The organism is Paraburkholderia solisilvae, assembly GCF_902859875.1.
GTDB lineage: Bacteria > Pseudomonadota > Gammaproteobacteria > Burkholderiales > Burkholderiaceae > Paraburkholderia > Paraburkholderia solisilvae.
Genome location: NZ_CADIKF010000024.1, coordinates 1 through 57,671, shown reverse-complemented (window position 1 = coordinate 57,671; position 57,671 = coordinate 1). Strand labels below are relative to the sequence as shown.

The window sequence follows — 57,671 nt, the reverse complement described above, 5'->3', positions numbered from 1 at the left end:
CCGCAGCGTTACGGTGTGGTCGAATTCGACGAACAGATGCGCGCGGTGTCGATCGAGGAGAAACCGTCCGAACCGCATTCGCAGTATGCGGTGACGGGCCTGTATTTCTACGATGCAGACGTGTGCGATATCGCCGCCGATATCAAGCCGTCGGCGCGCGGCGAGTATGAGATCACCGACGTCAATTCGCGCTATCTGCAGGCGGGCAAGCTGAACGTGGAGATTATGGGGCGCGGATACGCATGGCTCGATACCGGCACGCACGATTCACTGATCGATGCGGCGACGTTCATTGCAACGTTACAAAAACGTCAGGGACTCGTGGTAGCGTGCCCGGAAGAGATTGCATACCGGAATGGCTGGATCGACGCCGAACAGGTGCTAAGGCTCGCCGAGCCGCTCGCGAAGAATGAATACGGGCGGTATCTGAAGAACATTTTGACGGACAGGGTCGTATGGCAATCACGGTAACGGCGATGGCGCTGCCCGAAGTCAAGCTGATCGAGCCCAAGGTATTCGGCGATGCACGCGGTTTTTTCGTCGAAACCTTTAACGCGCGCGATTTCGCGGAACACGTTCAGGTGGGCGTGGAGTTCGTTCAGGACAACCATTCACGCTCGGTGCGGCACGTGCTGCGTGGCCTGCACTATCAGATTCAGCATCCGCAAGGCAAGCTGGTGCGCGTCGTGGCCGGCGAGGTATTCGATGTCGCCGTCGATATTCGCAAGAGCTCGCCGAACTTCGGCAAATGGGTGGGCATGCATCTGAGCGCCGCGAATCACCGGCAGGTCTGGATTCCACCGGGCTTCGCGCATGGCTTCGTCGTGCTGTCGGAGACCGCCGACTTCCTGTACAAGACCACCGACTACTGGTACCCCGACCACGAGCGGTGCCTGCGCTGGAACGATCCGCAGGTCGGCATCGAATGGCCGATCGACGTCGAACCGACAATGGCGGCCAAAGATGCGCAGGCGCGCTCGCTCGCCGATGCCGAGGTGTTCGCTTGAAGATCATGGTGACAGGCCGGCATGGCCAGGTCGGCTGGGAGCTGCTGCGCAGTCTTGCACCGCTTGGTCAGGTGATCGCCTGCGACCGGCGCGATTTGGATCTGTCGCGGCCGGAGTCGTTGCGCGCGGTAGTTGAACGGTTGCAGCCGGATGTGGTGGTCAACGCGGCCGCCTACACGATGGTCGACAAGGCCGAGCAAGAAGAGGAACTGGCCACTACGGTGAATGGCGCGGCGGCCGGCGCGCTTGCCGAAGCGGCGCGCGACGCGGGCGCGCTCTTTGTCCACTATTCGACTGATTATGTTTTCGACGGATCGAAAGAAGGCGCTTATTTGGAAAGCGACGCGACGAATCCGCTGAACGCGTACGGTCGCAGCAAGCTGGCCGGCGAACAGGCAGTGCGCGCGGCCGGAGGCGACTGGCTCGTGTTGCGTACGTCGTGGGTTTACGGCGCGCGTGGCAAGAACTTCCTGCGCACGATGCTGCGGCTCGCGGCCGAGCGCGACGCGCTGAACGTGGTGGCGGATCAGTTCGGCGCGCCCACGTCCGCGCGGACGATCGCTGACGTCACCGCGCACGTCATATCGCGCGCGCTGGCCGAACGGCGCACGGGCGCGTTCGAGAGCGGTATCTTCCATCTGACGGCCAGCGGCGTGACGAGCTGGCACGGCTTCGCATCACACATCATCGATGCGGCCCGCACGGCGTTGCCTGTGGGCGCGATCGCCGTGCAGAGCGTGAAGCCGATACCGGCTGCCGACTATCCGACGCCCGCGCGGCGTCCGGTCAATTCCGCACTCGACAATACCCGGCTCGAACAGCGCTTCGGCGTTTGCCGGCCGTCGTGGCAGGACGCCGCGCGATGCGTGCTGGACGAGGCGCTCGAACAGATGGGTGCGCAGCAGCTTTCGCGCTGAACCCGCGTCTGCGGGCGTCACGCGAATGTCATTTATTCCTGGGCGGCCGCAATCCAGCCCCGTTAAAGTCCAAAACCCCAAAACACGCATGTTAGAATTGGCGCCTTCGTATGCAGCAGACCAATTGTTAAAGGCAGCCGCCATTTGCAACGAGCTGCCGGTTGGGCCGGGGCGCCGCTAAAGTCATGCAGCGCCCATTCTTTCGTCTATTCAATTGACGCCAACGGCCACATTGTGATCCGGAGACACGCGCACGGGAACTGAGAGAAGTCCGTGCAGCGTTCGTGAATGAAGACGTAGGGACAGACGTCTCAATTGCTGCAACATCTGAGCTTGGATGAATACATGCACGATAGAAAAATTTCAGTCGTCGGACTGGGTTATGTGGGCCTGCCAGTTGCGATTGCGTTTGGCAAAAAGGCGCGCACCGTCGGTTTCGATATCAACACCGCGCGAATCGCCGAACTGCGCAATGGTTTCGATCGCACGAACGAGGTCGCATCCGCCGATCTGGCCGCGGCCGACATCGATCTGACCGCAGACCTCTCCACCCTCAAGCAGGCAGATTTCCATATCGTCGCGGTGCCGACGCCGGTCGACGATGCGCATCAACCCGATCTGACGCCGGTCGTGAAGGCGTCGGAAACCGTGGGCAAGGCGCTGAAGAAAGGCGATATCGTCGTCTACGAATCCACCGTTTATCCGGGTGTGACCGAAGACATCTGCGTGCCGATTCTCGAGCGCCTGTCCGGCCTCACGTTCGGTGTGGATTTCACGGTCGGCTATAGCCCCGAGCGGATCAATCCGGGTGACAAGGAACACACGTTCACGAAGATCCTGAAGGTCGTGTCCGGCTCCGATGCGCGCACGCTCGACATCGTCGCCGAGGTGTATGCGTCGGTCGTTACCGCAGGTGTGCACAAGGCGTCGTCGATCAAGGTCGCGGAGGCTGCGAAGGTCATCGAGAACACGCAGCGCGACCTGAACATCTCGCTGATGAACGAACTCGCGATCATCTTCGATCTGATGAAGATCGATACACTGGAAGTGCTCGAAGCAGCAGGCACCAAGTGGAACTTCCTGAAGTTCAAACCGGGTCTCGTCGGCGGGCATTGCATCGGCGTCGACCCGTACTATCTGACGCATAAGGCCGAAAAGCTCGGCTATATTCCGCAGGTCATTCTGTCGGGCCGCCGCATCAACGACGGCATGGGCGGTTACATTGGCCAGAAAACGATCAAGGAACTGATCCACGCTGGCCACCACGTCGCGAAGGCGAAGGTGACGGTGCTGGGGCTCACGTTCAAGGAAGACTGCCCGGATCTGCGCAACTCGCGCGTGATCGACGTGATCCATGAACTGCAGTCGTTCGGCGTCGAAGTCCAGGTGACCGACCCGGAAGCGGATGCGGAAGAAGCGAAACACGAATACGGCATCGACCTCGTGCCGTTCGACCGGCTCGAGCCGGCGGCGGCGGTGGTCGTCGCGGTTGCGCACAAGGCGTTCCGCGAACTGACCGTCGCGCAGTATCTGACGATGCTGCAGCACGACCCGGTCGTGATCGACGTGAAGGGCGTGTGCGATCGCGACGCGCTGACCGGCGCCGGCGCGCGCGTGTGGCGCCTGTAAGGGGGAACGCGATGACGAACTCCTACGCATCCGTCCAGGAAACCCTGCGCAAGACGCCGCGGCGCTGGCTCATCACCGGGGTCGCGGGCTTTATCGGCTCGAACCTGCTCGAAACGCTGTTGAAGCTCGACCAGCAAGTGGTCGGGCTCGACAACTTCGCGACTGGCCATCAGAAGAACCTCGATGTCGTAAAGTCGCTCGTCTCCGCCGAGCAATGGGCGCGCTTCGCGTTTATCGAAGGCGACATCACGCATCTGGACACCTGCCAGAAAGCGGCGAGCGGCGTCGACTACGTGCTGCACCAGGCGGCGCTCGGCAGCGTGCCGCGCTCGCTGGAAAATCCGCTTCGCACGAACGAGACCAACGTCACCGGCTTTTTGAACATGCTGGTCGCAAGCCGTGATGCGAAGGTGCGCAAGTTCGTGTACGCGGCGTCCAGCTCGACGTATGGCGACCATCCTGGCCTGCCGAAGGTCGAGGATCGCATCGGCAAGCCGCTGTCGCCGTATGCGGTAACGAAGTATGTGAACGAGCTGTACGCGGACGTGTTCGCGCGCAGCTACGGCATGGCGTCGATCGGGCTGCGCTATTTCAATGTGTTCGGGCCGCGCCAGGATCCGAACGGCGCCTATGCCGCGGTGATTCCGAAATGGTTCTACTCGCTGCTGAACGGCGAGACGGTATTCATCAATGGCGACGGCAGCACGAGCCGTGATTTCTGCTACGTCGCGAACACGGTGCAGGCCAACATTCTCGCCGCGGTGGCGGAAGATCCGGCCGCGATCAACCAGGTCTACAACGTCGCGCTCGGCGACCGCACGACGCTCAACGAACTGTTCGAGCATATCCGCGCGATGGTCGCACAGCGGCGCGCGAACATGGACGACGTCAAGCCGACGTACCGCGATTTCCGCGCGGGCGACGTCCAGCATTCGCAGGCCGACATCGCGAAGGCGCGCACGCTGCTCGGTTACGAGCCGACGCACCGCGTGGTCGAAGGCTTGCGTCTCGCGAGCGACTGGTACGCCGGGCTCAGCCGGTAACGCCGGTTTGTCTCGCCTGGCGGCGCGCACGTTTCGTTCGAGTATCCGGGCTGTGGCGCCGCTGCAGCCCGGTGGTACGACCTGAGGCCGTAACAGTTGATCCAGAACGCACGAATCGTTTCAGTTTTTACATTGCTGTCGCAAATCGTCGCATTTGCGCGTACGGCTATTATCGCGTCGGTATTTGGTGTATCGACGTTGATCGATGCGTATAACCTGTCGCTGGTCGTGCCGACGCTGCTTGCCGGCGTGATCAGCGGCTGGATGCAGGTCGGCTTCGTCGGGCGCTATATGGAATGCCGGCGCGATACGAATGAAGTCGCCGCGGTTGCGTTTCGTACCGCGATGGGCGGCGTGCTGGTCGCGATTGCGGTCGCGTCGTCGCTCATCATGCTGATCGGCAATGAGCCGATCACCGCGATGCTGGTGCCGGCCACGTCAGCGTCGACGCGCGTGCAGGCGGACGCGGCGCTGCAGATCATCGCGTGGTCGCTGGTGCTGATCACGTTTTCCGATTACCTCGGGCTGATCCTCAATTGCCACGGGCGCTTCGTTGCGGCCGCCGCGGCGCCGATCGTCAATGCGCTCGTTTCCGCCGGGCTGCTGTTCGTCTGGCGTCAGAAGACGCTCGACACGCTCGTGTGGACGCTGATGCTCGGCTGGATTGCGCAGCTCGTCGTCGTCGCACTGGCCTGCGCGCGCGCGGGCTTGTGGGAGTTTGCCTGGCGGCGCACGGCCGGCGACGACGTGAAGTCGACATTGCAGCTTGCGCTGCCGATATTGCCTGCCGTCGCGTTTTCGAACGGCACGCTGGTGGTGATCAATGTGTTCTGCTCGCATCTGGGCGAAGGCGCGGTCGCGATTTATGGCTACGCGTCGAAGCTGCATGGTGCGCTTACGCAGGTGTTGATTGTCGGTATCGGTACGGTGCTGCTGCCGCATCTCGCGAGCCTGCTCGCGGATGGTCAGCGCGAACAGATCGAACAGCTGTTCCGCCGCATCGGCCGCGCGACGATGCTGATTGCGGTGCTGGCGGTCGCGGGCGTGATCATGCTCGGCCAGCCGGTCATCATGGTGCTGCTCGGGCGCGGACGTTTCGATGCGGCGACGGCCGCAAGCGTCAATAGCGCGTGGACTATTCTGAGCCTGTCGCTGTTTCCGTTTGCGCTTGCCACGTTTTTCGCGAAGCTGTTTCAGGCGATGCGGCAGCCGGTGTTGTTATCGATTTCCGCGCTGGTGTCGCTGGTGGCGACGACGGTGGCCTGTTACTTCGGGCAATCGTTTCTTGGACTTCGCGGTGTGATGCTCGCGCCGTTTGTCGCGCAGGTTGCGGTGTTGGTGTACTTCCTCGCGATGTACAAGAAGAAATTCGGCGATGCGGGCTTTTTGCCCGAATGGGCGCGGGCGGCTGCCTTGTGTGTGGCGATGGTCGTGCCGTCGTGCGTGATCGACTGGCTGGTGCGGGGGTATTTCGATCCGCTCGGGCGGGAAGTGGCGTTCGGGCTGCGCGCGGTGCTGTTTGTCGGTGTGTTTGCCGTGGTGGTGAAGCTGTCGGGTGCGTTTGACTGGATCGCGCGGGTGAATGCGTCATGACGTTCAGCGAACGGCCTCATGTGATGCTGGTTATTTCGAGCCTTGGCGCGGGGGGCGCGGAGCGGGTGATCACGGAACTGGCGGCGTTCCTCGCGGTGAAAGGTTATCCCGTCACGCTCGTTACGCTCGAAGGCGACCGTGCGGATCATTACAGCTTGTCGCCCGATGTGCGGCGCGTACGCATGGACATCATGTGGGAGTCGAGCGGTTTCTTCGCTTCGATCGCCGGCATGCTGCGCCGCTTGCGGATGATCCGGCGCATGGTGCGCGCTGCCGGTGCCGACGTCGTTATCAGCTTCGTTGATATGACGAATATCCGCGTGTTGCTTGCGCTCGCCGGCACACGCATTCCGGTGATCGTCTCCGAACGGACCGACCCGCGCCGCCATTCGATCGGCAGCGTGTGGACCCGACTACGCCGCTATTGCTATCCGCTTGCGGCACGCGTGGTCGTACAGACTGAGGGTGTCGCAGCGTGGGCGCGGACGTGGCTGCCGGCACGCAAAGTGGCGATCGTGCCGAATGCGGTGCGCCGGCCGAGTGATGTGGCAGATAACCGGCCTGCTGGCCTGCCCCATGGAAACATTCTGATGGGCATGGGGCGATTGAGTGTCGAGAAAGGGTTCGACCGCCTGTTGCAGGCATATCACGATTCGGGCTTGCATGAAAAGGGCTGGTTTCTCGTGATTCTCGGTGAGGGCCCCGAGCGCTACAATCTCTCGGGTCTTGCGGAGCGTCTCGGCATCGTCGATCGGTTCTTGCTGCCGGGCTTGCAGGTCAACCCTGATGCCTGGCTCAAGCATGCGGATATCTTCGCGTTGAGCTCGCGGTACGAGGGGTTTCCAAATGTGCTGATCGAGGCCATGCAATGTGCACGTGCGTGCGTTGCGTTCGCTTGCGATAGCGGCCCGGCGGACCTGGTTCGCCATGGACATGACGGTTGGCTGGTGCCGGCGGACGATACCGCTGCATTCGCTGACGCGCTGCGCGTATTGACTGACAACCCGGCTCTCCGCATTGCCTTGGGTGAGGCTGCGACTGACATATCCAATCGACTGACCGGCGACACTGTGTATGGCCAATGGCAGTCGATCTGCGACCAGGTCGCGGCGCAGGACGGTAAAGAGCATGTGCGCTTTAAGCGTGCGGGCGCCGGCGAATGAGTAGAACTGGCGCATAACAGCAACTTCTATGAGCGTAAAAGTTACCAAAGTTTTATTTGTCATTGGCTCGCTTCATCTGGGAGGTGCCGAGCGTCAGATGGCATTGCTCGCGGTTGAGCTGGTGAAGCGCGGCAAAAGCGTGCAGCTCTTTAGCCTCGAAAAGGCCGGCCCGCTGTGCGAGATGCTCGAATCGTCGGGTGTGCGCGTCGTTGACGGTGGCTATCGTTCGACTGCGCCACCGTGGATGAAAGTGCTGATGCTGGTGCGTGCACAGTTCCGTCTGTGCGTTCTTGCATTGACGTGGAAGCCACAGGTAATACATGGTTTCCTGCCGCTGACGAATTTGATGGCAGCACTGGCTGGTCGTTTCGCGCGCGTGCGACGGGTGATCACGTCGCGCCGCGCGCTGGGCCTGCATCAGGAGAGGCGGCCCGGGTGGGCGCGCTTCGATCGGCTCGCGAACCGGCTGTCGACGGTCATCACGGCAAACTCGCAGGCCGTCGCGGCGGATGTCGTTAAACGGGATCAGGTCGATCCCGCCAAAATTGAATGCATCTACAACGGTATTGAGTTTCTGCGCGATGAGAGGGCGGATACCGACCGCGCGGCCTTGCGCAAGAGCATCGGATTGTCCGACACGGATATCGCAATCGTGTCGGTCGCGAATCTGATTCCATACAAAGGGCATAAGGAGCTGATCGAGGCCGTCGCACGACTGAGTCCTGACTGGCCGCATATCAAGCTCGTGCTGATCGGCGAAGATCGCGGCATTGGGGCCGAACTCGATGCGCTGTCGAAGCGCCTCGGGATCGACGAACAAATCGTGCGGCTCGGCAGACGCGAAGACGTCGCGTCATTGCTTGGCGCAATGGACATCGGCGTGATGGCGTCGCACGAGGAAGGCTTTTCAAACGCATTGCTCGAGAAACTCGCGGCGGGGCTGCCAGTGGTCGCTACGTCGGTTGGTGGCAATCCCGAGGCGCTCGAAGGGATGCCGGGCTGCATGCTGGTGTCGCCGCGCAATGCCAATGATCTGATGCGCGGCCTTCAGCATGTTCTTCAACAACAACCTGACCACCAGGGGACGAACGACTCTCAGTACCGGCGCAAGCGGGTGCTGGAACGTTTTTCGGTGGAAAGCATGGTTGCGTCCTACGAAAGGATTTATGGCTAACTGCGAGCGCAACCCGCGGAGGTGAACGATTGAAAGCAAGTCTTAAAGATGTCGATACCCACTTTGCGTTCGGCGAAAACTGGGCGGAATATGCCAATTCAATTACCGATCATCACCTGGAGCAGGCAAGCGCCGGCTTGGAGCGCTTGCTAGGCGGCCAGCTTGAAGGCAAGCGCTTTCTCGATATTGGTTGCGGTTCTGGTGTGCATAGTCTCGCTGCCTTGAAGGCCGGTGTACGCGAAATATTGTCGGTCGACATCGATCCGAATTCCGTCGCGACGACGCAGAAGACGCTGTCGACATTTGCGCCGGGCGGGCCGTTTCAGACGCGGCTCGTCAGCGTATTCGAAATCGACACCACGCTGGCTGGTGAACGTTTCGACCTTGTTTACTCGTGGGGTGTGCTGCATCACACGGGTGACATGAAACTTGCACTTTCCAAAGCGGCTGGTATGGTTGCGCCCGGCGGGCTATTTGCGTTTGCGCTGTACCGGAAGACATGGTGCTGCCCCTTCTGGAAGGTCGAGAAGCGCTGGTATTCGCGTACGAGCAAGGCGCGCCAACACATGGCTCGCAGGCTGTATGAACGTTGGTTCCGCTTTATCGGGCGCCGCTATTACGACGTCGATGAATACATCAGTAACTATTCTGCGATGCGCGGGATGGATTTTCAGATAGATATACACGACTGGCTCGGCGGTTATCCGTATGAGTCGGCATTGCCGGCCGAGGTCGACGCTTTATTGACCCCGCTTGGCTTCAGGTTGGAGAGGAAATTGCTGTGTCATTCATCGGAGACGAGGGTTCATGGACTGCTAGGTTCTGGATGCGACGAGTATGTCTATCGTCGTATTGAAGAGCATTCTTGACTCGACTTTTCCGAGTGCGGAAGGGGTCGCATTTGCAGCATTTTGAGCTCGATATTCGAACCAAAAATTCTACGAATCGATATCGCATTCCCACCGTTGAAGCAAAGTCTGGAAGTGAAACATGTTGAACAGAATGGATCTGCCAACCCGGTCTTATTCTCTCTCGCAGGATCATCTGATCGTTTCGGCTACGCACCTTGTGCTGGCCGTCTATTTCGTGCTGTTTCAGTCCGGCGTGATGAGCTACGTCGGCATGTATTTGCCGACCATCGCGCGGGTGCTCTCGCCGTTGTTTTATCTGTTGTACGCCGCAGCCGCCGTGCTGCTGGCTCGTTTGACGTTGACGCGCTACTGGATGAAGGAGAGGTCCGCGTTTGTGTGGCTGTTCTTCCTGCTTGCGATAGCGCCGCTGCTGTTTGTGCGCGCCCATCCAGGCGACGTCACAAAGAACTACGTCGTCGGTCTTGGCTCGCTCGCGATGTTCACGACAATCGGCTTGTTTGCGGACCCGCGCCGCATCTGCCGGTTCGCCGCGTCGGTGACCGCATTGTTAAGCGTGTTGTGCCTGCTCGACGCGAGTTTTTTGGATGGCTTTACCAACACGCTCGGGCGTGCCGCGACGCTGCTGACGAATCCCAATGTCGCAGCGCTCTCATTGCTGATCGGGGGGACAGGCACGATCTGGTCGTTGACACCGCGCTGGCGCGTGCCGTTCATCGTTCTCGTCGGCGGTGCGGTGTTCGCGACGCTATCGCGCAGTTCGATGTTTATCGGAGCGCTCGTATGCCTGTCGACCATTCCGCTGCTGAAGCCATTCTGGCATCAACGGGCCACCTATCTAAAATCGACGCTTCGTCCGACACTGATCACGTTGCTGCTCACGATCAGCCTGCTGGTTGCGGGCTTTATCAACAACTCGGCATTTGGCGTTGCGACTGGGAATGCCTTCGAAGGTCTGCGGTTCGCAGTCCAGACACTCCAGGAAGTCAAGTCGAAGCAAAAGGCGCGCGGCGGGTCCGACAAGCTGAACGCGATTACCGCGAGCATGGTGAGCGACGCTGAGCGGGAGAACTCCGCATCGGCTCGTGCGATTTTGCTAGAGCGCGCATGGCAGAGCTATCGCCATGGCCCAGCGTTCGGTCAGGGCCTTGAAAAGGCTTTCTCTCTTGCGCCGCACAATACGCAACTGCTGATGATGGTAGCCTTCGGCAATTTTGGCTGGGTCGTCGTGCCGTTACTCATCGCATTGATCTTTTGCATCGGCGGCTGGCGCAAAGGTTTGCCACCTGCGGTCGCTGTCGCCGGAGGCGCATTCTTCTCGCATGACCTGTTGCTCGCCGTTCCCTTGATCGCAAGTCTGGTTGTGCTGCTGATCGGACTGCGCGTTGATCCGGAGGCGGCACCTGCGGTCGAGACGAAAGCGAGCGGCCGGACGCCGATGGCGGTGCCTGTCATCCTTCTCGCGCTGGCGTCGCTTGCCGCGTTGTATGCGCAATCGCACAACCTGCAGAACTACCGGCTGGACGTGCAGGCCAAAGACATCAACGGCCTTGAAGGCCCGCTGTACTATGTGATTTTGCCGGATGCGATGCCCAAAGGGCTGGTGCGCCTGAACACGGTAGACCGCGATATGCAATTGACCGAATCCAGCCGCCCGCTCGCATATTCGAACGAATTCGGCGGCGATCAGGATCTGCTACTCGGCTTCGGGCAATATAGCGTGCGCAATATGTGGCTTTGGTTCGTGCCGGGCGACGGCAGCGATCCCGCGCTCAACGGCAGAACTTATCGGTTTTCCGGACAAGTCATCATCAACCCGGAATTCGTGTGCCTGGTACTGGCCGTGTTGTTGTGGGCCGCGAGTTGGGTCTACCTTGACCGACGTATCGACGTGAGAAAGTGAAATGTGCGGACTGACCGGTTTTGTGGAATGGGGCGGCCTGCGGGCCGGAGCGGATGACCGCCTGCGGCATATGTCGGACGCGATCACGTATCGCGGCCCCGATGATGTCGGCTACTGGATCGACGGCGACGCAGGCGTTGCCTTCGCGCATCGCCGACTGGCAATCGTCGATCTCACACAATCCGGTCACCAGCCGATGGCGTCCGTTTGCGGGCGGTGGATGATTGTCTTCAACGGCGAGATCTATAACTACGAGCAGTTGCGCAAGGAACTGGATGCACAGGGTTGGCCTCATGGATGGCGAGGACATTCGGATACCGAAGTGCTGCTCGCGGCGATCACGACATGGGGCATCAAAACGGCGCTTGAAAAGAGCGTCGGCATGTTCGCGTTCGCGCTGTGGGATCGCGAGGCGCGCACGCTGACGATGGCGCGCGACCGGCTTGGCGAGAAGCCGCTCTACTACGGCTGGCTCGGCAATACGCTGGTGTTCGGCTCGGATATGGCGTCGTTCTACCGGCATCCCGATTGGCGTGGCGAAATCGATCGGAACGCGCTTGCGTTACTGATGCGTCACAACTACATCCCCGCGCCGTATTCGATTTTCCGCAACGTTGCCAAGCTGCGTCCCGCTTATATGGCGACGTTTACGCGCGGCGGTCGCGAGCCGAAGTTCGAGCGTTACTGGGATTCGGCTCAAGTTGCGAAGCAAGGCCAGCAGACACCGTTCGCCGGTTCGCCGCAGGAAGCGGTCGATCAGCTCGAGGCATTGCTGCGTCAGTCGCTCGCAGGCCAGATGATGGCGGACGTGCCGCTGGGTGCATTCCTCTCAGGCGGGATTGATTCGTCGACGGTCGTCGCAGTGATGCAGTCGATGAGCAGCCAGCCGGTGCGGACCTTTTCGATCGGTTTCAACGAGGCGGGATTCAACGAAGCGGAGCATGCGAAGGCCGTGGCCAAGCATCTCGGCACACAGCATACCGAACTGTATGTGTCGCCGAACGAAGCGCTCGATGTCATTCCGCGCCTGCCGCACATTTACAGCGAACCGTTCGCCGATTCGTCGCAGATCCCCACGTTCCTTGTGTCGCAGATGGCGCGTCGCGATGTGACGGTTTCGCTTTCCGGCGACGGCGGCGATGAACTCTTTTCCGGGTACTCGCGCTATGCGATTGCGGACCGGATGTGGTCGAAGCTTTCTGGTATTCCGCGCGGCCTGCGCTCGGGCGCCGCATCGGCAATGACGTGCGTCGCGGCGAGCAGTTGGGACAAGGTGTTGTCGCTGCCGATGAAGCTCGCGCCGCAACGCTATCAATACCGCAACGTTGGCGACAAGCTGCATAAGCTCGCCGGTGTGCTCACGCTGAACACGGGCGAGGAACTGTACCGGCGGCTAGTTTCGCACTGGACTGAGCCGACCGTGCTCGTGCCGGGCTCGCAGGAACCGCCGACCGCGCTGACTGGCCTCGACGATGTGCCGTCGCTGCCGAACCTCGTTCAGCGAATGATGTACCTCGACCTGATCAGCTACCTGCCGGACGACATTCTGGCGAAGGTCGATCGTGCGTCGATGGCGGTGAGCCTCGAGTCGCGTGTGCCCCTGCTTGACCATCGGCTCGTCGAATTCGCTTCGACATTGCCACTGAATGTGCTTCGACACGAAGGCCAGTCGAAGTGGCCGCTACGGCAGGTGTTGTATCGCCATGTGCCGCGCAGTTTGATCGAGCGTCCGAAGATGGGTTTTGGCGTGCCGATCGACAGCTGGTTGCGTGGACCGCTGCGCGCGTGGGGCGAATCGCTGCTCGATGCGAGCCGGCTGCGTCAGGAAGGCTATTTCGACGCGGACATGGTGCGCACCGCATGGGCGGAGCACCAGTCGGGCGAGCGCAACTGGCAGTACCTGCTGTGGGACGTGCTGATGTTCCAGGCTTGGGCCGAGCATTACAAGGAAAGCCTTGTCGCGGCACCGGGCGTTGCCGCGCGCGAGGGACTGGCTGCCTAGGGTCGACCTCCAGGTTCAGGCCAGGTCGCGCACGACGCCGCGCATGTCATATGCGCAGCGCCGTGCGCGAATCGTACGGTTTTCCGGGGAGTTCTTTTGGCGGGCGCCCGCCCGGGGCCGGCGACCGCAAGCGCATAGCGAATCACACCGCCATTCAAACGATAAGGAATGGCCGCTGCGGCCGCGCGAAGGATAGTGTCGATGGTCATCGCTCATCAAAAGAAAACACACCTGCTGTATTTCGTTTCGGAAGATTGGTACTTTGTTTCTCACCGCTTGTCGCTTGCACGTGCGGCGCTTGAGGCGGGTTATGAGGTAACGGTGGTCACGCGTGTCAAGGATCACGGTGATGAAATCCGGCGAGCTGGAATTCGGCTGATCGATTTTCCGTTGAAGCGCGCGGGACTGAATCCGTTGCTCGAGATGTCGTTTTTGTTACGGCTTTGGCGGATCTACCGGCGCGTGCGGCCGGATATCGTGCATCAGGTGGCAATGAAGCCGGTGATTCTGGGCACGGTAGCGGCCAAGCTGGCTGGCGTGCCGGGGATTGTGAACGCATTGGGCGGCCTTGGCTTTGTATTTTCGTCGTCGAGTTTGAAGGCAAGGCTCTTGCGGCCGCTAATGAGCGTGCTGTTGCGGTTTTCGCTGAACTCCAGGCACGGTGTGCTGATTCTGCAGAATGCCGACGACAGTGAATTGCTTGTGAAGCGCGGCTTCGTGCGACGCTCGGCGATCAGACTGGTGAGAGGTGTGGGCGTCGATCCTTCGGCATATCGGGTGGATGTGCCGGCGGCGGGCCCGTGCCTTGTCATTCTGCCGGCGCGGATGCTGCGAGATAAGGGCGTCTACGAGTTTGTGGACGCCGCGCGGCAATTGCGCGACGAAGGTGTGCCGGCGCGGTTTGCGCTAGTCGGTGAGCCGGATGCTGAAAACCCCGCTTCACTGAAAGAGAGTGAATTGAACGCGTGGGCCAAGGAAGGTTTAATCGAATACTGGGGATGGCGCGACGATATGGCGGAGGTGATGGCGCAAAGCCACATTGTGTGCCTGCCGTCTTACCGCGAAGGGTTGCCGAAGGTGCTGCTCGAGGCGGCTGCGTCCGGCAGGGCGATTGTGACGACGGATGTGCCGGGTTGCCGCGAGGTCGTCCGCAACGGCTTTAACGGCTTGCTGGTGCCTGTGAAGAACGCGGAGGCACTTGCTCAGGCAATGCGTACGCTGGTGCTGGATGCGGACAAACGCAGGCAGTTTGGGTCGAATGGGCGTTACCTCGCTGAGACCGCGTTCAGCGCGCGGCAGTCGACAGAGGCAACGCTCGCGATTTATCGCGAGCTCAGCAGTATAAAATGAGCGTGCTTTAACATGCGCGCAATGAAGATCATATAGCTGGTCTGCATAAGCAGGTAAAAATCATAAGTGCTGCTGCTTCGAAGGCAAGCGGTCCGGTAATTCAAAAAGGGAACCTTCCGATGTCCGGCGTCAAGACACACGAGCAAGAGATCAACGCAGGTGAACGATTCGCTTTCGGCGACAACTGGCAGCGTTTTCTGCAATTGCTCGACGATGAGCGTATTGGCCAGGCCGAGGATAGCTTGCGGAAAATGCTCGAGACAGATTCGTTGGCGGGAAAGACTTTTATCGATGTCGGCAGTGGCAGCGGACTCTTTTCGCTCGCTGCGCGCCGCTTGGGCGCGAAGGTAATGTCGTTCGACTACGATCCTCAATCCGTGGCCTGCGCGGTCGAACTGAAGCGCCGGTATTTCAACGGCGATTCGCAGTGGACCATCGAAGAGGGTTCGGTTCTCGACGCCGACTATTTACGCCGTCTAGGGCAGTTCGACGTCGTCTATTCGTGGGGCGTGCTACATCACACCGGGCAGATGTGGCCGGCGCTGGCGAATGTCGATCAGCTTGTGAAGAAAGACGGCGGCAAATTGTTTATCGCGCTCTACAACGATCAGGGCCGCGCTTCGAAGCTGTGGTGGACGATCAAGAAGGCCTACGTGTCGCTGCCTTCATTTCTGCGCTGGCTGGTCGTCGTGCCGTGCTATTTGCGGCTTTGGGGGCCGACGATCATTAAAGATTTTCTGCGACTCAAGCCGTTTCACTCAATGCGCACGTATAAGGGCGCACGTGGCATGTCGCCGCACCGTGATGTGATCGATTGGGTTGGCGGGTTTCCGTTTGAGGTGAGCAAGCCGGAACAGGTGTTTGATTTTTATCGTGAGCGTGGGTATACGCTATGCCGGCTTGTGACGTGTGCGGGTGGGTTGGGATGTAATGAGTTCGTGTTTCGGCTGGGCAGCTAGCCACGGTTTGCGTTCTTGTATACTGGCGCACCATCAGAGGACGGCAAGGCTAAGCAGGCGATGGAGAAATCGAAGTACATTTCAGGCGTTGACGGCCTTCGAGCGATAGCTGTTCTTACAGTCGTTCTGTTTCACGCAGGATTTTCCGCGTTTGCCGGCGGTTTTATTGGCGTTGACGTTTTCTTCGTAATCAGCGGTTTCCTGATCACGCGCCTGGTCGCCGATGAAGTGGGGTCGACCGGTCGCTTCGACTTCGGGAATTTCTATGTACGCCGCGCCCGGCGTCTGTTTCCCGCGCTGTTTGCCACGTTTGTTGCATGTCTCGTCATCACGTTTTTCCTGTTCACGCCTGAGCACTTCCAAAGATTCGGCGGAGAACTTCTATTTGCATCGATTTCGCTCGCCAATATCTTCTTCTGGAGCGAAGCCGGCTATTTCGATGCGTCGTCAGATTTCAAGCCTCTGCTTCACACCTGGTCGTTGAGCGTCGAAGAGCAGTTCTACCTGATCTGGCCGGCGTTTCTGTTACTGTTGCTCAGGAAGACCGGGAAACGGAGCATATGGATTTGCCTCGCCGGGGTTGCCGCTCTCAGTCTGTACGCAAACTGGAAGTTTCAGAATGGGTTTGATAGTGCGCTCGTGAGTAGAAATCCGTGGCTCGCGACGCACCTCAGCAATGGCGAATCAACCATATTCTTCCTTACGCCATTCCGGATTTTTGAGTTCGTCATCGGCGCAGCGCTGGTCTGGCTCAGACCTCGTTTCAACGTCGACCGTTTGACGCGGGAACTGGTGATGGCAGTCGGTCTGATACTGATCGCTTATCCCGTTTTCCGGTTCGATCAGTACACGGTATTTCCGACATACAACGCGCTGATGCCATGTATCGGAGCCGCGATGGTTATTCTTGCGACTGATGCGCCTGTATTGGGAATGGTAGTGCGTAACCGGGCGTCCGTCGGCTTGGGCCTGGTTAGTTACTCGGTGTACCTGGTACATTGGCCTATCCTGGTGTTCTTCAAATATTGGCAGATGACGCCGATTAACACGGTCGAGCGGATCGCGTTGGTGATCGTTTCGTTGTTGGCCGGGCTGCTGTTGTACCGCTTCGTCGAGACACCGCTGCGCAGTCCGACCACCATTCGTCTGTCGCGGGCGGGTGTAGGTTTCGCGTGCTCATCGCTACTTTTCGCGCTCGCGGCGGTCGCTTCGACGGTATGGGCGAGCGACGGTTTTCCCTGGCGATCTCCACCACTTCCGTCCGCCCTGGAGCGGCAGATCGCGCAGTCCCAGAACAAATACGGCGGCGACGGATTTCCGGAGCCTACGGCATGGATTAACAAGAATTCGTTGGGACGGGCGGATGTCGTCGTGATCGGGGACAGTCACGCTGGACAATACAAGACCGGTTTGAAGCAACTGATCGGTGATCCATATGGAAAATCCGTATTCTTCAGCACGTCGAGTTGCCTGATTATGCCCGGCTTGACCCGGTTCACACCGGAAACGAACTGGGACCGCTGGTGTACGGAGGCCATGAACAACGCGCTGTCGGTATTGAAGCGTAGTCCCGATGCAACTGTGATACTCGCTGAAGCATGGTCATTCCAGATCGTTCGAGCGGCTACGCTTGATGGGCACAAACGTTTGTATGACGGTTACGACTTTGATGCGGCCATCGGGAAGATGAGCCCCTATCTGGACGCTTTCCGGAAAGCCATTGGCAATCATCCGATTTTGATTGTGGGAGAAGTGCCCGGTGCGGGTGTCGAGGATGCGATCGGATGCTTCCGGCGTCCAAAATACTTGCATCCAGGCTGCGACAGGATCTTGTCGACCTCGGAGCAAGACAATCCCGCGCAGCGCGTGAATCGGTTCTTGCAACAATACGCATCACAGCACGAGGGGGTGTCCTTCGCCAGCCCATTTACGGCGCTTTGTGACGGCACTCGTTGCAGAACATTCCAGGGCGGAAAGGTTATTTATTCTGATCAGTTCCATTTATCAAAGTTTGGTTCGGAACTCGTGGTCGATTCTTTCGAATCTCAATTATTGAACGTGTCCTTGCCGAACTCCTCGCGCGCAGGAACCCCTCAAAGCGATTCTTCAACACGTCACACCTTAAGCGTATCGGCGCCTTGATTGTGCACCGGATCGGCAGACGCCGTGCTCCATTGTGGAAGACTTTGCGCGGGCGCGTGAAGCCAGTCTAATTCGAGATCGTCCGCTATAATTTTTCCAGGATAACTTCGGGCGATTGAACATCCCCGCCAGACACGGTGCACATGTGGGCCCACCACCTATTGCGTTCGAGAGGTCTCCGGCTGTTTCTCATTTTCGCTCCATAATGTCGAAATACATTGGCATTTTCGCCACCGCAATCAGTTTCGTCGCGCTTGCCGGACAACCCACCGGCCTTTTCTCCTTTACAGGTCTAGCCGACAATGGCGACACCGCAGTCCTGCGCTTCGATCCTTCGCCTGCAACCACCGGGCGCCTCTTTGTGGTTGACGATCGTACGCATCAAAATTCAAAAACCTTTCCAGTGACCTACCGCGTGCTGCCGCGCGATTCAAAGAGCGAAGGCAACCCCCGCGTCGAAATCACCTTCCCCGATAAACAATCCCTCACCATCTTCTGTGACCCGCTCTCCAGCAACTGCCGGTCGGATGGTTTCGTCACGGAAGGCGGCATAACCTTCGCCTTGCTCTGGCACATCGATCGCCACTAGCGTCAACGCTCCCATCGCCGTCGCAAAACAAGCAAAGAAAACAAAAGATACAAAATCAACAAAAACAAACCCTTACCTGAATTTTGATCCACTACCACTCGCCTATAATCCCCCCAAACTTGCCACAACCTTTCCACCCACCCCAAGTCTCACCAGGCATCGACTTTGCAAGGAGAGCGAATTGACGAGTGCAGTGGTAACCGGGGTCACAGGTCAGGACGGCGCCTACCTCACACAGTTATTGCTCGAGCGCGGCTATGACGTCTACGGCACCTATCGCCGCACGAGTTCGGTCAACTTCTGGCGAATGGAAGAAGTCGGCATCCTCAGTCATCCGAAGCTGCATCTGATCGAGCACGACCTCACCGACCTCAGTACGTCCATTCGTCTGCTGGAAAAGGCACAACCGCGCGAAGTCTACAACCTCGCCGCGCAAAGCTTCGTCGGCGTGTCGTTCGATCAGCCGATCACCACCGCCGAAATCACCGGCGTCGGCGCACTGCATGTGCTTGAAGCAATCCGTATCGTCAATCGCGATATCCGCTTCTATCAGGCGTCGACCTCCGAGATGTTCGGCAAAGCGCAGGCCGTGCCGCAAAACGAAGACACGCCGTTCTATCCGCGCAGCCCGTATGGCGTCGCGAAGCTCTATGCGCACTGGATCACGGTCAACTACCGCGAGTCCTATGACATCTTCGGTGCGAGCGGTATTCTGTTCAATCATGAGTCGCCGTTGCGCGGCCGCGAGTTCGTCACGCGCAAGATCACCGACTCGGTCGCGAAGATCGCGCTCGGCAAGCTCGACACGCTCGAACTCGGCAACCTCGATGCGAAGCGCGACTGGGGTTTTGCGAAGGAATATGTCGATGGCATCTATCGGATGCTGCAGGCAGATGCGCCCGATACCTTCGTACTCGCGACGGGCCGGACCGAGACGGTGCGCGACTTCGTGACGATGGCGTTCAAGGCCGCCGGCACCGCGCTCGAATGGCGCGGCAGCGCGCAGCAGGAGGAGGGCGTCGATGCATCGACCGGCAAGGTCGTCGTGCGCGTGAACCCGAAGTACTATCGCCCCGCCGAAGTGGATCTGCTGATCGGCGATGCATCGAAGGCGAAGGCGAAGCTCGGCTGGCAGCCGCATACCACGCTCGAATCGCTGTGCAAGTTGATGGTCGAAGCCGACCTGAGGAGGAACAAAGTTGGTTTCTCATTCTGATGCCGCCGCGCGCCACGCACTGGTCACCGGCCTGCACGGTTTCACCGGCGAGTATGTGCGCGATGCGCTGGTCGCTGCAGGTTACAACGTCAGCGACGGCGCATATGCGAACGCGACTGCGCCGACCGGTCCCAACCCTGGCAAGGCGAAAGATAGCGTCGCGGACAACCTCGCCGCGCTCGACATCACATCGCTCGAACAATGCCGGCAGGCCATCGACGCGCTACGGCCGACGCATATCGTTCATCTCGCGGCGATCAGCTTCGTCGCACACGACGACGCGCTCGACATGTACCGTGTGAATGTGCTCGGCACACTGAACCTGCTGCAGGCCTGCGCCGATGTCGGACATTGCCCGGACCGCATCCTCATCGCGAGCAGTGCGAACGTATACGGCAACGCGGCGGGCATCGTCGACGAGTCCGTCGTGCCGGCGCCCGTCAATCACTATGCGGCGAGCAAGCTGGCGATGGAGCACATGGTGCGCACATGGTTCGACCGCTTGCCGATCGTGATGACGCGGCCGTTCAACTACACGGGCCGCGGCCAGTCCGAGCGCTTTCTGGTGCCGAAGATCGTCTCGCACTTCGTGCGCAAGGAAGCGCGGATGGAACTCGGCAATCTCGACGTCGCGCGCGACTTCTCCGATGTGCGCACGGTCGCGCAGATCTACCGCGCGCTGCTCGAATCGGACGCCGCGCCGGGCGAAGTCGTGAATGTATGCAGCGGGCACCCGTACACGCTGCAGCAAGTCGTGCAGCTGGTGCGGGAAGCGTCGGGACACGATCTGGAAATTCGCGTCAATCCCGCGTTTGTCCGGCAAAACGAAGTGAAGATGCTGGCCGGTTCCGCGCGCAAGCTACAGCGGCTCGTGCCCGGTTTGCAGCCGATCGACCTTCGCGACACCATTCGCTGGATGGTGCAACCCTGAACCGCGTTGCGCGATACCGCGGGTCTCGCTGGCCCTCGCGTCAGGCTTGTCATTACCGGTTACCTGTACGGGTTCCGTCGAAATCTGGTGTCGGCCATTATCCGAAAATGGTCTGACGATGAAATACATCTGGTTACGGATGTTTCACAAAGTCAAATTCGATCCTTACGGTGTCCACTCAGGGCGTGACGCATCAAGCAAAAAGTCATAACGCGTGGCTGTAAGGGGCGCGCTCCGGTTTATCACGCGGCACCGTCGATCCCTGGCCTCGCGGCCTCCAGCAAGCCGTAGCGCCGGGCACTCTCATTCGAGCATGGTAATTGCAGGCAAGTATCGGCATAATGTCAACGCTTTCGCTTATACACCGTCTGCCGGGCAAAAGCGTTACTTGCCCTACGGCAAAAATAACAATCGATGGAACAGCCTACGCGTTAACCCAAGTTGTTAACCGGGGTGGATTTAACAATTATTAACGAGCTTGCGCATCGCGCGATCTCGATGAGAGAAAAACGAGTTCTTCCGAGGTTATCAACATGTTTCGATCCAGGTCGTCATGGCTGTCGCTGAGCGCCTTCGCATTCGATCTGTGTGCAGTCGCTGCCGCGTGGCTCGTCGCCTATGCGATCCGCTTCAACGGTTCGGTGCCCCCCGTTTTCTGGCACGGCAGCGTGCACGCGCTGATGTGGGTCGTCGTCACCTATGCCGCCGTGTTTCGCCTGTTCGGCCTGTATCGCGGCATGTGGGTCTTCGCGAGCCTGCCGGACCTCGTGCGCATCTCGAAGGCGGTCGGCGCCGGCGCGCTGATCGTGATGATCGGCGCAGTGATGCTGCAGCCGGTGCCGATCATTCCACGCTCCGTGCTGCTTGTGTCGCCGCTGCTGCTGTTCCTCGCGATGGGCGGCTCGCGCGCGATGTACCGCACGTCCAAGGAATTCCGGCTCTATGGCGGCCTGGTCGGCCAGGGCAAGCCGGTCATTGTGCTCGGTGCGGGCACGGCCGGCGCAAACCTCGCGCGTGAGTTGTCGCGCTCGGGTGAATGGCGCCTCGTCGGCCTGCTCGATGACGATAAAGCGAAGCAGGGCCGCGAAGTGTACGGCTACAAGGTGCTCGGCCCGATCAGCGAACTGTCGCATTTCGCGAACGAACTGAAGGCCGATCACGCGATCATCGCGATTCCATCCGCGTCGGTCGACGCGCAACGCCGCGTCGCGACGCTGTGCGTGCGTGCCGGCGTGCGCGCAATGGTGCTGCCGACGTTCGCGGAGCTCAACGAAGGCGAAGCGTTCATGTCGCGCGTGCGCCGCATCGACCTCGAAGATCTGCTGGGCCGCGAGCCCGTGAAGATCGACACGCCGCATGTCGAGGAACTGCTGCACGGCCGCGTCGTGATGGTGACCGGCGCGGGCGGCTCGATCGGTTCCGAACTGTGCCGCCAGATTCTACGTTTCGAGCCCGCGCAACTGATCGCGTTCGATCTGTCCGAATACGCGATGTACCGCTTGACCGAGGAGTTGAACGAGCGCTTCCCCGCGTTGCGCGTGATCCCGGTCATTGGCGACGCGAAGGATTCGCTGCTGCTCGACCAGGCGATGGCGCGTCACGCGCCGCATATCGTCTTCCATGCAGCCGCGTACAAGCACGTACCGTTGATGGAAGAGCTGAACGCGTGGCAAGCGGTGCGCAACAACGTGCTCGGCACCTATCGCGTCGCGCGCGCGGCGATCCGCCACAACGTGAAGCACTTTGTACTGATCTCGACGGACAAGGCGGTCAACCCGACCAACGTGATGGGCGCGAGCAAGCGGCTTGCCGAGATGGCCTGCCAGGCGCTGCAGCAAACCAGCGCCCGCACGCAGTTCGAGACCGTGCGCTTCGGCAATGTGCTCGGCAGCGCGGGCAGTGTGATTCCAAAATTCCAGCAGCAGATCGCGAAGGGCGGCCCGGTCACGGTCACGCACCCGGAGATCACGCGCTTTTTCATGACCATTCCCGAAGCGTCGCAACTCGTGTTGCAGGCATCGAGCATGGGCCGTGGCGGCGAGATCTTCATTCTCGAAATGGGCGAGCCGGTCAAGATCGTCGATCTGGCGCGCGACCTGATCCGTCTGTACGGCTTCAAGGACGAGCAGATTCGCATCGACTTCACCGGTCTGCGTCCGGGCGAAAAACTCTACGAAGAACTGCTCGCGGACGACGAAACCACGACGCGCACCGCGCATCCGAAACTGCGCATCGCCCAGGCGCGCGAAGTGCCGGACCACCTGCTCGACGAATTGCTGCCGTGGCTGATGCAGCGCCGCGTACTGGGCGACGACGAGACCCGTCGCGATCTGCGCCGCTGGGTGCCCGAGTACCAGCCGGCGGTCGCGCCGATGCTGCAAAGCGTGGCGCCGTTCAAGCAGGCGCAGGTCTCCGGCTGAGGCCGTCGGGCGTCTTTCGTGTGGCTGGCGGTCCGGTTATCGGTATCGCTTATGATGGCAGCGTTCGCTGCCATCGTCATTTGCGGGCCTCGGCGCAGGGCGGGACGTTGCGTGCGATGAGGTGGCCGCCATTGCCGTTCACAGTAAAAACATGTCGCGTCGATGCCCACGCTGCAGCGGCATGGCATCGGCATCAGATCAGGAAGCAAGGAACGACAGCATGCAGATAGCCGTAACCGGAGCGAACGGGTTCGTCGGCCGCGCGTTGACCGCGTTGCTGTGCGATGCCGGGCACGACGTCGTCGCGCTGGTGCGCCACACCGGCGCGTGCGACGCACGCGTGCGCGAGCTTCCGATTGCCGACGACAACTTCGCGAGCGTCGCCATGGGCGAGCCGCCGTTGGGCCCTTGCGATACGCTCGTGCACCTCGCCGCGCGCGTGCACATGATGCACGACGACGCGGCCGACCCGCTCGCCGCGTACCGCGCGACCAACGTGCAGGGCGCGCTGAACGCCGCGCATGCCGCACGCGCGGCCGGCGCGCGCCGGATCGTCTTCGTCAGCAGCGTGAAGGCGCTCGGCGAGGGGGAGCCTGGCCGGCCGTGGCGCGAGGACGATGCCTGCGCACCGGTCGACCCGTACGGTATCTCGAAGCGTGAAGCGGAGCAGGCGCTCTTTGCGTTCGGCAGTGAGCACGGTATCGAGATCGCGGTCGTGCGGCCTCCGCTTGTCTATGGGCCGGGTGTGCGTGCGAATTTTCGCGGGCTGATGCGCGCGGTGGATCGCGGTATTCCGCTACCGCTCGGCTCGATCGATGCGCGTCGCAGCATGGTCTACGTCGGCAATCTTGCCGACGCGATCCGCACGCTGGCCACACGCGAAGCGCCGGTCGGCGGGGTGTATCACGTGACCGACGGCGACGATCTGACCGTCGCCGGCATGGTCGAAGCGATTGCGCGCGCGCTCGGGCGCCCGGCGCGGCTCGTGCCGGTGCCGGTCGCATGGCTGCGCGGCGTCGGGCGCCTGACCGGCAAGACCGCCCAGGTCGACCGGCTGACGAGCCCGCTGCGTCTCGACGGCAGCCGCTTGCGCAGCGAACTGGGCTGGGCGCCGCCGTGGTCCGTCGCGCAGGGCCTTGCCGAAACCGCGCGTGCCTACAAGATCAATTGCTAACCGCCGCTATGCCGACGTTTTCTCTGCCTTTATCCGCCACGATCATCATCGCCGCCGTGGCCGCCCTCGCAATTCTGCTGATCCTCCTGCGCACCGGCTGGGCCTGGCGCATCGCCGTCGACATCCCCAACGCACGCTCGCTACACGAGCGCCCCGTGCCGCGTGTCGGCGGCTGGGGCATCCTGCCTGCCGCGCTATTGCTGATCGCATTCTGCGCCCCGCCATTGCGCGGCATCGCGCTCGGCGCATGTGTCCTCGGCCTCGTCTCGCTGATCGACGATCGTCGCGGCCTTCCCGCGCGCGTGCGATTTGCCGCGCACGCAATCGTGGTCGCCGCGACCGTCGTCACGAGCGCGACCGATATTCCGTGGTGGCTTGCCGTCCTCGCCGGCATCGCGATGGTCTGGCTCGTGAACCTGTACAACTTCATGGACGGCTCGAACGGTCTCGCCGGCGGCATGGCGGTGTTCGGCTTCGGCATGTATGCGATCGCGGCCGCGTCGACGCAAGCGCCGCTTGCACTGGCCGCCGCCGCCGTTGCCGGCGCGGCCGCGGGCTTTCTCGTGCTGAATTTTCCGCGCGCGAAAATCTTCCTCGGCGACGTCGGTTCGATTCCGTTGGGTTTTCTCGCGGGTGCGCTCGGCTTCTGGGGCTGGCAGCACGGCACATGGCCCGTCTGGTTTCCGGCGCTCGCGTTCGCGCCGTTCATCGCCGATTCGACGGTCACGCTATTGCGCCGGGCCGCGCGCGGCGAGAAGGTGTGGGAAGCGCATCGCGAGCACTACTACCAGCGGCTCGTGCAGATGACCGGCCGGCATGAATACGTCGCGCTGACTTACTACTGGCTGATGCTGATCGGCGGCGCCATCGCGCTGCTTGCGCTGCATGCGCCGGAACTGATGCAGTGGGGATGCGTCGTGCTCTGGTATGCGGTGCTGGCGATCGTCGGCTGGCAGATCGATGCGCGCTGGCGGCGCTTCAGGCAAAACAGCACGGCGTGATCGTTGCGATATTCGGGCGCTCGCGCCTACGGCATGCGCCGTCGCTCGCGCTCAATGCCGCTGCCCCTTGCGCACCACCATCCACCGCGGCGACTTGAACCGCACAATGCTCACATACAGCCACACATAAGTCGCCGCGAACACCACAACAAAACAGAACAGGTGCACCGTGTGCCGCCAGAACAGCGTCGCCGGAATCACCGCAATCAAACACAGCAGCCATAAATACGGCGACGTCAGCGAATTGCGCTGCGTGAGCTCGCGCGCGGTCTTCACGCCGACCGCCCAGCGCATCAGCCGCTTGTACACGAGCATATGCAGATGGACGCCGTCCGGTATGCCCGGCGACATCCCGCGAATAAACTTCTTCCGGTAGATCGAAAAGCACGTCTCGAAGATCGGGTACATAAACAGCAGCACCGGGTACCACGCGGACACATCGCGATTGCGCATCACCAGCATGATCGACAGTTCGCCGAGCATAAAGCCGATGAAATACGCGCCGCCGTCGCCGAGAAAAATCAGCCCCGCCGGGAAGTTCCAGATGAAGAAGCCCATCACCGCGCCCATCATGATCAGCGACGCGGACAGCACGATCGGGTCGTGCACCTGGAACGCGACGTAAGCGAGCGACGCGAACATCATGAACGCGACCATCGACGCGAGCCCGTTGAACCCGTCGATGATATTGACCGCATTGGCGAGCGTCGCAACCGCGAGCACGGTGACGCCGCATGAAATGGCCGCATAGGTCAGCAGAAAATCGAGCGGCGGCACGCTGATGCGCGTCACGGCGATATTGAGCAGAAAGTACGCGAGCGCGGCAGCGGCCATCGTGCAGATCAGCCGGATCAGCGGCGACACGCGTTTGGTCAGGTCTTCGACGAGCCCCGCGCCGAATGCCGGCAGCCCGCACGCGACGAGAAACAGAATACCGGCGGACACCGCCGGATACGCGCGGTGCAGTTCCGCCGCCGATGCGACAAGGCCGATCAGAATGCCGAGCCCGCCGACCCGCGGCACCGGCCGCGCGTGGAATTTCTGCGCGCCTGCCAGATCGTCGTCGAGCGAGAACCGCTGGTGCAGATGCGCGTAGCGCACGATCAGCAGCGTAAACAGCAGGGAGACGATAAATCCGAGCGCGAAGCTAAGCATGGGAAGGGACCGGAAGGGCCGGGCCGGCCTGAACACAAAACGCACGATTATACAAATGATCCATCGCGCATCCGGCGCGGCCTCTCATGGATTGTCCCTATCAGGTGACACGCTCGCCGCGCCGTTATGACGAGCGCGGAGATTCCAAACCACCACACCCGCCATTCTGTTCCGGAGACCACATGTTGAATCAAATAACAATCCGCGGGGGACTGACTTTCATTATCGTCCTGTTCGTCGCGCTGCTGCTGACCGTGATCGGCGTCGGTTATGGGGCGCTCCAGCAGGCCAACGACGGCCTGCGCGATGCGCAGCACGGTTCGGTATCGCTCGCGTCGCTGAACGCGAGCTCGGAGAAGCTGCTGAAGGTGCGGCTCGCGCTCGGTAGCTACGAGACGCTCTTTAGCGTCGGCAAGGCGACCGCCGAAATGCTCGACGCCGCGCACAAACTGCTCGCCGATTCGAGCAACGACTTCAAGGTCTATGCCGACGGTCCGTTCGCAAGCGACGCCGAGCGCGGGCTCGCGCAGGACGTCGCGAAGGCGCGCGCCGCGCTGGTCGCCGATGCGCTCGAGCCCGAGTACAAGGCGCTCGTCGATAACGACTTCAATACGTTCCGCACCATCCAGGGCGAAACCGCGGACCGCTATTACGCGCCCTATGCGCAGGCCATCGATGCGTTGCAACGCCTGCAGTCCGACAACCAGCGACGCGACGCGCAAGCGGCGGCGCGTCGCTTCCAGATGTCGGGATTCGCGTTCGGCGGTGTGGGTCTCGCGGCAATCGTGATCGGCGTGCTGGCGCGTATTGCGATGTCGATCGCGCTGGTGCGGCCGATCGAGCGCACGATCGCGCATTTTCGCAGCATCGCGGCGGGCGATCTGACGGTCGCCGTCGCGAGCCGCTCACGCAACGAAATGGGTCAGATGCTGGCGGCACTCGCGCAGATGCGCGACGGACTCGCGAGCACCGTCGCCGATGTGCGCGGCGGCAGCCACGCGATCGCGCACAGCGTGACCGAAATCGCGGCGGGCAATCTCGATCTGTCGAACCGCACCGGCCAGCAGGCCGCGGCGCTCGAGCGCACGGCCGCGAGCATCGAACAGCTGTCGTCGACGGTCAGACAGAACGCGGACAACGCGAAGGAAGCGAACCGGCTCGCGCAAGGCGCGCTGCAAACCGTGAGCCGCGGCGCGGACGTCGTCAATCGCGTGATCGACACGATGAGCGACATCACGGGATCGTCGCGCAAGGTGACCGAGATCACCGGTGTGATCGAAGGCATCGCGTTCCAGACCAACATTCTCGCGTTGAACGCCGCGGTCGAGGCCGCGCGCGCCGGCGAGGACGGCCGCGGATTTTCGGTTGTCGCAGCGGAGGTGCGCAGCCTCGCGCAACGCTCGGCGACCGCGGCGAAGGAAATCAAGGATCTGCTCGGCGCCTCGGCGGCCCAGGTCGAACTCGGCGCTTCTCTGGTGACCGAGGCGGGCGGCACGATGTCGGATGCGCGGCAGGCGGTCGAGCGGATGACGGGCATCATGGGCGATATCGAGGCCGCCGCCGGCGCGCAGAGCACGAGTATCGAGCAGGTCAACCACGAAATCGCGCAGATCGACGAGGTGACGCAGAACAATGCGGCACTCGTCGAACAGGCGGCGGCTGCGGCGAAGTCGCTCGAGGAGCAGACTGATGCGCTGCGGCAAGCGGTCGCCGTGTTCCGTTTGGGCGCTTCGATTACACCCGCCATGCACCCCGCCTAAACTTTCGTATCACCCCGCCCAACTTACGTGTTGCGCGATGTAACACATAGGTGGAATGGCGGGGCGCCGCATATCGCGCTAACGTAGCGAAACCGCCTGACACACCAGTGGCCTTCGCGATCCGCAGCGCGAGGACCTCCACGACCAATGATGGGGGCGACTCGATGCATGCGAAACACAGCCGGACCGATCCGTGGTCGCAGACCTTGTGTCTGCTCGATTCCCTGTCTTGCACGGCGGACGGGACGCGAGGCAACACCGTTTCCATCGGCCGCCATGCGCCACGGCGCGTGGCGGCCGGCGCCTGCGCGACCGGCAAGCGCGCCGCGCACATCAGGGTGCTCGACCGGCCGACGAGCCGCACGGCCATCGTCACGTGGGGCGATCCGACCTCGTGCCACTATGGCGACCAGGTGTGGCGTATCGCGCGCGCGTCGAACGACGGCTTTTGCGCATTGAGCGGGCAGCAGATTCGCCGCGGCGACGTGGTGTATCGTCCGTCGCACTATCGGCTCGCGCCGGCCAACGCCGGCTCGATGATGCTCGCCACGTGCGTGCTGATCGCGCCGATCGGACATTGACGCAGCACGACGGGGAAGATCGACGCAACACCGAAGCGATGCATGGAAAATCGCGGGGAATGGAACACGACAAAGCGGGTACTGGCTGGCGTTTTCGAGGAAAACAACGCGACAGAACAAGCAATCGAAGATCAGCAGCAAAGAAACGGGTGTCGTCGACGCCCGAACGATGAGTCACCCTTGACAACGATGGAGGTCCATGTGAACAAGCCGTTGAAGATGTTGGTCGGTACCAGCATTGCCCTGATGTTATCCGTCGGCTTCGAAGCCGTTCATGCGCAGGACGATATGTCCGCCGCGTCCGCACCCGCCGCAAAACCCGGCAAACGGGCCAAGTGGAAAGCAGACCACAAGCTCGAGGCGCAGGTGCGTCACGCGCTCACGACGCATAAGGTCGAGTCGTCCGACATTCGTGTCGTGGCGCGCAGCGGCAAGGTCACGCTTGACGGCACCGTCGAAGATGAATCGATGATCCCGGTGGCCACCACGGCGGCGCAGAGCGTCGAGGGTGTCACGTCCGTCAAGAACAACCTCACGAAGCACGAAGCAGGCAACTGATCTCGTGTGAGAACCGGCTGACGGGTTTCTGTCGATCATCGTCGTGACGCAGAACCCGGCGGCCACTCACGCATGCCGTCGTATCCGCCGCAGCGAACCTTCGCCATTCAATCGATGGCGGTAAATCGCTGCGATTTTCATTTGTAGCCGCACCGTCGGTTGCGTGTAAACCGGTCCACGCGCGCGCTCTGAAAACGCGAGAGCGGAACGGTCTCCTGCATAATGCGAGTGGTCATCGCCGTGCGGATTATGCGGTTGGAATAGCTTGACGGCTGCTTCGCGAGGGCGGGCCGCCATGCGATGCCGCAAGCGCTATGTAGCATCGCGAATAGCCGGCTTGCGCTATACGTTTGTATGATTTGCGGGCCGCATCCCGCGATCTATTCTCTAAAGAGAAAATGGCACGGCCTGGATCCGTAAATTTGCGGAGTGTATTGCTGAAAACTCAGGGTCCGCCGCGTGGATACGTCCCATATCGTTAGCATTGTCGATGACGACGACGCGGTGCGACTCGCCACCGCGAGCCTCGTTCGTTCATTTGGTTGGGATGTCAACGATTTCGCCTCCGCAGAAGCGTTTCTGAATTCCGGCCGCGTCGACCAAACTTCGTTTTTGATTTCCGATATTCGCATGCCGGGCATGTCCGGTATTGAATTGCATGACTGCCTGTTAAAGCAGGGGCATGCGCCGCCGACCATTTTCATTACCGCATTTCCAACCGCGGTGCTGCATGCGCAAACTCAGGCGCAAGGCGCATTGGCTCTGCTGGAAAAACCGGTCGACGCGAACGTCATCGCGCATTGGTTGACCACTGCGCTCGGGTCGCCGTAATCACTGTGCAGTTGCTCTAGGTGTCGTACGTTCAACGGACGGCGGCGCTCGATACAACGGCTTGCCGTGAGCGCCGCGCTTGGCGGATTCAGCGGCAGGTTCGGTCGTCCGTCACGACGCCCGTTCCCCACGCGTGCCGATACCAATCGCTTCGGCCTTTCTGACGAGATCGGCAACTGAGCGTGCGGTCATCTTTTTCATCACCTGACCGCGATGGATCTTCACGGTGATCTCGCTCAACTTCATTTCCGCAGCGATCTGCTTGTTCATCAGTCCGACCACCACGTATTCCATCACCTGCTGCTCGCGCGGCGTCAGCGTGTTGTAGCACGAGCGCACGGAGGCCACCGCATGCTCGGCCTCGATGCGCTTCGCGTCCTGCGCAAGCGCATGCGCGACCGCATCGAGCATGTCCTGATCGCGAAACGGCTTGGTAAAGAAATCGAGTGCGCCGGCTTTCATCGCTTTCACCGACATCGCGATATCGCCGTGTCCGGTCATGAACACGATCGGAATACGCATGTCGGTCTTTGCGGCTTCTTCCTGGAAAGCCAGGCCGCTTTCACCGCGCAGTCGCACATCGAGCACGAGACAACTCGGCGTCGGCGACTTCGGATAATCGAGAAATGCGCGCGAAGACGCGAAGGTTTCCACGCGCAGGCCGACCGAGCGCAACAAAGCGGCGAGTGCGGTGCGCATCGCTTCGTCGTCGTCGACCACATACACCACCGACGGCGCCACCTGCGCCGTTACACCGGTCGAAGCTGAAACTAACTGCTGCGAATTCATGTGTCCCTCCAGCTGCAGCGGGCAACCGCGAATGCTTGCGTGAAACCGCTGCGAGTTCAATTGATTCGTAATCGTTGCATGCAGTATAGGTACTAGATATCCCGTTTTTGCCGGAAAAGAAACACCCAGCTGGAAAAAATATTCCGCGTACCGCCGGTTACGCGACGCTTTTTGCAAGCGGCGGCAGGATGCACTGGAACGTTGCGCCATGCGTCTCATTGTTGAGCGCGACGATTTTGCCTCCATGCGCGTCGATGATCGACCGGCAGATCGACAGGCCCATTCCCATGCCGTGCGGCTTCGTGCTGAAGAATGCGTCGAACACGCGCTCCGCATGCCGCGGGTCGAGGCCGGCGCCGCAATCGCGTACGGTCAGCGTCACGTTGCCGCCCGGCGCGAGACCCGTTTCGATCGACAGTTCGCGCGTCCAGCCGGTGATGCCATCCATCGACTGGATGCCATTCATCACGAGATTGATCAGCACCTGCTGCAATTGCACGCGGTCGCCGAGCACCGGCGGCAGCAGCGGCGCGAGCCGCACCCGCAAAGGGACCTGATGGCTCAGCACTTCGCGTTGCGTAAGCGACACCACGTCGTTGACCACATCGTTCAGTTCGAGCGGCGTCTTTTGTCCGGTATCTTTCCTCGCGAGCGTGCGGATGCGCCGCACGATCTCGGTCGCGCGCCGCCCCTCGCCAATCATCCTGGCAATGCCCGCGCGCACTTCGTCGGGCTGCGGCGGCTGATGGTCGAGCCAGCGCAGGCACGCCTCGCCATTCGTGACGATGGCCGCAAGCGGCTGGCCGACCTCGTGCGCAATCGACGCGGAGAGCTCGCCGAGCGTGGTGACGCGCGTCACGCGCGCGAGCTCGGATTGCGCGTGGTGCAACTGCTGTTCCGACTGCCGCGCCTGCGTGACGTCCATTACCGCGCCCGCGTAGTGGAGCCGCTCCGGCTCGTCCCGCATCACGTGCGCGACCACCTGCAGATGCTTGATTGCGCCGTCGGGCATCACGAGGCGGAATTCGAATTCGAAGTCCTGCTTGTGCGTCGACGCGCGGCCGATGATGTCGCGAAACCGTTCGACGTCGTCCGGATGCACGCGCTGCAGCACGAGTTCGAGGGTCGGCACAATGCCCGGGTCGAACTCGAAAATGCGGAAGGTCTGCTCGGACCAGACCACTTCGCCGCTCCACACGTTCCAGCCGAAGCTGCCTGTGTGGCTCAGGCGCTGCGCTTCGGCGAGATAGGTCGCCTGGCTGCGCCGCAGCGCCTGTTCGGCCTCTTTGCGAGCGGTGATGTCGTTGCCGGTCTCGAGTGTGGCGAGCGCGCGGCCGTTGCCGTTGCGCTGCAGCGACCAGCGGGTTGCGATCGACAGCTCGGTGCCGTCGCGGCGCGTGTGCACCAGTTCGCCGTCCCAGCGCCCGGTGCGCAACAATGACGCGGTAATCTCGTCGAGCGGTGCGGGAAAGCGCGTCTTGAGCAACTGATGGATGTTCTTGCCGATCGCGTCGCGCTTTTTCCAGCCGTACATTTCCTCGGCGCCGTAGTTCCAGAACAGAATCACGCCATCCATATCGCGCACGATCACCGTGTCGTGCGTGAGATCGAGCAGACGCGCCTGCTCGCTGCGCACGTCACCCAGCGCGCGCACGTGCCGCACGAGTCCGGTAATTGCCAGCGACGCGATCAGAAACGTGAGCAGCGCGGGCATGTCCTGCTTGTACTGGACGTCAAAAGACAACACCGGTTTGATGAAGTAGTAGTCGATATACAGCACGGCCACCACGCACAACCCGATCGACATCACGAAGCTGCCCACCAGCGAGATCAGCACGATCGCGATCAAAAAAACCGATTCGGCCGCGATCACGTCGAGCCCGAGCCTGTAGCACAGCCAACTGAGCAGGCCGAGCGTGAGGAATCCGGCGGCCCAGCCGAACACGAGCCGCCGCGCGAGGCTGGGCGGTTCGAACAGATCGGCGCGCATCCAGCGCGTCCATGCATCCCGCCAGCGGTTGCCGCGGTGTGCCGCTTGAAAGAGCGAGGTCATGGGCTTTCGGACAAGGTCACAAAGTCACTCGATCGTCGATGCAAGACCGGAGCGGTCGGTCATCTGTTGATATCGCGGACGTGTCGTGCGCAGCAGCGCATGGGTGCGAGATGGAAGGTCGTGTCGATCTTACATGCGCATGCGCGATGTATATCCCGATGTGGAAAGTATTCCGTCGAAAACGAAAAACCGTGCGATTTCGTAAGGGAATCGTCTGTTGAAAGCGAATGGCGCGAGCGGGTTGACGCAGCCGAACGGTTTGAACGATACGTCGCAGTAGCCGCTTGGGCGCAGTTTAGCGCGTGCATTGCCAGCGGGCCTGCGCATGTGCCGGCGCGTCGGCAAACGAGGCATATGCAGTGCAAGAAGGGTTCCGGCTCCGTATGGCGCGACTATCGGTGCGGGTTGCCGAGATGTTGCGCGCTCAACTTGTGCGTCTCGAGTTCGAGCAGGCGTGCGTCGACGTCGCAACGGCATGCGCGATCCGCTGCGTGGTGTCTGAAGAGCCGCCCGATAGCAATCTTCACAATCCTCATACGGACGAATAGGCGCCCGAACAGGCGAGGCGCCGGACCAGCCGGTGCAGGCGCGCGCCGCGCCGCTGCGCCGGGCTGCGGCAAGCGCGAACGGTGATCGAAGCGGACCTGCAGGACAACGGCGTCCGTGCGATCGGGGCAGTGTGACAGCGGTTCGAGTTTCATCGCGATCCTCAATGGGCGTTGCGTTCATGGCGACAGTCAAGCGCGAGCTTCACGCCGTCCATCGGCGCGGGATCGCCGGTGCCGTCGCAACGAACGCATAGCGCGCAGGCCCCGGAACAAACCGTCGGCCCGCGCGTGGGTTACACCGGATAGCCGCCGCGCTCGACGGCACGCATGCGCCGTTCGAGATCGACGAGGTCTGACGACTGCGAAAGGTATTCGTTGCGGCGCCGTTCCTCAGCACGCTCGATCCATTCGCCCAGCTTTTCGAGGCAATACGCAAACATGATGTATCTCCAATCACTCGTGAAAGGCTCGCGGCACAGCGGGATTCAGGCCGCGACTCGATCGACGTGCACGGAACAGCGAGGGTCTGGCAGGCTCCGGTGCGGCTGAAACCTGTCTGGCTCGTCGATGGCATGCATCGTAGAGATCGAGAATGAGGCGAAAGTGAGCAGCACGAAGCGCCGGATCAGTGCATGTGAGCGAGCATGGGTGCGTCACATCAGGACGCTTCGAAATATTCGAACCGTCCGTCAGGAAAAGGCGGCTTCTTGCGCGGCGCGTCGAACGGTAGATTGATGCGTGTCGGCCCAAGGAGAGACAGTCATGGAAATCAGCATCCAAACGTCAGGACTTCATTTGTCGCGTGTCGAGACGGACGCGCTGCGCGAACATGTGCGCAAGCGGATCACGGAAACCTTTGCACGCGTCGCGCGGCGCATCTCGCACGTGACCGTGCACCTCGAAGACCTCGACGGTCCGCGCGGCGGCAACGCGCTGCATTGCCTCGTGAAAGTCGGTATCGGCGGCGCGACCGCGGTGCTTGCGCAAGGGCGCGACCGGAATCTGTTCGCGCTCGTGAATCGCGTCTGCGCGTGCGCGGCGGGCAACCTGTTCAAGCGCCTGAAGCGGCGCATCGATACGTCATCGTTCAGACGAAAGCATCAGCTCGCGCGCAACGAACCGGCGCACAGCGAACCCGCGCACAACGACCCGACGGACCCCGTCTGACCCGGCGCGCGCGCCGCCGCCGCCAGGTACGCCGGGCGGCGCGCCACGCACTCCTCATTTTCAGATCATTGTCGACGCCTACGATTGAACGCGTCCACCAGCCAGAAGGGGAATTGCCGTGAAATACGATTGCGTGATTGTCGGAGCCGGAATCCAGGGTCTCGTGCTGCTCGAGCAGGCGCTCGCGCACGGGTTGAACGCATGCTGCATCGATCGTTTGCCGCGCGTCGGCGACGGCCAGACGCTGCGTTCGCAGTTTTATATTCATCGCGGCCATGTCTACAGCGATCGCGAACTGATCGATCAGCTGCATGACGCGTATCCGAAGTGGCGCGATCTGGTGCGCCGTTTGCGCGTCACGGTGCGTTCGACCGAGTCGTATGTCGGCTTCGTCGGCGATGCGAGCGCATGGACGAAGATGTGGACGTTATGCGATCTGCCGTACGCACCGGTCACGCAGGGTTCGCCCGTTCTCGAAGGCAACCGCCTCGCGCATCTCTATCGTTTTCCGCACATGATGTTCGACGGCCGCGAGCTGCTCGCGAAGCTCGTGCAGCGCAGCCGCGGCTGCCTGAAGTTCGGGACGATCGACGCGATCGAAGCCAGTCATGGCGCGTGGCGGCTGCGCATCGGCGACAGCACGCTCGACACGCAGCAGATCGTGCTGTGCGCCGGCGCGGGCACGCCGCACCTGATCGGCATGCTGCCGCGCGTACGCAAGAGCGTGCCGCTGCAAACGCGCGCCTGCCAGGTGCTGGCGATGCGCGGCCGCGTGCCCGATGCGAGCATCGCGATTCCCGATGCGCAACTGTTTATCGCGCCGCAGTACGAAGCGGACGGCTCGCCGGTGCTGCTCTACACGCACGGCACGGACCCTGTGCTCGAAGGCGGTGCGCCTCTGGCGGTCGATCCGACCCGGTTGCACGCGCAACTGAATGCGCTCAAGACGGTGCTGCCCGCTCTGCATGCGGCGACAAGCGAACGCACGCTGTATCTCGCGCACAAGACCGAAAGCGCGGAGCGGGGCGTCGGCAGGCGCCCGGATGCACCGTACGTCGAGCGGATTGCCGATGGGGTCGTGTGTGTGTTGCCTAATCAGCTATCGCTCGCGATCAACGCCGCGGAAACCGCGCTGGCGCTGATCGAGCCTGACCATGTCCCGCTGCATGCGGAACCGCTGGTGGGGGTGAGAACCCATCTGCTACGCGCGGCGGCGGAGATGCGTTTCATGAACGAAGTGAATCACGTCTAAGCGGACCAGCGACGGCCGCCGATCGCGACGGCGCCGGCGCAATGCGAGGACGGTTGCCGGCCGCCACGCACATCGCAGGCGCCGTGCAGCCGTCATCGGCGGCGCGGCGCCTGCGGTTTCGTTTCAGGAGTGCGGCGCCCACGCTCCCGCAACGATATTGCGCGCAGACTTGACGAGCTTCACCGGCACCGATTTGTACGAAGGCGTGCGGCTGCGCGGATCGTGCGCATAGAGCGGCACGAGCGGATTGGCCTCCGGGTAGTACGCGCCGCAGCATCCGTCGGGCAGCTGATATTCGACCACCTTCATATTGCGCACGACGCGCTCGATACCATCGGTCGACAGCGCGATCAGGTCGACGAGATCGCCCGGATGCAGATTGCGCCGCGCGATTTCCTGTGCATTGACGAACACCACGTCGCGCTGGCCGAATACGCCGCGATAGCGGTCCGATAGTGAATAAAGCGTCGTGTTGTACTGGTCGTGACTGCGTATCGTCGTGAGCCACAGGCCGTCCTCGTCGCCGTGCCACGGGTCTTCATCGAGGCCTTCGAATACCGCGAAATTGGCCTTGCCGCTCGCGGTCGCCCAGATCCGCTCGCGCGCGGTCGACCCCAGATGAAACCCGCCGGGCACGCGGATGCGCGCGTTGTAGGCCTCGAAGGCCGGGAATACCTTTTCGATCGCATCGCGAATCCGGTCGTAGTCGGCGACGAGTTCTTCCCAGGGCACTTTCGTTCGAGCGCCGAGCGTCGCGCGCGCGATGCCGGCGACAATCGCGGGCTCGCTCATCAGCTGCTCGGACGCCGGATCGTTGATACCCGCTGACGCGTGCACCATCGACATCGAATCTTCGACCGTGATCGATTGCGGCCCGGTCTCCTGGATATCGACTTCGGTGCGCCCGAGGCACGGCAGAATCAGCGCTTCTTTCGCATGCACGAGATGGCTGCGGTTGAGCTTCGTCGCAACATGCACGGTCAGATCGAGCTTGCGCATCGCCACCTGCAGACGCGGCCAGTCCGGAATGGCCGCCGCGAAATTGCCGCCGAGCGCGACGAATACCTTGCAGTCGCCCGAGAGCATCGCTTCGAGCGTCGCGACCGTGTCGCGCCCATGCTGCGGCGACGGTGTAAAGCCGAACGTCTGCTCGATGCGATCGAGCCATGCCTGCGCGGGCTTTTCAGTGATCCCGACCGTGCGGTTGCCCTGCACATTCGAATGGCCGCGCACCGGGCATACGCCGGCGCCGGGCCGGCCGATATTGCCGCGCATCAGCGCGAGATTGGTCAACTGCTGAACGTTCTCGGTGCCGCGATGATGCTGCGTGAGTCCCATCCCGAACACGAGGATCACATTCTTCGCTTCCATATAGACGTTCGCGACCGTGGTGAGATCGGCGCGCCGCAAGCCCGACTTGTGTTCGATCGCTTCCCAGCTGGTGTTGCGCAGATCGTCGACGAGCTTTTCAAAGCCGACCGTATGGCCGCGAATGAAATCGACGTCGAGCTTGCGCGGCTGGTCGTGCGCCAGCGCGTCGTCGTCGGCTTCGACGATCGCTTTCATGATGCCTTTCAACGCGGCGACGTCGCCGCCGACGCGCACCTGATACAGCGGATTGCTGATCGTGGTCCACGTGAGCGTGACCATCTCGATCGGATTTTGCGGCGCCTGGAAGCGTTCCAGTGCGCGTTCGCGAAACGGGTTGAACGAGATGATGCGCGCGCCGCGCCGTGATGCATCGTGCAGGCTCGTCATCATTCGCGGACTATTCGTGCCCGGGTTCTGGCCGAAGATAAAAATCGCATCCGCGTGATCGAAGTCCTCGAGCAGCACGGTGCCTTTGCCGACACCGATCGACTCGGGCAAGCCGACGCTCGTCGCTTCGTGACACATGTTCGAGCAATCGGGGAAGTTGCCGCTGCCGTATTCGCGTGCGAACAGCTGGTACAGGAACGCCGCCTCGTTCGACGCGCGCCCCGACGTATAGAAGTCGGCCTGGTTCGGCGAATCGAGCGCGTTCAGATGCGCGGCGATCAGTGCGAACGCGTCGTCCCAGGAGAGCGGCAGATAGCGGTCGGACGCCGGGTCGTAGACCATCGGGTGCGTGAGGCGGCCGGCCATCTCGAGGTCGAAGTCTTCCCACGCGCTGAGTTCGGTCACCGTATGGTTCGCGAAGAATTCCGGCGTGCAACGCGCAGCGGTCGCTTCCCACGCGACGGCCTTTGCCCCGTTTTCGCAGAACTCGAACGACGACGTGTGCTTCGGATCGGGCCACGCGCAGCCCGGACAATCGAAGCCTTCCGGCTGGTTCATCCGCAGCAGCGTGCGGGCGCCGTAAACCGGAATGCCCTGTTCGGCGAGCGCCTTGCCGGTTGCCTTGAGCGCCCCCCAACCGCCGGCCGGTTCGCGATAGACGCGGATCGATTTTCTCTCAGCCATGGTGCCCCCTACGTATGCGATGCATGAATGGAGCCATATTAGGCAGAATAGGGCGACGCGTCTTTCGAGATTGCTGGCGGCTTGTCGAAACACACGCACACTCGCGCGAGGTGCAATAGCCCGAATGAAAGCCGGCAAAAGCCGGTGAAAGCGGGGCGCGACTGCCGTGCACACGGCCGGCGTTGCGCGTCAACGGTGAATCGCCCACTGCACGAGCAGATGAAACGGCAACACGACGAGAAAGGTCGCGCCGAAGCCCGCGCACCACAGAATGACGAGCCACATGACCCGGTTCGCGAGGCTGCGCGGTTGCCCCATGCGGCGGCCGCTCGTGTGCTTCGGGTGTCGTGTTGCGACGGCTTCGGCCGATGCGTGTTCAACAACGGATCGCGGCATGATCGAGCTCCTTCTGTGCGCGCATCGTTCGAGTGACCTTGCGGCGTGAAAGCGGCTTGTTCGCTACTCGTAACGCGCGCCGGGTTCGGCCTTGCCGCGAAACACCCAGTAGCCGGCGGTCGTATAGACGGTGATGATCGGAATGATGACGACCGCGCCTACCAGCGTGAACACCTGGCTCGAATGCGGCGCGGCCGCATCGGCAAGCAGCAGCGTGCCCGGAATCGCGTAGGGCCAGATACTGACGAGCAGCCCGATATAGCCGAGCAGCACCAGCGCGAGCGCGAGTACGAAGGGCATCGCGTCGCTGCGCTTGCGTACCGCGGCAGCCATCCATGCGGCGACGATCAGCACGAGAATCGGCACCGGATAGAGCCGGTAGCGGAACGGCGACTCGAACCAGCGCGCGGCGATATGCGGGTCGGTCAACGGCGTCCAGATCGACACCGCGGCGATAAAGCCGAGCAGCACCAGCGTGAGCGGCCCGATCAGTCCGTGCATGCGCTGTTGCAGATCGCCGCCGGTCTTCAGCACGAGGAAGCCGCAGCCGAGCAGCGCGTAGGTCGACATCAACCCGAGGCCGCTGAACACGCCGAATGGCGTGACCCAGAAGAACGGGTCGCCGGAAAATACGCCGTTGGTCGTCGGAATGCCGTGCAGATACGCACCGAGAATCACGCCCTGAAAGAACGCGGCGCCGGCTGAACCGAAGACGAACGCGAGGTTCCACAAGTTCTTCGTGCGCCCGGCCTTGCCGCGAATCTCAAACGACACGCCGCGAAAAATCAGGCAGATCAGCATGAAGATGATCGGCAGGTAAAGGGCCGACAGCACGATCGAATAGACGCTCGGGAACACCGCGAGCAACGCGGCGCCGCCGAGCACGAGCCAGGTCTCGTTGCCGTCCCAGACCGGCGCGATCGTGTGCATCATCAGGTCGCGTTCGCCCTCGTCGGGGAAGAACGGAAAGATGATGCCGATGCCCAGGTCGAAGCCATCGAGCGCGACGTACATGAAAATGCCCAGCGCGATGATTGCGGCCCATATCGTGGTGATGACCATGCGTGCCTCCGTGCGTGGCGTGAATGTGCAAAACGGCGCGTGCTGCAAGGTGTGGCGTGAGCGGTTCGCGAGTCGGGCAATCAGAAGTGGCGAGGATCGAACGACATCAGGCCGGCCGTCATTCGGCGACCGCAAGCGGCCGTCTGCCGGTGGCGGGGTCGTTGCCCGATCGCGCGGCCGACGCGGCGGTCGGTTCGTCGCCGGCTTGCGGTCCGATGCGGATCAGCTTCAGGATGTAGTAGACGCCCGTGCCGAACACGAGGAAATAAACCATCACGAAGATCAGCAGCGAGACGCCGGCCGATTGCGGCGTGACCGGCGACACCGCGTCGGCGGTGCGCAACTGTCCGTACACGACCCACGGCTGACGGCCGACCTCGGTGGTGATCCAGCCGGCGATCAGCGAGATAAAGCCGGCCGGCCCCATCAGCACGGTCAGCCAGTGGAACCAGCGGGCTTCGAACAGGCGCCCGCCGCGCCGCAGCGCGACGCCGATCAGCGCGGTGAGGATCATCAGCATGCCGAGGCCGGCCATGATGCGAAACGTCCAGAAGATGATCGACGAGTTCGGCCGGTCCGCCTTCGGAAACTCCTTGAGACCCTTGATTTCGCCATCCCACGAGTGCGTGAGAATCAGGCTGCCGAGGTGCGGAATCTGGATCGCATAGCGCGTGACTTCGGCGTTCATATCGGGAAAGCCGATCAGGTTCAGCGCGGTGCCGCCCTGTTCGGTTTGCCACAGGCCTTCGATCGCGGCGATCTTCGCGGGCTGGTATTCGCGCGTATTGAGCCCGTGCTGGTCGCCGACGAATGCCTGGATCGGCGCGAGAATCAGCAGCAGCCACAGCGCCATCGAATAGGTCGTCTTCACGGCCGCGTCGCGCCGGCCCTTGAGCAGATGCCAGCCGCCGGTGGCCGCAACGACCAGCGCGGCGACGATGAAGGCGGCGATCGTCATATGCGCGAGGCGGTACGGGAACGACGGATTGAAGATCACCTTGAACCAGTCGACGGGCACCACGTGTCCGTTCTCGATGATGAAACCTTGCGGCGTCTGCATCCAGCTGTTCGACGCGAGAATCCAGAAGGTCGAGATCAGCGTGCCGGTGGCCACCAGCAGCGTCGCGCCGAAATGCAGTCTGGGCCCGACCTTTTCCCAGCCAAACAGCATCACGCCGAGAAAGCCCGCTTCGAGGAAGAAGGCCGTCATCACCTCGTAGGTGAGCAGCGGACCCGAGATCGGTCCGGCGAAGCGCGCGAAGCCCGACCAGTTGGTGCCGAATTCGTAGGCCATCACCACGCCCGACACCACGCCCATGCCGAAGCCGATCGCAAAGATCTTCGCCCAGTAATGGCACAGTTCCTTGTAATGCGGTTTGCCGCTCTTGAGCCACGCAAATTCGAGCACCGCGAGAAAGCTGGCAAGGCCGATGCTCAGCGCGGGAAAAATGATGTGCACGGATACCGTGAACGCAAACTGGATGCGGGAGAGGTCAAGTGCGCTCGGATTCATCGTCGTACCTGCTGATGTCTATCACGTCAGTCAACACGGGATACGCCCGCGACGCTCCATGAGCCCATCGTCGGCTGGCGCGTGTCCCCCGGATTCCCGCACGATATATGCGCAAGCCGGGCGGCGGAAGCCTGCCGGCGCAGCGCAAGGCCAAACGAAGGCTTAGAGTACACCTGCGCGCAGCCTGGTGTCGCTCTGCGCGGTGCAAGGCCCGCCAAGGCAGGCTCGGCGGTCTCACGTATGACTGTTCGGCGGCGCGTCTGCGTGATCGGCCGCGGTCGAATCGCCGTTCGAATCGCAGTTCGAACCGCAGTCCGGACCGCCGTTCAACCCGCAGTTCAAACACGCGTTATAGAAATTTTCCGGGCTTGGGTGCAAGCGGGCGGCACGCCTGTGCGCCGCAGCAGTATCCCATCAGGTACACGAGCAGCGCATTGATTTCGTCGTAGCGTGCCGCGTAGATGACCGAGCGGCCGTGTTGATGTCGCGACACCAGCCGCGCGTCGAGCAGGCGCTGCAGATGCGGCGACAGCGACGGCGCGGGCGAGTCGACGAACGCCGCAAGCCTGTCGGCGGACAGACCTTGCGGCCCGAACTGGACGAGGGTCCGGAACACCGTGAGCCGCGACTCCTGCGCAAGCGCGTCGAGCGCGATAAGGGCGTCGGTGGTTTCCATGGTCAGGGGTGCGGCGTCGACGGATGAGCCGTCGCGCCGTCCATGTTATTTATGCGTTGGGGAGCGGCGTGCCGGTGTCGTTGCCGCTGTCGTTATCGACGCGGCTGTCGTTGCTGTCTGCGCTCCCGCCATGGTCGGCTTCGCGTGCGCGCCGCGCATAGTCGAGCGGCGTCACGCCATAGCGTTCCTTGAAAGCGCGACTGAAGTTCGAGGCGTTCGAGAAGCCGCAGCGCAATGCGATGTCTTTCGACAGCGGACGTTCGATCGATGCCTGTGTGAGCAGGCATGCCGCGCGTTCGAGGCGCACGGACCAGACGTGGCGCATCGGCGAAAGTCCTTCCGCGCGAAATATCCGGCTTAGATAGTTCGCTGACACGTTCAGCTCCGCGGCGATCTTCGTCACATTCAGATCGGGGTCGCCGATCCGCTGCGCGATCACCTGCCGCGCCCGCAGCGCGAGTGCGGCAGCGGAGCGCGCGTACCTGAGAGTCGCGGGGTCGCCGATCAAGACATCGAGGCAATCGAGGCACTGATTGCCGAAGCGCTCGAGCAACCGCGTGCTGATCGCGTGCGCGTGCCGCGCGGTGAACGACAGATAGTCGCGCATCGCGCTCACGTCGGGCGACTGCAGGTCGGGAACGTACGGGTCGTCCAGCGCGTAGCGGATGCCGCGCTCACGCAACCGTTGCTTGGGGATACGAAGCACGATCAGGCGCGTCGAGTCGCCGAAGCGATCGTTGAACGTGCGTGCCGGGTCGATCAGCACCATGCCGCCGGCGTCGATGCGCCGCGCGTTGCCGTTCTGTTCAATCGTGAGCGATCCGCTTTCCACCTGCTTGAGCAGCAGGTACTGACCGGTCCATGTGGGGCCGTGTGTCATCACTGGCGACAGCCGTTGCCAGGCGAGCCTCGCGTCGGTGAGCTTCAATGGGCCGGCGGCCCATTGCGTGACGCTCGCGTGGCTCGGGCGCCCGGCATCCGGTCCGCACTGCAGGCCGAAGCGGGTTTCCATCTCGTCGATCCATCGGCGGCGGCTGGAAAGCGTGCTGCCGGCGCTCGTGAAGTTGATTGTCTGCATGGTCGACCCTGGGTTGAGTGCCTGTCGTCATGTGCGCCGCGCATCGGGACGCGGCGCGATCGCCGCTCGTACTGATGTTCATGTGCGGCGCTCACGCGTGTTGCGCACGCTGTCGAACGTGCGCTGCTGTTGAACACAAAACACGCCGTCTTTTTGATTTATTCCGCGCGGTGCACGCGTGCAACGGAATGTGGGTAGCGCGCGAGGCAAAGGTCAATCTCAGAGCAGACGGTGCGATAGAGAGTCAAGTCGCCCCGCCGTGCTATTGACGCCTGGGCCTCCGCCAGGCGGCCTGGACGAATAACATACGATGAATGGCAGGGTCGTCCTGCTGCGAGGAAAATGAGTTCGGATTCCGGATGAAATATCGATGAACGGCATTTCATGCGCGAATGTATGCATGCACTCGCGTTCGATCATCGCAAGCGTCAGCGCCGTGCGACGGCATGCACTGCACGCGGCAAGACGAGGTGCGAGACAAGACGCAAGACAGGCGCGGCAACGCAAGATGCAAAACGCGCAACGCAGGCGCAGGCGCAGGCGCAGGCGGACAGCCGGACCGCATGCGTTCAGCCGGCAGGCAGATCGTCGTCGCGCTGATTGACGAAGATCAGCACACCGGCAATGGCCACATAGAAACGGAACGCGGCTTCCTGACCGTTCCAGATTTTCGACTGCCACATCGCGAACCACTCGCCGCCGACCACCATAAAGCCGAAGAACCAGACGAGAAATCCGACCACGAGACCCGCGATCGCACAGGCTTTCGCGTGGTTGAAGTCGATGCCGCTCGCATGGCGCCGACGCCACAGCGCCACCGCCCCCGCAAGCAGCAGTAAGCAGGTCGCGCCTTCGCCGGCAATGATTAGCCAGTAACCCAGTTGCCACCACAACGGATTGGTTGTCGCCCGATACAGCAGAGCGTTGTGTGGGAAGGTGGTGTCCATGCTCAGCACATGCTGGACGAACAGATAGTTCGAGCCGTAGTCGGCGAGATTGTCGGACGTCACGATGCCGGCGAACGCGGCGAGCATCAGGGTCATCACGATTTTGGCGAGGCGAATGGTCATGGTGGGGTCCGGGTTGTCCTGTCCCTCTGTAACAGTTCATGCGCTGCGCTATTCCCCATCGGGTGCGGTGATGTGGGCATCGGGATGCCGGAGCACAGGAATATTGGCGGACTTCGGGCGTTTAAGTGAAGGAAGGCGGGCGGACCGGGCAATGCGTCCGTCGCCGGCCGCGCCGCGCGCGCGGCATTGGATCCATCGCGCACGCCTTGCCGGCATGGCCGGCCGCAGGCGGCGCCCGTCAGGAGTCTGCATGAGCACGATCAATACGGTAAAGCCGGCGGGCGGCGCGGCGATTGTTCGTCCCGCGGCGTTCGCCGGTACCGGCAACTACAATGTCGCCGCGGCGGCGGCCGCGCTGGCGCCCGCGTTGCGCGAGCGCGCTGACGAAGCCGATGCATCGGCGAAGCTGCCCGACGCGACGATCGCGGATCTCGAGAAGGCGCGCCTCTTCGACATGGCGCGGCCGAAGATGTACGGCGGCCTACAGGTTTCTTTCGACACCTATCTCGACGCGATGATCGAAGTCTCGCGCGGCGACGCGTCGACCGGGTGGACGCTCGGGCTGATCTCGACAGGCATCTGGCTCGCCGCCATCGGGTACTCGCAGAAGGTAACCGACGAAGTGTTCGGTCAGGATCCGAACGTGCGGTTCGCGACCGCGATCAACCCGCGCAAGGCAAAGACGCGGCGCGTCGCCGGCGGCTACGTGATCGAGGACGGTCTGTGGATGTACAACACAGGCATCTATCACTCGCAATGGGATCAGGTCGGCATTCCGCTGGTCGACGACGCGGGGCAGGTGGTCGGCCGCGGCGTCGCGCTGGTGCCGGCCTCGGCGGTGACGCTGCTCGACGACTGGGACACGATCGGCCTGCGCGGCACCGGCAGCACGAGCGTCACGATCAAGGATGTGTTCGTGCCGGATGAACGGATCATCTCGATGAGCCGCATCGCGCAGGACGATTACGCGGCGAGCCATCTGCGCGACGTGCCGCTGTACCGGCTGCCGATGGTGCCGACGCTGGCCGTGCGCCTTGCCGGTTCGATGGTCGGCATGGGCAGGGCGGCGGTCGATCTGTTCATGCAGAAAATCGGCACGCGCGGCATCGCATTCACGACCTACGACAAGCAGGACGACGCGCCGGTCACCCATTTGCAGATCGGCGAGGCGACCGGGAAGATCGACGCGGCCGAAGCGATTCTCCGGCATGCGATCCGCCTGCTTGAAACCGGCGCGGAGCGCCGCGAGCAGATGAGTCTCGAACAGCGCGCACGCATCTGGCGCGACGCCGGTATGGCGAGCCGCATGATCTGGGAAGCGGTCGACCAGCTCGCGAGCGCGTCGGGTACGGCCTTCGTCAACCGCGGCGCGCCGATGAACCGGGTATGGCACGACGTGAAAGTCGCGTCCGTGCATGGCGCGATCTATTCGGACACGTTCTACGAGCTGTACGGCCGGATCGCGGCGGGCAAGACGTCGAATTCACCTCAACTGCCGGCCTTGACCTGACTGTGACCGGGGCCGGGCTGAACGGGCCCGCCTTGCGCGGCGCACGAGGGCCGCGGTAGCTGCATCAACTCGCTCAACCCGCTCAACCTGCAGCCGGCATCGATCGCCCCGATGCCGGCCACCGTTGCGGCGTGCCTATTCGAACCCGTTCGGATTGCGCTCCTGCCAGCGCCAGTGGTCCACGCACATCCGCTCGATGCCGTGTTGCGCGTGCCAGCCGAGCAGGCGTTCCGCCGCCGCCGGGTTGGCGAAGCACTGCGCGATATCGCCGGGCCGCCGCGCGACGATTTCATACGGCACCTTCCGTCCGGACGCCTTTTCAAACGAGTGCACCACCTCGAGCACGCTGTAGCCCTGGCCCGTGCCCAGATTCACGACGAAGCTCCGGTCGTGCTTCACGAGCGCATCGAGCGCCTTGATATGTCCTTGCGCGAGATCGGCGACGTGAATGTAGTCGCGCACTCCCGTACCGTCCGGCGTGTCGTAGTCGCCGCCGAACACGCTCAGTTTCTCGCGCTTGCCGACCGCGACCTGCGCGACATACGGCATCAGGTTGTTCGGAATGCCACCCGGCGCCTCGCCGATCAGGCCGCTTTCATGCGCGCCGACCGGGTTGAAATAGCGCAGCGTCGCGATGCGCCACGACGGGTCCGACACTTCGACGTCGCGCAGGATCTGCTCGGCGATCAGCTTCGACTGGCCGTACGGGTTAGTGGCGGACAGCGGGAACGACTCGTCGATCGGCGAGCTTTGCGGCACGCCGTACACGGTGGCCGACGAGCTGAACACAAACTGCTTCACATTGCGCTTGCGCATCACGTCGAGCAGCGTCAGCAGGCTGCCGATGTTGTTCTGGTAGTAGTCGATCGGCTTTGCGACCGATTCGCCGACCGCCTTCAACGCCGCGAAATGGATCGCGCCGGTCACCGGGTGGCGCTCGAAGATCTGCTCGAGGGCCGCCGCATCGCGCGCGTCGGCGTCGTAGAACGCGACCCGCTTGCCGGTAATCTGCTCGACGCGCTCGAGCGACTGGCGATGGCTGTTCACGAGGTTGTCGATCACCACCACGTCGTAGCCGTCGTCGAGCAAGGCCACACATGTGTGCGAGCCGATATAGCCTGCGCCGCCCGTTACCAGTATCGTGCCCTTCTTCGCCATGCTTAGCTCCGTTAAAGTGAGACGCCCGTCAGGTTGTTCAGCACGTCTTTGTAACGTTCGATGACGAGCCGCTCATCGAACTCGGACGCGACTTTATGCCGGCCGCGTTGCCCCATTGCACGCCGCTCGGCGTCGCTCATGTCGAGCATGCGCGCGCATTGAGCGGCGAGACTCTCCACACTACGCACTTCACATAACAGGCCGTTGACACCGTGTTCGACGACTTCGCGGCAGCCGGGCACGTCGGTTGCGACGACCGGCCGTTCCATCGCGGCGGCTTCCAGCAGCGTGCGCGGCACGCCTTCGCGATACGACGGCAGTACTACGCAATCCGCGGCGGCGATGACCGGCCGTACATCATGCGCTTCACCGAGGTATTCGACCACGCCTTCCTGTTGCCACGCGTCGACGTCGGCACGGGTGAGCGCGCTCGGGTTGTCGACATTGAGCGGCCCGAGCAGCTGGAAGCGCGCGAAAGGATAACGCACGCGCAGCCGGCGCGCCGCTTCGACATATTCGCCGATACCTTTATCCCATAACAAGCGGCCGATCAGTACGAAGACGAACTCAGCGCGCGACGAGCGTTCAGGCGGTGGCGCCGGCGCGAACTGCGCGAGGTCGACGCCTTCGCCGTGCAGCAGGCGCGCCCGCTCGGGATGCACGAGCAGATTCTGCTCGACGAACGCGGCCTCGTCGTCGCGATTCAAAAACCATATTTCGCGCGGAAAGCGGAACGCGAACCGGTAAAGACGTTTCGCGACCTGCGCGGCGCGGCTTGTCTGGATAAAAACATAGCCGAGACCGGTCGTGACCGCCACCGACGGCACGCCCGCGAGACGCGCCGCGACCGAGCCGTAGATATTCGGCTTGATCGTATAGTGAAACACGACGTGCGGACGGATCGAGCGGTATAGCCGGTTCAACTGCCACAGCGTGCGCAGGTCGTCGAGCGGGTTGGTGCTTTTCGATGCGAGTGCGAGTTCGATGCAGCGGCAGCCCATCTGCGCGAGCAGATCGGTCGTGCGGTCGCGCGGCGCGATCACCGTCACCTCGACGCCGCGCGCGATCAGCATGCGGATCAGCCCCTGCCGATACGTATAGATCGCAAACGACGTATTGCAGACGAGGATGACGCGGAGGTCGGCAGGGCGCTCGATGCGTGGCTTCATGAAGTCGCGGGTCAGCAGGCGTGGGAAGGTTCGGCGGGCAACCGGTGTGCGCAAGGCCGCATCGGGCTCAGGCGCCCGCACGCGGTTGCGCGCTGCGCGCATATACGAGGCGCTTGATTCGCCGCAGCGTGCCGTAGGGCGTGACGAAGTGCAGCAGGTTTTTCGCGAGGCCGAGCCAGTCGTACGGATTCGCGGCGTTGAAGTAATGCAGTTGCAGCCGCAGCGTCGACGCGATCTGGCGGCGGCGCTTCGTCGCGCTGATGCCGCCTTCATTCAGCTCGTAATAGACGCCGAGTTCCGGCAGGTTCGCGCAGTCGTAGCGCTCCATCAAACGCAGGAACAGGTCGAGGTCTTCGGCGGAACGGTACGCGGCGCGGTAGTTGCCCACAGCCAGCACCGCGTCGATGCGCAGCATCATCGACGGGTGCACGAAGCAGGCGCGCGCAAAGCGGATGCGGCGGATTGCGCGCGGGTCGGCCGGCGGCGCGAGCATGAACAGCGGCGTGCCGTCGAGTGCGACCACCTGGGCCCACATGCCGAGGCCGGCCACTTCCGGATGCGCTTCGAGCGAAGCGCGCTGCTTCGCGAGTCGCTGCGCAACGGCCAGATCGCCGGCGTCGATTCGCGCCGCATAACGAAAGCCGCGCGCGGCGAGCGCTTCGATACCGGCTTGCAGCGCGCGCTCGATGCCGCCGTTTTGCGGCATCCGCAGAATCTCGACCGTCATGTTCGGCAGCGACGGCGCAACGAGCGGCGGCGTGCTGCCGTCATCGACAATCAGCACCTGCACCGGCGCGCTTTCGCTGAACGACGCGAGCGTGCGCTCGACGTCGGCCTGGCCGTTGTAGGCAGGCATCAGCACCGCGACATCGGCAAGCGAAGCGCCGTACGGCGCAGCCGAATCGTCCGGCCGGGCCGCGGGCGGCGTGCCGTCGGGCGGCGCGGATTGCGGCGCGCGTGCGGGTGCGGAGGAAGACGTCATGAACCGAGCTTCAAACGGATGTAATAAAGATTGACCGAGGCGGCCGCCAGATAGCCGGCCGCGAGGCCGACCAACGCGCCGTACGCGCCCATGCGCGGAATCGCCAGCAAGTTGACGGCGAAGGCGACCGCCAGCGCGAGCAGCCATTTCGACAGCAACACGAACTTCGCCTGATATTTCAGCACGACGAGATTGCCGATCGCCTCGATGCCGGCCGGCACCGACAGCCACACCGCCCAGCGGAAAATGCCGATCGCGCCTGCGTAAGCCGGCCCGAACACATGGCCGATGATGAAACCCGCGAGCAGATCGAGCACGCATGCGCCGCCCGCCATCACCGCGAAGGTCAGCGCGGCGAGACGCCACATGTTGCGGCGCAGCCGCGCGGCCTCGTCGACGCGATAGACGAACGCCGGTGCGATGGTTTGCGCGAGCATCAGCGCGAGCGTGATCCAGTTTTCGTTCAACTGCTGCGCCGCCGAATAACGGCCGAGATCCGCGAACGAGATCGCGCGTTCGAGCATCAGCCGGTCGAGCTTCAGAAACAGATACATGCAGATGAGCCCGATCCAGAAGACCGCGCCGGCGCTCGCGAAATGACGCACCAGCGGCCGCTCGACATGCCAGCCGAGCGCGCCGCCGTGGCGCTTCATGTAGTAGACCATCAGCACCGCGCCGATCGCCGCCGCTTCGAGCGCCCACAGCCAGCCGAAGCTGCCGGCGGGCGCCGCCGCGCGCACCATCAGCCAGACCAGCACGGCTTTCACCACCGCGGTCGTCATGCTGGTCAGCAACTGCGGCCTGCTGTACGTCATGCTCTGCAGCCACGCGTTGATGACGCCGACCACCGGTTCGCGGAACAGCATCGTGACCGCGAGGCCGGCGAGCATCGTGCCGACCAGCGGATCCGTGAAGTGCACGGTGCGGTTCGCGGCAATCGCGGCCCACGTGACGAGCAGCGCGGCCACCGAGACTGCCAGCCGCAGCGCGAACGCGCTGCCGAGCACGGTGCCGAGTTCGGCGGCGGAGCGGCGCACGATGGTCGGCACGAGAATTTCGGCGCCGCACACCCAGGTGAGCGGCGCGAGCACGAGCAGCAGGGTATTCGCGTACTGCCACTTGCCGAACACGTCCGGGCCGAAGTAGCGGGCGAGCAGGCCGCTTACCGCAATCGCGACGGCGATCTGCGTGAGGCGCTCAAGCCCGAGCCAGACGATATTCGCGAAGGCGCGCGTGACGTCCGGATTCGTATAGCGCTTCCATGTCAGCATCCGGCGGCCGCCTGTGCGCAAGACGTGGCGGAATTTGCCAGCCGGGCCGGGCGGCGCAGTTCCAGGCTTACCCGCGGGCTTACCCTCGGGCTCGCCATTTGCAACCGCAACTTAACAATCGGGGCGCGTCTAAGCATTAGAATAGGGCGAGCAGGCGTTCGCTGAAAAACGCAATTATAAGTTGGAACCGGACCGCTTCCGGCAACGGCGCAGACGACGACCACGTGATGCGCCGGACAAAATTTCCCATTGCACGTAAGTGAGCCTATCCATGATCTCCCAATCGATTTTCAAGGCGTATGACATCCGCGGTGTGATCGGCAAGACGCTCGATGCCGATGCCGCGCGCTCGATCGGCCGCGCGTTCGGCAGCGAAGTGCGCGCGCAGGGCGGCGATGCGGTCGTCGTCGCGCGCGACGGACGGCTGTCCGGGCCGGAGCTGATCGCGGCGCTGTCCGAAGGATTGCGTTCGGCCGGTGTCGACGTGGTCAATGTCGGGATGGTGCCGACGCCGGTCGGCTACTTCGCCGCGAGCGTGCCGCTCAAGCTCGCGGGCGGCGAGCGGCGCGTCGATTCATGCATCGTCGTGACCGGTAGTCATAATCCGCCGGACTACAACGGCTTCAAGATGGTGTTGCGCGGTGCGGCGATTTACGGCGACCAGATCCAGGCACTCTACCAGCGCATCGTCAACAACAGGTTCGAGTCGGGCAACGGCAGCTATGCCGACTACGACATCGCCGATGCGTACCTCGAGCGTATCGTCAGCGATATCAAACTCGCGCGGCCGTTGAAGCTGGTTGTCGATACCGGCAACGGCGTCGCGGGCGGTCTTGCGCCGCGCCTGTTCAAGGCGCTCGGTTGCGAGCTCGTCGAACTGTTTACCGAGATCGACGGCAACTTCCCGAATCACCACCCGGACCCGGCGCATCCGGAGAACCTGCAGGACGTGATCCGCGCGCTGAAGGAAACCGATGCGGAAATCGGCTTCGCATTCGACGGCGACGGCGACCGTCTGGGCGTCGTCACGAAGGACGGGCAGATCATCTATCCGGACCGGCAACTGATGCTGTTCGCGGAAGAGGTGCTGTCGCGCAACAAGGGCGCGCAGATCATTTACGACGTGAAATGCACGCGCAATCTGGCGACGTGGGTGCGCGACAAGGGCGGCGAGCCGCTGATGTGGAAGACTGGCCACTCGCTCGTGAAGGCGAAGCTGCGCGAAACCGGCGCGCCGCTCGCCGGTGAGATGAGCGGTCACGTGTTCTTCAAGGACCGCTGGTATGGCTTCGACGATGGTCTCTATACCGGCGCGCGGCTGCTTGAAATCCTGGCGCGCGTGAAGGACCCGAGCCAGTTGCTCAACGGCCTGCCGAACTCGCATTCGACGCCGGAATTGCAGTTGAAGCTGCAGGAAGGCGAGAACTTCGAGCTGATCGCGCGTTTGCAGAAGAGCGCAACGTTCCCGCAGGCGGATGAGGTGATCACGATCGACGGGCTGCGCGTCGAGTATCCGGACGGCTTCGGTCTTGCGCGTTCGTCGAATACGACGCCGGTGGTCGTGATGCGCTTCGAGGCCGATAACGATGCCGCGTTGAAGCGCATTCAGGAAGACTTCCGCCGCGTGATTCTCGCGGAGAAGGCGGACGCGAAGCTGCCGTTCTGAGCGTCGCTGTGCGCGAGGCGTCTTGCCGGCTCCGCATGGGCCGCGGGCGCCTCGACGACGTCTGGAGCCATAGCCGGTAGCGGCGACGCGGAGAACGCAGCCGGCAGCTTGGCTCAATGTTCGGCTCAACGCTCGACTCATTGCGCGCCCTGCAACCCGACATCAACCATCAACCCGTATCGGCGTGTAGCGCGACCTGATCGCCGGGCTTTTTGCCGCAGCCGCAAGCGACACGCCGGCGACCGACATCAACCCGTATCAGCGTAGCGCGACGTCATTGCCAGGCTTTGACCGCAGCCGCAAGCAACACATCGGCGATCGACACCTGAACGCGGCGCGAGCCAGACAATGGCCGCGCCGCGTTTTTTCGTGGATTTTTCGCGCGGCGCGCTAGAATTGCGTCCTTTCAACGTACCGTGATGCCGGAATGACCGGCACTCCACCTTGAGCGCGCAAAAGATACTGATCGTACGGGTGTCATCGCTGGGCGACGTCGTGCACAACATGCCGGCGGTCGCCGATATCCGCCGCCGCCATCCGGACGCGCAGATCGATTGGCTGGTCGAAGAGAGCTTCGTCGGCCTCGTCGAACTCGTGCAGGGCGTACGGCGGGCGATTCCGGTGTCGCTGCGGCGCTGGCGCAAGGGGCTGCTGTCGCCGGCCAACTGGCGCGAGATCGGTGCGTTTCGCCGTGCACTGGCGAACGAGCATTACGACCTGGTCATCGACTGCCAGGGGTTGATCAAGACCGCGTGGCTCGCGCGCATGGCGCGCGGGCCGATTACGGGCCTGGGCAACCGCACCGACGGCGCCGGTTATGAATGGCCGGTGCGTTTCTTCTATGACCGGCGCGTGCCGATCGAGCCGCGCACGCATGTGGTCGAGCGCACGCGCCAGCTGGTGGCGGCCGCGCTCGGCGACCCGCCGCCGCAACCCACCGACGAAATCGACTTCGGCCTCGATTCCGGCCGCGCGGCGCTTGCGCTGTCGCAGGCGCAAGTGAACCTGCCGGTGCCGTATGTGGCGTTCGTGCACGCGACCTCGCGCGCGGACAAGCAGTGGCCGGACGCCGCATGGATCGAGCTCGGCCAGGCGCTCGTGCGACGCGGCGCGTCACTTGTGCTGCCGTGGGGCAGCGACGCGGAACGCGCGACCAGCGAGCGCCTCGCGAAGGAATTCGGCGCGGCGGCGGTCGTGCCGCCGAAGCTGTCGCTGCCGGCTGTCGTCGGGTTGATCGAAGGCGCGGCCGCGACGGTCGGCGTCGACACCGGCCTTGTGCATATTGCCGCAGCGCTCAAGCGGCCGACGGTCGAGTTGTACAATTTCGCGACCGCGTGGCGCACCGGCGGCTACTGGTCGCCGAACGTGATCAATCTCGGTACGGCGGGCCAGCCGCCGACGCTGCAGGCGGTGAAAAGCGCGCTTGCCGGGTTTGGTCTGCTGTAACAACGGCTCACGTCGACGTGCGGCGAGCCGCACGCCATCTCACACGCACACGCTTTATCCGCTGCAAACGAAGGGCGACCATGAACGAATCCCAGATCATCGAAGTGACAAGCGCCGACTGGCAGGGGCAAAACCTGGCCATCGAGCGCGAGACGCTGCTGGCAGGCGTCGAGCGCGGCAAGGTGCTGTACTTCCCGAGCCTGCGTTTCGCGATCGAAGGCGGCGAGACCGCGCTGCTCGATCCGGCGATCGCCGATCCGAATCGCAAGAACATCAGCCTCGAACCGAACGGCGGCGCGCTCCATGGCGTGCTCGGCGATACCGTGCAGCAATCGGCGGTGCGCGCGCTGATCGCGCGTTACCAGGCCAATGCGCGCACGCTCGTCGACGGCCTGTTTCCCGAATACCGCAACACGCTGCGCGTCGCGCCGACCAGCCTGCGGCTGCACCAGGTCGAAACGCGCGAGACGTCATGGCGCAAGGACGACAGCCGTTTGCACGTCGATGCCTTTCCGTCGCGCCCGAACTACGGCGAGCGGATTCTGCGCGTATTCACCAACGTCAATCCGCATGGCGTGCCGCGTGTATGGCGCGTCGGCGAGCCGTTCGAAGAGATGGCGCAGCGCTTTCTGCCGCGCATCAAGCCGCAGATGCCGGGCGCCGCGTGGCTGCTGAACCTGTTGCACGTGACGAAGACGCCGCGCAGCGAATACGACCACCTGATGCTGCAACTGCACGACGGCATGAAGGCGGACCTCGACTATCAGAAGACGTCGCCGCAGCAGACGATGCCGTTTCCGCCGGGCTGCGTGTGGGTGTGCTTTTCGGACCAGACCTCGCATGCGGTGATGTCCGGACAATTCATGCTCGAGCAGACGTTCTTTCTGCCGGTCAAGGCGATGGTGCAGCCGGAGTGCGCGCCGCTTGGCATTCTCGAGCGCCTGAAGGGCAGGGCGCTGGTTTGAGCGGCGGCACGAGGTGGGCGGGGGCGCGATGCTGAGGGCGCTCTACAACGCGCTCTGGTGGATCGCCGCGCCCGTCGCGGTGCTGCGGCTCGTATGGCGTTCGCGCAAGGAGCCCGGCTACCGCCGGCATATCGGCGAGCGCTTCGGCCGCGGGCGCGGCCGTCTGCCGGAAGACGACGCGCCGCTGATCTGGGTGCATGCGGTGTCGGTCGGCGAGACGCGCGCCGCGCAGCCGCTGATCGATGCGCTGATGAAGGCGCGGCCCGATGCGCGCATCCTGCTTACGCATATGACGCCGAGCGGCCGCGCGACCGGCGAAGAGATCTTCGGCGACCGGCTGATGCGCTGCTTCTTGCCGTACGACATGCCGCACGCGGTGCGGCGTTTCCTGCGCGCGTGGCGGCCGTCGGTGGGACTCGTGATGGAAACCGAAGTGTGGCCGACGTTGATCGACGAATGCCGCCGCGCCGACGTGCCGCTCGTGCTGACCAATGCGCGGATGTCGCAGCGCTCGTACCGGCGCGCGGCGCGCTTCGGTCACGCGACGCGCGACGTGTTCGGCGGCTTTGCCCGCGTGCTCGCGCAAAGTCCGGCCGACGCGCAGCGGCTGACCGCGCTTGGCGCGCGCAATGTCGCGGTGCTGGGCAATCTGAAGTTCGACATGACCACGCCGCCTGAGCTGGTCGCACGCGGCCATGCGTGGCGCGCGGCGATCGGCGAGCGTCCGGTATGGGTCGCGGCAAGCACGCGCGAAGGCGAAGAGGAACGGGTGCTGGAGGCGTTCGCGTCGCTCGCGCCCGATCATGCGCTGCTGGTGCTGGTGCCGCGCCATCCGCAACGTTTCGACGAAGTCGCCGCGCTGGTCGCGCGCCAGGGCTTGCACATCGAACGGCGCTCGGCGTGGGCGCCAGTCGGCGCCGCGGCGGCTGCGCTCGGCCCGGTGCGGCCGTTGTCGCGCGAGACCCAGGTGCTGCTTGGCGATTCGATGGGGGAACTGGGTGCGTACTATGCGGCGTCGGATGTCGCGTTTATCGGCGGCAGCCTGTTGCCGCTCGGCGGACAGAATCTGATCGAAGCGTGCGCGGTCGGCGTGCCGGTGCTGATCGGCCCGCACGTGTTCAACTTTACGCAGGCGACCGCCGATGCGGTCGCGGCCGGCGCGGCAATTCAGGTGAAAGATCCCGCCGACCTCGCGCGCGTGCTGCGTGAGCTGTTCGGCGACCGGCCGCGCCGTACCGCGATGGGCGCGGCGGCCTCGGCGTTTGCCGCGCGGCATCGCGGCGCGACCGCGCGCACGGTCGATGTGCTGACGACGTTACTGCCTGAGGATCACGCGCCGGCGCTGGCGGGGGATGTGAAGTAGCGGGCGGTGGACGGCGCAGTGAGGCCTGCTGACGCCTGGTTGTCTGTCGAGGGTTCGAAGCCGTGACGCCGCGGCAATGCGGCATCAAACGGCAGCGTAACGTCACACGTCAGCGGGCCACAGACGGCAACGCGGCATCAAACGGCGCGTTGCGCGGTCACTCCCGCCGGCGCGCGACTGCGCCGCGCCTCGAGAATGTCGGCGACGCACGCGGTAAAGCGCCGGTTGCTCTGCTCGATTCCATAGTGCTGCGCGCGCGTGAGTGCATGCGCGCTCATCGCGTCGCGCAATGCGGCGTCGGTCACGATGCGCATGAGCGCATCGGCCATGGCGTGCGTGTCGCCGACCGGCACGAGCATACCGGCGCGACCGTCGTCGAGAATCTCACGCGGGCCGGTCGGGCAATCGGTGGCGACGATCGGCTTGCCGTGCGCGAGCGCTTCGAGCAGCACCATCGGCATGCCTTCATAACGCGAACTGAGTACGAGCGCGCGCGCGTTCGCGACCAGCGCGTGCGGGTTGTCCTGATGACCGACGAAATGCACACGCTGCGCGATGCCGAGCTGCGCTGCCAGGTCTTCGAGCTCCCGGCGGAACGCGCCATGCCCGACAATCACCAGGTGCTCGTCGACGCGATGCGCTTGAACCATCTCGGCGTACGCGCGCAACAGCGTGCGATGGTCCTTCTGGATTTCGTCGAGCCGCGCAACCGACACGATATACGGCGCGCTGCACGGCGCCGTGCTCGCACCCGGTGCGTTCGCCGCGGCGCGTATCGCGTGGATGTCGATTGCATTGGGCAGCACGACGAGCCGGCGCAGATTGCCGCCGAACATCGCTTTCGCTTCGTCGGCCATATGCTGGTTCAGCGCGACGACGGCGTCGTAGCGTGCGTATTGCAGCGCGAGGCGCCGCGCTTTGCGCGGGCGGTTGCCAAGACGCGCGTCGAAGCTGAAGTGATTGACGCCGAGCCACGCGATACCGAACTGCGATGCCCAGCGGCGCAACGACATATCGAAGTCGACGATCACGTCGTGGCGTTGCGCGAGGGCGGCGATGCGCCTGCGCACATGCGGCCGCACGGCGAGCGTGTTGAACACGTCACGCCCTACGCGCCCGGGCTTGCTGAGCTTGTGCGCGTACCGGCGCGACTGGAAGTGGTTGAGCCACGGACGGTCGACGAGAATCTCAATCTTCACATCTTGCGGAATCAGCGCGCGGAAGCGGCTGACGAACGCGGGCGACGCGAACATCACCGATAGCGTGATATCGAAGCGGCTGCGATCGAGGATGTGCAGCCATTGAATCAGCGAAGACTCGATGCCGCCGTCGTTGAAGTCGACGACGTGAAACAGGACGGAAGTGCGCGGGGCCGTTTGGGGCATGAGGGTAGCAAGGCGTCTGTCAGTGCCGGTCGCAACCCGATGCGCGCGGCGTTTTGTAATGGTTTTTCACATTTTAGCACTGTGGATGGGCCGGCTTGTGGGGGCGGCTGCCCGGGGCGTGCACGCGATGCTGGTCTCCGTGGATTGGCGATGCCTCGCGGCATGTCACTGCGCGCATTTCGATGCTTGACGGTGTCGATAAAAATTGTTGCGAGTTTGATATCCGCATTGCTCAAATCAAGATGCTTTAACGTGGATTGTCGAGGGGATGAATTCATCTTTTGATTGAAATGTAGTCGTTATTTTGACGGGCAATTGGATTAATTTTTCGCAATCGGGGAGGGTGTATCTAAGAGTTTGTGCGGCTTGAGCGGGTAAGTTATAAGACTGGGTCGGTCAGGTCTAAGAGCTTGAAAAGATTTGTTAAATCGATTGTGGCTAATATTTCTTTTCAATCCTGTCATGTCAATATACGCGCCAGATTAATAAAGACTTGCGATAAAAAGGCTGACTATGACAACAAAGCCGTCCATGCAAAAGTCATCGCGAATTGCGGCGCCTGTTCAGCGCAATCTTAAGCAGTTACAGTTTGCTTTTCCCATTCTGCGCAAAGGACAAGGCAAAGCGGAGGTATCTTCGCGGTTCACCGACGAACATGAAATCTACCGTCTGCTGGCCGCGCATGAGGCATCGGGCGCGTATCTGGTCAGCGCCCGGGGCATGTGGCACGGCGGCATCCATAT

The 57,671-nt window shown here is 62.8% G+C and carries 48 protein-coding genes (1 of these 48 running past the window's edge); 32 read left to right on the top strand and 16 right to left on the bottom strand.

The window, feature by feature from the left end:
- From rfbA to HV675_RS16290, 20 genes are all read left to right on the top strand, one after another.
- A protein-coding gene (gene rfbA, locus HV675_RS16385) for a glucose-1-phosphate thymidylyltransferase RfbA (RefSeq protein ID WP_175112014.1) crosses the window boundary here: on the top strand, nt 1-471 show its 3' portion. The gene continues 423 nt to the left of window position 1, outside the view; 471 of the gene's 894 nt are visible here — the last part of the coding sequence; the start codon falls outside the window, past its left edge; its stop codon occupies nt 469-471.
- Entirely contained in the window at nt 456-1,007 is a 552-nt protein-coding gene (gene rfbC, locus HV675_RS16380; protein ID WP_175111975.1) for a dTDP-4-dehydrorhamnose 3,5-epimerase, read from the top strand. The genes rfbA and rfbC overlap by 16 nt, the downstream gene beginning before the upstream one ends.
- Nucleotides 1,004-1,924 (top strand): dTDP-4-dehydrorhamnose reductase, encoded by a 921-nt coding sequence (gene rfbD, locus HV675_RS16375; protein WP_175111974.1) that lies wholly within the window; start codon nt 1,004-1,006, stop codon nt 1,922-1,924. Before rfbC ends, rfbD begins: the two co-directional genes overlap by 4 nt.
- 345 nt (nt 1,925-2,269) lie before the next feature.
- On the top strand, nt 2,270-3,553 hold the full coding sequence (locus HV675_RS16370; RefSeq protein WP_175111973.1) for a nucleotide sugar dehydrogenase: 1,284 nt from the start codon (nt 2,270-2,272) through the stop codon (nt 3,551-3,553).
- Between the two features lie 11 nt (nt 3,554-3,564).
- The gene (locus HV675_RS16365) at nt 3,565-4,596 is read left to right on the top strand and encodes an NAD-dependent epimerase/dehydratase family protein (protein WP_175111972.1); all 1,032 of its coding nucleotides are present in this window, start codon (nt 3,565-3,567) and stop codon (nt 4,594-4,596) included.
- Nucleotides 4,597-4,728: 132 nt separating this feature from the next.
- Entirely contained in the window at nt 4,729-6,189 is a 1,461-nt protein-coding gene (gene murJ / locus HV675_RS16360) for a murein biosynthesis integral membrane protein MurJ (protein WP_175111971.1), read from the top strand.
- Nucleotides 6,186-7,352 (top strand): glycosyltransferase, encoded by a 1,167-nt coding sequence (locus HV675_RS16355; protein ID WP_175111970.1) that lies wholly within the window; start codon nt 6,186-6,188, stop codon nt 7,350-7,352. Before murJ ends, HV675_RS16355 begins: the two co-directional genes overlap by 4 nt.
- A gap of 28 nt (nt 7,353-7,380) precedes the next feature.
- On the top strand, nt 7,381-8,526 hold the full coding sequence (locus HV675_RS16350) for a glycosyltransferase (protein ID WP_175111969.1): 1,146 nt from the start codon (nt 7,381-7,383) through the stop codon (nt 8,524-8,526).
- Between the two features lie 29 nt (nt 8,527-8,555).
- Nucleotides 8,556-9,395: a class I SAM-dependent methyltransferase gene (locus HV675_RS16345; RefSeq protein WP_175111968.1), complete on the top strand. Its 840-nt coding sequence runs from the start codon at nt 8,556-8,558 to the stop codon at nt 9,393-9,395.
- Between the two features lie 478 nt (nt 9,396-9,873).
- Nucleotides 9,874-11,298, top strand: a complete 1,425-nt coding sequence (locus HV675_RS16340; RefSeq protein WP_175111967.1) for an O-antigen ligase family protein — start codon at nt 9,874-9,876, stop codon at nt 11,296-11,298.
- A gap of 1 nt (nt 11,299) precedes the next feature.
- Nucleotides 11,300-13,300 (top strand): asparagine synthase (glutamine-hydrolyzing), encoded by a 2,001-nt coding sequence (gene asnB, locus HV675_RS16335; RefSeq protein WP_175111966.1) that lies wholly within the window; start codon nt 11,300-11,302, stop codon nt 13,298-13,300.
- A gap of 201 nt (nt 13,301-13,501) precedes the next feature.
- Nucleotides 13,502-14,650 carry a glycosyltransferase family 4 protein gene (locus HV675_RS16330; protein WP_175111965.1) on the top strand — a complete coding sequence of 383 codons (1,149 nt, stop codon included), beginning with the start codon at nt 13,502-13,504 and terminating at the stop codon, nt 14,648-14,650.
- Nucleotides 14,651-14,769: 119 nt separating this feature from the next.
- The gene (locus HV675_RS16325) at nt 14,770-15,609 is read left to right on the top strand and encodes a class I SAM-dependent methyltransferase (RefSeq protein WP_175111964.1); all 840 of its coding nucleotides are present in this window, start codon (nt 14,770-14,772) and stop codon (nt 15,607-15,609) included.
- A gap of 15 nt (nt 15,610-15,624) precedes the next feature.
- Complete coding sequence (locus tag HV675_RS16320) at nt 15,625-17,751, top strand: acyltransferase family protein (RefSeq protein WP_175111963.1); 2,127 nt, start codon at nt 15,625-15,627, stop codon at nt 17,749-17,751.
- A gap of 205 nt (nt 17,752-17,956) precedes the next feature.
- Nucleotides 17,957-18,340, top strand: a complete 384-nt coding sequence (locus HV675_RS16315; protein ID WP_175111962.1) for a hypothetical protein — start codon at nt 17,957-17,959, stop codon at nt 18,338-18,340.
- Between the two features lie 181 nt (nt 18,341-18,521).
- Nucleotides 18,522-19,556 (top strand): GDP-mannose 4,6-dehydratase, encoded by a 1,035-nt coding sequence (gene gmd / locus HV675_RS16310; RefSeq protein ID WP_175111961.1) that lies wholly within the window; start codon nt 18,522-18,524, stop codon nt 19,554-19,556.
- Entirely contained in the window at nt 19,540-20,487 is a 948-nt protein-coding gene (locus HV675_RS16305) for a GDP-mannose 4,6-dehydratase (protein WP_175111960.1), read from the top strand. Before gmd ends, HV675_RS16305 begins: the two co-directional genes overlap by 17 nt.
- Before the next feature lie 533 nt (nt 20,488-21,020).
- Nucleotides 21,021-22,907 (top strand): polysaccharide biosynthesis protein, encoded by a 1,887-nt coding sequence (locus tag HV675_RS16300; RefSeq protein ID WP_175111959.1) that lies wholly within the window; start codon nt 21,021-21,023, stop codon nt 22,905-22,907.
- A gap of 220 nt (nt 22,908-23,127) precedes the next feature.
- On the top strand, nt 23,128-24,081 hold the full coding sequence (locus HV675_RS16295) for an NAD-dependent epimerase/dehydratase family protein (protein WP_175111958.1): 954 nt from the start codon (nt 23,128-23,130) through the stop codon (nt 24,079-24,081).
- Between the two features lie 8 nt (nt 24,082-24,089).
- Nucleotides 24,090-25,082, top strand: coding sequence for an MraY family glycosyltransferase (locus tag HV675_RS16290; protein WP_175111957.1), 993 nt, complete (start codon nt 24,090-24,092; stop codon nt 25,080-25,082).
- 51 nt (nt 25,083-25,133) lie between these two features.
- On the opposite strand, the gene HV675_RS16285 is transcribed toward HV675_RS16290, so the two are convergent.
- Entirely contained in the window at nt 25,134-26,237 is a 1,104-nt protein-coding gene (locus HV675_RS16285; RefSeq protein WP_175111956.1) for an MraY family glycosyltransferase, read from the bottom strand.
- Nucleotides 26,238-26,419: 182 nt separating this feature from the next.
- Here HV675_RS16285 and HV675_RS16280 point away from each other — a divergent pair, with 182 nt between their 5' ends.
- The 4 genes from HV675_RS16280 to HV675_RS16265 all read left to right on the top strand — a co-directional run bounded on the left by HV675_RS16280 (nt 26,420) and on the right by HV675_RS16265 (nt 29,967).
- On the top strand, nt 26,420-27,997 hold the full coding sequence (locus HV675_RS16280; protein ID WP_175111955.1) for a methyl-accepting chemotaxis protein: 1,578 nt from the start codon (nt 26,420-26,422) through the stop codon (nt 27,995-27,997).
- A gap of 164 nt (nt 27,998-28,161) precedes the next feature.
- Nucleotides 28,162-28,578 (top strand): DUF3331 domain-containing protein, encoded by a 417-nt coding sequence (locus HV675_RS16275; RefSeq protein ID WP_175111954.1) that lies wholly within the window; start codon nt 28,162-28,164, stop codon nt 28,576-28,578.
- Nucleotides 28,579-28,620: 42 nt separating this feature from the next.
- The gene (locus HV675_RS16270) at nt 28,621-29,136 is read left to right on the top strand and encodes a BON domain-containing protein (protein ID WP_246270320.1); all 516 of its coding nucleotides are present in this window, start codon (nt 28,621-28,623) and stop codon (nt 29,134-29,136) included.
- A gap of 459 nt (nt 29,137-29,595) precedes the next feature.
- Complete coding sequence (locus tag HV675_RS16265; protein ID WP_175111953.1) at nt 29,596-29,967, top strand: response regulator transcription factor; 372 nt, start codon at nt 29,596-29,598, stop codon at nt 29,965-29,967.
- A gap of 111 nt (nt 29,968-30,078) precedes the next feature.
- On the opposite strand, the gene HV675_RS16260 is transcribed toward HV675_RS16265, so the two are convergent.
- The 3 genes from HV675_RS16260 to HV675_RS16250 all read right to left on the bottom strand — a co-directional run bounded on the left by HV675_RS16260 (nt 30,079) and on the right by HV675_RS16250 (nt 33,797).
- Nucleotides 30,079-30,756 (bottom strand): response regulator transcription factor, encoded by a 678-nt coding sequence (locus HV675_RS16260; protein ID WP_175111952.1) that lies wholly within the window; start codon nt 30,754-30,756, stop codon nt 30,079-30,081.
- Between the two features lie 157 nt (nt 30,757-30,913).
- Nucleotides 30,914-32,809, bottom strand: a complete 1,896-nt coding sequence (locus HV675_RS16255) for a PAS domain S-box protein (RefSeq protein WP_175111951.1) — start codon at nt 32,807-32,809, stop codon at nt 30,914-30,916.
- Nucleotides 32,810-33,650: 841 nt separating this feature from the next.
- The gene (locus HV675_RS16250) at nt 33,651-33,797 is read right to left on the bottom strand and encodes a DUF3563 family protein (protein WP_175111950.1); all 147 of its coding nucleotides are present in this window, start codon (nt 33,795-33,797) and stop codon (nt 33,651-33,653) included.
- A 322-nt stretch (nt 33,798-34,119) separates the two neighbouring features.
- On the opposite strand from HV675_RS16250, the gene HV675_RS16245 reads away from it, so the two are divergent.
- Nucleotides 34,120-34,524, top strand: coding sequence for an HPF/RaiA family ribosome-associated protein (locus HV675_RS16245; RefSeq protein WP_175111949.1), 405 nt, complete (start codon nt 34,120-34,122; stop codon nt 34,522-34,524).
- Nucleotides 34,525-34,642: 118 nt separating this feature from the next.
- Nucleotides 34,643-35,776 (top strand): FAD-dependent oxidoreductase, encoded by a 1,134-nt coding sequence (locus HV675_RS16240; protein WP_175111948.1) that lies wholly within the window; start codon nt 34,643-34,645, stop codon nt 35,774-35,776.
- A gap of 123 nt (nt 35,777-35,899) precedes the next feature.
- Here the strand turns inward: HV675_RS16240 and HV675_RS16235 are convergent, their stop codons facing one another.
- The 7 genes from HV675_RS16235 to HV675_RS16205 all read right to left on the bottom strand — a co-directional run bounded on the left by HV675_RS16235 (nt 35,900) and on the right by HV675_RS16205 (nt 44,013).
- On the bottom strand, nt 35,900-38,218 hold the full coding sequence (locus HV675_RS16235) for an FdhF/YdeP family oxidoreductase (RefSeq protein WP_175111947.1): 2,319 nt from the start codon (nt 38,216-38,218) through the stop codon (nt 35,900-35,902).
- Between the two features lie 189 nt (nt 38,219-38,407).
- Entirely contained in the window at nt 38,408-38,614 is a 207-nt protein-coding gene (locus tag HV675_RS32210; protein WP_217478142.1) for a hypothetical protein, read from the bottom strand.
- Nucleotides 38,615-38,677: 63 nt separating this feature from the next.
- Nucleotides 38,678-39,676: a cytochrome d ubiquinol oxidase subunit II gene (gene cydB, locus HV675_RS16225; protein ID WP_175111946.1), complete on the bottom strand. Its 999-nt coding sequence runs from the start codon at nt 39,674-39,676 to the stop codon at nt 38,678-38,680.
- Between the two features lie 118 nt (nt 39,677-39,794).
- Nucleotides 39,795-41,189, bottom strand: a complete 1,395-nt coding sequence (locus HV675_RS16220) for a cytochrome ubiquinol oxidase subunit I (protein ID WP_175111945.1) — start codon at nt 41,187-41,189, stop codon at nt 39,795-39,797.
- Nucleotides 41,190-41,538: 349 nt separating this feature from the next.
- Nucleotides 41,539-41,865, bottom strand: a complete 327-nt coding sequence (locus HV675_RS16215; protein ID WP_175111944.1) for an ArsR/SmtB family transcription factor — start codon at nt 41,863-41,865, stop codon at nt 41,539-41,541.
- Nucleotides 41,866-41,914: 49 nt separating this feature from the next.
- Entirely contained in the window at nt 41,915-42,943 is a 1,029-nt protein-coding gene (locus HV675_RS16210; protein WP_175111943.1) for a helix-turn-helix domain-containing protein, read from the bottom strand.
- Nucleotides 42,944-43,512: 569 nt separating this feature from the next.
- Nucleotides 43,513-44,013, bottom strand: coding sequence for a DUF2165 family protein (locus HV675_RS16205; RefSeq protein WP_175111942.1), 501 nt, complete (start codon nt 44,011-44,013; stop codon nt 43,513-43,515).
- Nucleotides 44,014-44,263: 250 nt separating this feature from the next.
- Here HV675_RS16205 and HV675_RS16200 point away from each other — a divergent pair, with 250 nt between their 5' ends.
- Nucleotides 44,264-45,523 carry an acyl-CoA dehydrogenase family protein gene (locus HV675_RS16200; protein WP_175111941.1) on the top strand — a complete coding sequence of 420 codons (1,260 nt, stop codon included), beginning with the start codon at nt 44,264-44,266 and terminating at the stop codon, nt 45,521-45,523.
- A gap of 135 nt (nt 45,524-45,658) precedes the next feature.
- Here HV675_RS16200 and galE read toward each other — a convergent pair whose 3' ends face one another.
- The 4 genes from galE to HV675_RS16180 form a co-directional block, all read right to left on the bottom strand.
- Nucleotides 45,659-46,681 (bottom strand): UDP-glucose 4-epimerase GalE, encoded by a 1,023-nt coding sequence (gene galE, locus HV675_RS16195; protein WP_175111940.1) that lies wholly within the window; start codon nt 46,679-46,681, stop codon nt 45,659-45,661.
- 11 nt (nt 46,682-46,692) lie between these two features.
- On the bottom strand, nt 46,693-47,850 hold the full coding sequence (locus tag HV675_RS16190) for a glycosyltransferase family 4 protein (RefSeq protein WP_175111939.1): 1,158 nt from the start codon (nt 47,848-47,850) through the stop codon (nt 46,693-46,695).
- A gap of 67 nt (nt 47,851-47,917) precedes the next feature.
- Complete coding sequence (locus HV675_RS16185; protein ID WP_246270323.1) at nt 47,918-48,706, bottom strand: glycosyltransferase; 789 nt, start codon at nt 48,704-48,706, stop codon at nt 47,918-47,920.
- 122 nt (nt 48,707-48,828) lie between these two features.
- The gene (locus HV675_RS16180) at nt 48,829-50,103 is read right to left on the bottom strand and encodes an oligosaccharide flippase family protein (protein WP_175111937.1); all 1,275 of its coding nucleotides are present in this window, start codon (nt 50,101-50,103) and stop codon (nt 48,829-48,831) included.
- 271 nt (nt 50,104-50,374) lie between these two features.
- Between HV675_RS16180 and HV675_RS16175 the strand changes: the two genes are divergently transcribed.
- The 4 genes from HV675_RS16175 to waaA all read left to right on the top strand — a co-directional run bounded on the left by HV675_RS16175 (nt 50,375) and on the right by waaA (nt 55,543).
- Nucleotides 50,375-51,769 (top strand): phosphomannomutase/phosphoglucomutase, encoded by a 1,395-nt coding sequence (locus HV675_RS16175; protein ID WP_175111936.1) that lies wholly within the window; start codon nt 50,375-50,377, stop codon nt 51,767-51,769.
- A 444-nt stretch (nt 51,770-52,213) separates the two neighbouring features.
- The gene (gene waaC / locus HV675_RS16170) at nt 52,214-53,215 is read left to right on the top strand and encodes a lipopolysaccharide heptosyltransferase I (protein WP_175111935.1); all 1,002 of its coding nucleotides are present in this window, start codon (nt 52,214-52,216) and stop codon (nt 53,213-53,215) included.
- Between the two features lie 80 nt (nt 53,216-53,295).
- Nucleotides 53,296-54,180 (top strand): Kdo hydroxylase KdoO, encoded by an 885-nt coding sequence (gene kdoO / locus HV675_RS16165; protein WP_175111934.1) that lies wholly within the window; start codon nt 53,296-53,298, stop codon nt 54,178-54,180.
- Nucleotides 54,181-54,208: 28 nt separating this feature from the next.
- The gene (waaA, locus tag HV675_RS16160; RefSeq protein ID WP_175111933.1) at nt 54,209-55,543 is read left to right on the top strand and encodes a lipid IV(A) 3-deoxy-D-manno-octulosonic acid transferase; all 1,335 of its coding nucleotides are present in this window, start codon (nt 54,209-54,211) and stop codon (nt 55,541-55,543) included.
- Between the two features lie 137 nt (nt 55,544-55,680).
- Here the strand turns inward: waaA and HV675_RS16155 are convergent, their stop codons facing one another.
- A complete protein-coding gene (locus HV675_RS16155; protein WP_175111932.1) occupies nt 55,681-56,928 on the bottom strand; it encodes a glycosyltransferase in 1,248 nt (415 codons plus the stop codon).
- 531 nt (nt 56,929-57,459) lie between these two features.
- Here HV675_RS16155 and HV675_RS16150 point away from each other — a divergent pair.
- Nucleotides 57,460-57,671, top strand: a 212-nt coding sequence (locus HV675_RS16150; RefSeq protein ID WP_175111931.1) for a hypothetical protein, incomplete at its 3' end; no start/stop codon positions are given.

Bases quoted from the DNA above. Each gene is read 5' to 3' on its own strand.
- HV675_RS16185 (WP_246270323.1), bottom strand. From the start codon at position 48,706: ATGCCTGCCTACAACGGCCAGGCCGACGTCGAGCGCACGCTCGCGTCG.
- cydB (WP_175111946.1), bottom strand. From the start codon at position 39,676: ATGGTCATCACCACGATATGGGCCGCAATCATCGCGCTGGGCATTTTC.
- rfbC (WP_175111975.1), top strand. From the start codon at position 456: ATGGCAATCACGGTAACGGCGATGGCGCTGCCCGAAGTCAAGCTGATC.
- HV675_RS16350 (WP_175111969.1), top strand. From the start codon at position 7,381: ATGAGCGTAAAAGTTACCAAAGTTTTATTTGTCATTGGCTCGCTTCAT.
- HV675_RS32210 (WP_217478142.1), bottom strand. From the start codon at position 38,614: ATGCCGCGATCCGTTGTTGAACACGCATCGGCCGAAGCCGTCGCAACA.
- HV675_RS16220 (WP_175111945.1), bottom strand. From the start codon at position 41,189: ATGAATCCGAGCGCACTTGACCTCTCCCGCATCCAGTTTGCGTTCACG.
- HV675_RS16285 (WP_175111956.1), bottom strand. From the start codon at position 26,237: ATGCTTAGCTTCGCGCTCGGATTTATCGTCTCCCTGCTGTTTACGCTG.
- HV675_RS16215 (WP_175111944.1), bottom strand. From the start codon at position 41,865: ATGGAAACCACCGACGCCCTTATCGCGCTCGACGCGCTTGCGCAGGAG.
- HV675_RS16295 (WP_175111958.1), top strand. From the start codon at position 23,128: ATGCAGATAGCCGTAACCGGAGCGAACGGGTTCGTCGGCCGCGCGTTG.
- HV675_RS16245 (WP_175111949.1), top strand. From the start codon at position 34,120: ATGGAAATCAGCATCCAAACGTCAGGACTTCATTTGTCGCGTGTCGAG.
- asnB (WP_175111966.1), top strand. From the start codon at position 11,300: ATGTGCGGACTGACCGGTTTTGTGGAATGGGGCGGCCTGCGGGCCGGA.
- HV675_RS16205 (WP_175111942.1), bottom strand. From the start codon at position 44,013: ATGACCATTCGCCTCGCCAAAATCGTGATGACCCTGATGCTCGCCGCG.
- HV675_RS16290 (WP_175111957.1), top strand. From the start codon at position 24,090: ATGCCGACGTTTTCTCTGCCTTTATCCGCCACGATCATCATCGCCGCC.
- HV675_RS16250 (WP_175111950.1), bottom strand. From the start codon at position 33,797: ATGTTTGCGTATTGCCTCGAAAAGCTGGGCGAATGGATCGAGCGTGCT.
- HV675_RS16330 (WP_175111965.1), top strand. From the start codon at position 13,502: ATGGTCATCGCTCATCAAAAGAAAACACACCTGCTGTATTTCGTTTCG.
- HV675_RS16175 (WP_175111936.1), top strand. From the start codon at position 50,375: ATGATCTCCCAATCGATTTTCAAGGCGTATGACATCCGCGGTGTGATC.
- waaA (WP_175111933.1), top strand. From the start codon at position 54,209: ATGCTGAGGGCGCTCTACAACGCGCTCTGGTGGATCGCCGCGCCCGTC.
- HV675_RS16355 (WP_175111970.1), top strand. From the start codon at position 6,186: ATGACGTTCAGCGAACGGCCTCATGTGATGCTGGTTATTTCGAGCCTT.
- HV675_RS16365 (WP_175111972.1), top strand. From the start codon at position 3,565: ATGACGAACTCCTACGCATCCGTCCAGGAAACCCTGCGCAAGACGCCG.
- HV675_RS16315 (WP_175111962.1), top strand. From the start codon at position 17,957: ATGTCGAAATACATTGGCATTTTCGCCACCGCAATCAGTTTCGTCGCG.
- HV675_RS16370 (WP_175111973.1), top strand. From the start codon at position 2,270: ATGCACGATAGAAAAATTTCAGTCGTCGGACTGGGTTATGTGGGCCTG.
- HV675_RS16200 (WP_175111941.1), top strand. From the start codon at position 44,264: ATGAGCACGATCAATACGGTAAAGCCGGCGGGCGGCGCGGCGATTGTT.
- HV675_RS16300 (WP_175111959.1), top strand. From the start codon at position 21,021: ATGTTTCGATCCAGGTCGTCATGGCTGTCGCTGAGCGCCTTCGCATTC.
- HV675_RS16255 (WP_175111951.1), bottom strand. From the start codon at position 32,809: ATGACCTCGCTCTTTCAAGCGGCACACCGCGGCAACCGCTGGCGGGAT.
- kdoO (WP_175111934.1), top strand. From the start codon at position 53,296: ATGAACGAATCCCAGATCATCGAAGTGACAAGCGCCGACTGGCAGGGG.
- HV675_RS16270 (WP_246270320.1), top strand. From the start codon at position 28,621: ATGGAAAATCGCGGGGAATGGAACACGACAAAGCGGGTACTGGCTGGC.
- HV675_RS16340 (WP_175111967.1), top strand. From the start codon at position 9,874: ATGTTCACGACAATCGGCTTGTTTGCGGACCCGCGCCGCATCTGCCGG.
- HV675_RS16235 (WP_175111947.1), bottom strand. From the start codon at position 38,218: ATGGCTGAGAGAAAATCGATCCGCGTCTATCGCGAACCGGCCGGCGGT.
- HV675_RS16190 (WP_175111939.1), bottom strand. From the start codon at position 47,850: ATGAAGCCACGCATCGAGCGCCCTGCCGACCTCCGCGTCATCCTCGTC.
- HV675_RS16275 (WP_175111954.1), top strand. From the start codon at position 28,162: ATGCATGCGAAACACAGCCGGACCGATCCGTGGTCGCAGACCTTGTGT.
- HV675_RS16325 (WP_175111964.1), top strand. From the start codon at position 14,770: ATGTCCGGCGTCAAGACACACGAGCAAGAGATCAACGCAGGTGAACGA.
- HV675_RS16210 (WP_175111943.1), bottom strand. From the start codon at position 42,943: ATGCAGACAATCAACTTCACGAGCGCCGGCAGCACGCTTTCCAGCCGC.
- HV675_RS16260 (WP_175111952.1), bottom strand. From the start codon at position 30,756: ATGAATTCGCAGCAGTTAGTTTCAGCTTCGACCGGTGTAACGGCGCAG.
- galE (WP_175111940.1), bottom strand. From the start codon at position 46,681: ATGGCGAAGAAGGGCACGATACTGGTAACGGGCGGCGCAGGCTATATC.
- HV675_RS16180 (WP_175111937.1), bottom strand. From the start codon at position 50,103: ATGCTGACATGGAAGCGCTATACGAATCCGGACGTCACGCGCGCCTTC.
- HV675_RS16155 (WP_175111932.1), bottom strand. From the start codon at position 56,928: ATGCCCCAAACGGCCCCGCGCACTTCCGTCCTGTTTCACGTCGTCGAC.
- HV675_RS16280 (WP_175111955.1), top strand. From the start codon at position 26,420: ATGTTGAATCAAATAACAATCCGCGGGGGACTGACTTTCATTATCGTC.